This is a genomic window from Companilactobacillus nodensis DSM 19682 = JCM 14932 = NBRC 107160 (assembly GCF_000615905.1).
GTDB classification, from domain to species: Bacteria; Bacillota; Bacilli; order Lactobacillales; family Lactobacillaceae; genus Companilactobacillus; species Companilactobacillus nodensis.
In genome coordinates, this window is the sequence record NZ_BAMN01000002.1 from 1 (window position 1) to 56,535 (window position 56,535).

Here is a 56,535-nt window from a genome sequence, read left to right on the forward strand (position 1 = left end):
GTCGTGTCGTCAAAATGTAATATAAGAAAATTCGAAAACGCTATACTTATTTTATATTTAGCGTAAAATATTTTAATGATACAAGTATATTAAAATTCTTTTTATCTAATTAAAATTTATATTTATTGTTAAAATCTCACTGTTATTATTATGATTGGGGTCTTAAAATGTAGATAATAGGATGATATTTATTAAATCTTATATTGTCTTTGTTTTAACTTGAATTAATTTATTAATTTTATTAATAAAAACAAGTGTAATTTTTTACTATGATATAATTTATTTAACCTGGGGGTGGCATTATTGGATAGTTTTACTGACTTATTTTTATCTAAATCGGAAATAGAAAAAATTCAATTGTTTAATAAGATCAAATTGATCAGAACTACACAATTGGCTAGTGCCGATTTAATCGGTACATATCGCAACCGCAATATTGTTGTGAAGGACATTAATCTTCGTAAGGCTGCTTATCAAATGAATAAGAGCTACGGAAGTGTCTACAATACTTTCTTAGGTATCCAAGAGGACTTCTACGATATCTTGGGTAAGAAGGATTACTCAGTTGAAGAAATGTTTAATGTGACGCGCGACGGTTACCATGCTTATTTAACTACTAAGTCTGATGGTTATCTTTTCTTAGATGCAATCGTTAAGGGAAAAGAATCATCATTCAAACAATTCTATACAGATCTTAATAGTAGTAAAGCTACGGTATTGCGTCACTTGAAACCTGTTAGAAGTTATTTAAAACGCTTTGGTGTCCGGATTGCGTATGAACCTATGCGCTTTGTCGGTGATGAGGAGGCTATTCGTCTCGCAATCGCTGCATTATACTGGAATGCCACAAGAGGATTTGTATGGCCATTTGAGGACTTTACAAAGGAGACTGCCTTTAAGGTAGTTGACATTGCACTCGATAAATATCGTATGAAGCCAACTAATCAAATCACTAAACTATTCTATGCTTATGTAGTTATGTCTCATCTATATCGAATTATTGATGGTAACCATATGCAAAACATGGATGCACTTAATGTGATCAATTATCCGTTCCCTAATATCTTTGAAGGTGCAAGTGCCATGCTTGAAGGTGATACTGGCAGTGCCAAGATCAGAGAATTGAAACGTGCGATCAAAGAAGACGTTAGTTATGAGGAGCAAATGTTCCAATCGGCTGACTTCTATATTCTATTGATGTGTGTTCCAACGACCTTTGAGGTTTCGGATGAATATCTTCAATCAGTTTCCAAACAATTGGTCAGATATAATCCATTATTTGCGAACTTCATCGATGACTTCTTAGAATTGATCCCAATTGATGTTGAACAGACAATTTCAGATATGGCTTTGTCTCACAAAGAATTCTTACGTTACAAATATAATTTAACAACATGTATCATTGGTGTCCTGGCACTTGATCGTAACTATATGGAGATCTTGAATCTTTATTCTGGATTCGGTGACGCTATTAGTAAGATCAATGATGAGAATCTTGAGAGCAAGATCGACTCAACTGTTCAACACTTAATGTTGCGTGACAAGTACAATTCACTTAAAGGGAAGTCAAAAGCTATCTCCGAGGCTATCTATGCCATCGCTTACCGCTTCTTCTCACTATATAATAAGGATATTCAAGTTAAGATCTACTTAGAATTAGAGTCATTCTTCCTTGTCTATTCTGATCTCTCAGTAACGCTTCAATCATTGCCATATGCCAAGATCGTCAGTGATCCTAAGGACGCTGACATAATCGTTATAGCTAATAGTGATAATTTACCTGAGGACCAGATGCAAAAGGATGCCTGTGTCTATCGCTGGATGTATAATGGCGTTGATGGACAAATGGGTGGCCTATTAAATCTTATCTATAAAATCTGGACTGAAGAGAAAGTTTCACAAAATCCGGATCTTTAGTTTCATTATGGTTGCTTTTTTTCTGAAAACATATTATGATGTATCTCGTGCGATGAGTCGAGAGCCGTCGAATTTGGACGGCACTTATTAGGTAGGGTATCAAGCAACACTCGCAGGATTAGTGAGCGATATCTTCAGAAATTGTGTGAACCGATTTCTGGTTACTCATTAGAGTACTACCGTTTAAACCATGGTTGATTATGCCATGGTTTTTTTATTGCTAAAAATATTAAAAAATTTATCGAAGAGGTGAAAAAGATGCGTGCTCAAAGAATTTGGTTATTGATATTGAACATTACTTTTAATATGGTGATGGGATTTATTTTACCGGTCAATACGATTTTTATTCATAAGAACTTACATGAATCATTAACAACTGCTGGATTGGCTTGATGGCTTATTCGGTCTTAATGATGGTCGGAAATGCGATCGGTGGTGTGATGTTTGATCGTTTCTCCAGACGTGGAACTTTGTATATCGGCTACTTGATTGCGATTGTGTCATTGGTCTTCATGTCGTTTCATCATGTATGGCCCACATATGCGTTCATGCTAGTTATTTTAGGATTTGGAATGGGTCTGTCGTATACAGCGATTAATGCTTATACAGCCTTTGTGGCGGAACAAATGGTAGGAGATAGCCGAACTATATTTAATATAATGTATTTGGCTGCGAATGTTGGTATCGCAATTGGTTCAACTGCAGTTGGATTTATATTTAAGCTCAGCATCTTTTTTACTTTCTTTATTCCAGTTTTGTTATTCTTACTATGTATTATTATTTTGATATTTAGAGGAAGTGTCCTTGATCAAACTAATGAGGAAGAACTTGAGAGAGGCTCTCGTCAAAAATACGTTAGTTCTGATGTTGAAGATCCTAAAATTAAGATCGGTGCGAGCAGATTTAAATTTAATTTGATCATCATCTGCTTGTCGATTTTTGTTGTTTGGTTAGGATATTCTCAATGGGACAGCAATATTTCGATCTATATGATCGACAATGGCTTCTCAACACGTCAATTTGGACTTGTCTTCACATTTAATGCTGTATCACTACTCATTATTCAACCAATAATGAATCGTGTTGCATCGAGAGTATTTAAGCTTTTGAAGCACCAGATCTTTGTGGGAACAATCATCATGGGCTTATCATTTACTCTGTTACCAGGTGCCAAAACCTACGCCATGTATATTTTGAGTATGTTGATACTAACAATTGGTGAATCAATCGTCTTCCCAACGATTCCAGCCTTGTTGAGTAAAATGTCAACGAACAAGAATCGTGGAACATTCCAAAGCTTCTATAGTATCTTCGGATCATTAGGCCGTGCTTTGGGACCTTATGTTGGTAGTTTGGTTATTACAGTAATGTCATTTGCGCATCTGTTTATTGCGATTACAATCATGATGATCGTTGTAGCATTTGCTATGGAGAGTGTTAAGGAATTAGATTAGAGAGAGTGGAATAAGGGCGGTAGACCTTGAGCATTGCCTAGGATAACGTGTGTGACACGAAGTGACGCATTCGTTATTCGTAGCAAGCGCAGAGGTTTGCCTTATGGAACTCGTTTAGAGCGTGTCGCAAACAAGCTTTGAAACACAAAGGAGAAAAACAATGACGATTATAATTTCAATCATAATCATAGTGTTACTTCTGGTCGTTCTAATTCTGAACGCTCTTTTTTTATATCTTCAAAAGCGTGGTTCGAAGGCTCTGGGCGGTACTGCACCACAAATAAAGCGTGATCCGGGTCTTGATGAACGAACGGCTGAGTTCTTGAAGTTAAAAAAAGAGACTTGGACGATCAAATCAAAATTCAATGATAATAAATTAGTTGGCTGGTTTACTGAGAATGACTCAGATACAACAGTTATTTTGGTTCATGGCTTCGCAGTTGATCATACGTCACTAGACATTCACGCCCAATTGTTCAATCATCTAGGTTATAATGTCTTGCAGATCGACAATCAAGCTGCTGGTCAGAGTGAAGGTAAGTACATGGGATATGGTTATATTGAGAGTCGTGACTTGCTTGATTGGATCGATGAATTACTAAAGCATCGTGCAAATGATAAAATTATCTTGTTTGGCGCTTCAATGGGAGCAGCTACAGTCATGTTGACATCTGGTGAGTCATTACCGGATAATGTGAGAGCAATCATCGAAGATTCTGGATACACAAGTGTCGAGGATATTCTTAGCTATCACTGTCAGAAGCGCTATAAGATCAAGGGAAGAGTAATGATCAAAGGTGCTTCTATGATCTCAAAGTTCAGGGCAGGATTTTTTTATGGTCAAGCGGACTGTCAAAAGGCGTTGGCCAAAAATCATGTGCCAGTATTATTCATGCATGGAAAAAATGACTTTACGGTTCCCATCGAGATGGAGAAAAAGTTATCCACCTGTGGAAACTTTTCGAGAATGGTCTATGATAGTTTAGGTGTTCATATCAGAAGTTATTATGTTGATTCAATTAAATACCAAAAAACTGTGGAAAACTTTTTAGCACGTTATCTTTAGGAGGAAATTATGAAAATTCAAATCAAGGATTTTATTGAAAAAGTTACTGAAGGAACTTTTAATCAAACTAGTTTAGAGATCAGCAAGGATGATTTATTGCAGGCATCTCCTTGGGCATTGAACAAAGCTAAGGAACAAATGGATAAGGATCTTTCTGAGAACAAATTATCTCAAGTGATGATCCATGTGGTTGATGCAGAATTCCCAATCGATTTTTATGTTGAATCTGGTGTGATCAATTTGCCATTTGATGATGCTAAAAAAGTTACACACTTCTTCGATGACGATGCTGAAGTTGAAACAAAATTCTATCTTTCAACTCGTTGTGATTATTTGAATGCTTCAAAATTTCATATTGATTTAATCTCAGAAAATGAATTAAATGATACAGAAATTACACAAACTATGAGTATAATGAAAAAGAACTATGAAACTTCTGTTGAAAATTTCAACAACAAAGATGAAGATGAGGCAGAAAAGAAAGAAGATTAATTATGAATTCAATGTTGCTACTATTAGTTATGGGAATAGCAGCAGGTTGTCTTGGTGCCATTTTGGGTATTGGTGGAGGGATGATCATCACGCCAGTTTTGACGATTATGATGGGTCTTGATATCAAGTATGCGATCGGTGCCAGTATTATCTCTGTTATTGCTACGAGTTCAGGATCAACTATCGCTTATTTGAAGGACGACATGCTTAATCTGCGTGTAGCGATGTTCTTGGAAATTGCGACGACGATCGGTGCCATTATGGGTGCGTTGCTGGTAGGTGTCTTCTCCAGTACCTTCCTGTATGTTCTATTTGGATTCTTCCTATTGTATTCAACGTATAATATGATCCGTAAGTTGATGGATAAGAAGGGTGAGTCAATTTATACCGGCGATGACAAGATCGTTGCCAAACTTAATCTGGCCAGCACTTATTATGATAAAGCTGAACAAAAACAAGTTGATTACTCAATGAAAAATGTTCCTGGCGGTTTTATCATGATGTGGGCCGCTGGTCTTGCCAGTGGATTATTAGGTATTGGTAGTGGTGCCTTCAAAGTTATCGCTATGGATACGATCATGAAGATGCCACTCAAACCTTCCAGTGCAACTAGTAACTTGATGATGGGTGTTACAGCTGCTGCGAGTGCAACAGTTTACTTCTTTAATGGTTCGATCAGACCGGATATTGCCGGACCTTTGGCAATTGGTGTTTTGATCGGTGCCTTGGTCGGTGCACGTGTCATGCAAGTATTGAAGCCTAGGATTATTAGAATGATTTTTATTCCTATTATCTTATACATGGGAGTACAAATGGTTCTTAAAGGATTTGGGGTGAACTTCTAATGCCTGATAAAAAAACAGATGCTAAATCAATGCATGAGGAAACGCGCCAGGTTGAATTGGTGATCGGTAAGATTCTTCGTATCGGCGTTATAACTTCCGCAATTGTAGTCATGATTGGAATTATCATGTACTTTATCAATGGTGGCGGTGGTTATACTGATGGTTTTCCGAAGCGATTCGCGGATATTTTCGCCGGTATTGCGGCGGGTAAGTCATATGCAGTCATTATGTTGGGAATTTTCCTACTGATCCTAACACCAGTTCTGCGTGTTGTAGTTTCCATTTATGCCTTCTATAAGGAACATGATAATTTATACGTTATTATTACAACTGTTGTTTTAATTATTTTGATATTTGCCATGTTGATGGGATATCGCAGTTGATTAAGAGATCTCGCGAGAGGTCTTTTTTCTTTGGCTAATTTTTGAAGACAAGTACGAACGTCTGTTTTATAATGTTAAGTGATTTGTAATTTGTCCAGAAAGGAGTTCGTTATGGCGACACGTGTTGGTATCAGACAATTAGTTGAATTTGTCTTACGCAAAGGCGACTTGGTTGAGAGTAAGGATAGTCAAAATACGGCTCTGGCTGGGGCAAGAATTCATCGAAAGCTCCAAAGTGGTCGTTCCAGTGACTATGAAAGTGAAGTTTATCTAAAAAAAGTTGTGACAATGAACGGTCAAGATTATGTTATCTCTGGTCGTGCTGATGGTATCGAAACCAAAGACGACGGCTTATTGATCGAAGAGATCAAGACGTCTGACCAAGCGTTTGAAGAAATCTCAGACAATACACACGACCTGTATTGGGGCCAAGTGAAGGTCTATGGATATTTGTTGCTACAAGACAATCCTGATTTTGACGAAGTTACCTTGGAATTGACTTATTTTCAAGTTACCAAAGAAAAAATAACGCGAACTAAGGAAGTCTTCAAGCGAGCTGAGTTAACCAAGTTCTTTAATGATTTGATCAAAGAATATGAATATTGGTTAACATTGCGAGCTGATATGCGACGAGATCGCAATGACTCCATTAAGGAATTACCGTTTCCATTCCCTGAATTTAGAACTGGTCAGCATGAGATGGCCGGTGCGGTTTATAAGGCAATTAGTCTGCAAAAGCGCTTATTCATTGAGGCACCAACGGGAACGGGGAAGACGATATCAACGCTATTTCCAGCGGTCAAAGCGATGGGTGAGGACAAAATCGAACGATTATTTTATTTAACAGCTAAACAAAGCACTCGCCATGTTGCTGAAGAGGCGATTGCTATGATGGCTAAAGATGGTCTGAAGCTTAAGAGTATTACACTCACCGCCAAAGATAAAATTCGTTTTCCTGAAGAACAAGACGTTGCTCCGGAGGATAATCCGTACATGGTCGGTTACTATGATCGGCTAAAGCCAGCATTGAAAGATTTGTTGACACATGAAGAGTTGATAACCAAAACTGTTATCGAAGAATATGCACACAAGCACACAGTTGATCCATTTGAATTTTCGTTAGACACATCGCTATTTTGTGATGTGATTATTTGTGACTACAATTATTTGTTTGATCCACTAGTTTATCTGCAACGGTTCTTTACTGAGCGTAATTTGGAAAACTTCTTCCTGATCGATGAGGTTCACAACTTGGTCAGTCGTTCGCGTGATATGTATTCAGCGACGATCTCTAATGCTGCCATAACGCCGTTATTAAAAAAAGCAAAAACAATTAAGACTCAACCTAGTGAAGATTTACAAAAAGAATTGAAAAAAGTTCGTCGTGGGTTCAAGCGTCTGTCTGATTCATTAGAGGAAGAACAATTGACTGAACAGATGTCGCCAGATCCACCAGAATCACTACTGCGTGTTCTACGAAAGTTCACTGATTTCATAACTGATTGGATGGCACAACAAAAACCGTCAGACTTTCTTACTTCAGTGCAGGATTTCTTTTTTGACTGCTTAACTTTTGTTAAGATCGGTAATCTCTATGATGATAGTTACCAGACTAGGATTGTGATTGAGAATAGAACTGTCACAGTAAAACAATTGTGTCTTGATCCAAGCGACTTCATTGATAAGTCCTTGAATATGGGTGCGGGTGCGATTCTTTTCTCAGCCACATTGTCACCGATGTCGTATTATCAAAACGTCTTAGGTGGCTTGGACAATAGTCTGGCCTATCAATTACCATCACCATTTCCACCCAAACATCAGGCAATCCTGGTGACTCAGTATATCAGAACGACTTATCGTGAAAGGGAGAATAGTGAATCAGCGATAGTTGCGAGTCTATATACGTTGATCAATGCCAAGAAGGGAAATTATTTGTTTTTCTTTCCATCGTATGGTTATTTGCAGCAGATCAAAGAGGCCTTTGAGGCCGTTCATCCAGGCGTTAAGACCACAGTTCAGGCTCCGGCAATGAATAATGAAGAACGAGAGTCTTTTTTAGATCAATTTCAAAAGGATCCTGACGAGACGTTGGTCGGTTTTTGTGTTCTTGGCGGGATCTTTTCTGAAGGAATCGACTTGCGAGGAGACCGGTTGATCGGTGTTGCTATTGTCAGCGTCGGTCTACCGGGACTTAGTCCAGAGAATAATTTGATCAAGGATTATTATGACAAAGAAAATGGCAAGGGCTTTGCCTATGCTTATCAGTTGCCAGGGATGAATAATGTCTTACAAGCTGCCGGTAGATTGATTCGCAGCAGTCATGATACGGGAATAATTTTGTTACTCGATCAGCGCTTCGCCAGTCGCAGGTACACAGAATTGTTCCCACCGCATTGGCAGTACTATCAACGAATTAGAACTCTTGATCAATTGAGTGCAACGATAGATAATTTTTGGAACCAGACGGAGGATACAAATGAAAACAAAGCTGACTCGTAATTTGGAAAGTACCTTGTATCAATATTGTTATGAGCAGGGAGCTTATGTGGTGGAAGAGGTGTCGATGCCAGATAAAAAGGGTATCGTCGATACTTTGAGTTACCAGCAATTACCAAATGGTGAAGTGGAGTGGCGTTGTTATGAATTAAAAGTTACCAAGTCAGATTTTCATTCCAAAGCTAAGTTGTCATTTATTGGTAATTATAATTATTTTGTTCTGCCACAAAAGTTGTATGAAGAAGTCCAAGATGAGATTCCGACACATATCGGGGTGATGATCTATCGAGCCTTTGATAAGAAGGCAATTGATCTGGCACCACAGACACTGCGGACACCGGGATTCTTGACGATTGCTAAAAAGGCTCAATATCAAGATTTGCAAGTGGAAGAAAAGCCGCTCACTGCCCATTTTGTCGCGTCATTGTTCCGTGAAGTTGATAAGGCTAAGCGAGTTGAAAAGGGACTGCAATTATATTCTGATGATCAGTTGTACAAAGAGATGCGTAAACGCGCCAAAAAAGGTTACGATATTTACAAACCAAATCATAATGTCTATGACCGCTTCGTTGATGACATGCAGAGTGATGCTGTGACGGCGTTACAAGAAGAATTGGATGCTCGAAATGCTGAATATCAAGAGTTAAAACTGCAGTTACAAGCTCTGCAACAACCAGACCTGGAGGATAAAATATGATCTATTATCCATACTTACGTGGTCGAATGTATGACTTATTGGCGTTGAAGGAATTGTGTGAGCACGAGCAGTTAGGTACGAATATCATTCCTATAATTGAGCCAGTGAGGGATTCCAAAGAATTGCAGCAGACAGTTCAGACTTTTATTGAGCACCAGCAGCCCTTCAGTGTTATTGCCAATCCTCAGGTTAGCTTGTATGGTTTGAATGGAGAAGCCAAGTTACATCCATTACCTGATTTGTCAGGATTTTTATTTTTTCATCCAAGTGCCATTTTGGCACCAGATTTCAGTAGTGATTTTCTGAAAACATCAAGTAACCAGACTAGTGTTTTGATCGCTAAAAATTATCCTTTACTGAAAGCTTATGAAAACACACGAATATTAAAACAAGTCGATCACGTTTTGATTCCGGAAGAAGCTAGATTACACAAGATCGTCGGAAACAAGGCAGTATCGTTAACCGATCCATTGGCATTTGTTGAGCATGTGGCTGACTATGCGGATTTAGATGATGAATATTTTCAAGCCGCTAATTGGTGGAAGCAAGTCGATAACTATCAAGGCTTCGGTGACTATTCAATGGTCGGCAGTCATTATTTCGACAAGGGGATGCCTTCACGTGCGATTGCATTGCATATTATTTATGTGACGTCTGATGGTAGTTTGCGGATTCATCACTTTGTTTCAGATAGCAACCAGACCATGGGTGGTCAGAAGGATAAGTTCTTTGAAGCATTAAATAAATTAGTGACGTGGGCGCCTGACAACTTAAAAGGGTTGAATGATACGCCAGCACTACGAGAACTACTCAACTATAGTAAGCAAACCAAATTCCCAGGATTGGGAAATGTTAAAAAACTATCATTAATGCATCACTTCCAGTTGATGCATCGATTGTTGGATTTAAGAAATAAGGTGAATTGATTATTGTTACTTACTTTGGGAAACGTCATATATTAACTAATCGCTATATTGTGACGAATGTGAATCGACGACAGGCCATCAATGAGATGAGTGCTTATTTACGAAAGTATTATGACTTGAGTCAAACACTTATGATTATTAGTAATGACAATGGTTCAGGGTATGAACCAAGAGTATTGAGCAGAACTCATCAAGGTCAGCCAGATCAGTGAAAAAACCGAATAAGAGATGACCGAGAAAAACTTGACACTTACCAACTTGTCGGTCTGGCTTGCGCAAAATTTTGTAAGGGGGTATACTTTGCGTGTTCAAAGTTAATCGGCGATGACGTTCGCCACTAAAATTAATTGGTAAATCAATTTGATGACGTCTACTGCACAATTTTTGCGTGCAGTAGGCGCCATCTTTTTTTGGTTCTTTGTCAAATAGTATGGCTCTTTGTCAACGAGTGTTGATGAGGGGAATTTAAGAGGTTCAATTCATTTTCGAATTGGGCCTCTTTTTTGGACCCTGATTTTGAATTCAATTTGTATTCTATAACTGAAGTTGATCCAATTACGGTATCCATAGGCGGTGCGCTTTATCTGTTTAATTTTACGGTTAACACCTTCAATTGGGCCATTTGAGATAGAACACTTTGTCATATTTTCAATAAACCGTATCTTATGAATAAAGGTATGGACGGTCTCTAGAAGTTGAGGACTAACGTTCTCAACTTCACCCAAAGCGTTTTAAGTGTTAAGCTAAGGGTGAGGTGAAGGTTAATGGCAAAATCTGAAATTGAAAAGTTGGATGCAGGTGAGCCTTACTATTTTCTCGATAAGGCGGTCGCTGAACGGAAGGCGCGGGCGGCTGAACTCTGTCAGGAATTCAACAGCATTCCGGCAACTGACCCGGCAGCCCAGACCGCCAAGATCAAAGAAATCCTGGGTAGCCATGGGAAACGCGTCTCGGTTCAGGCCACATTCAATTGCGACAATGGCCGCAACATTCACGTGGGCGAGGACTTTCTGAGTAACTATAATCTGACAATTCTGGACATTGCGCCAGTGACTATCGGTCGCAACGTGATGATTGGCCCCAACGTGGATATCTATACCGTTAATCATCCACTAGTGGCGACCGATCGCCGAAGTTACACGGCTCAGGCCAGTCCGGTAACCATTGGTGATGACGTCTGGATTGGTGGCAAGGTGGCCGTCATGCCCGGTGTCACGATTGGGAGTAATGTGGTTGTCGCTGCCGGGGCGATTGTGACAAAGGATGTGCCGGACAACGTCTTAGTTGGTGGTGTGCCAGCTCAGGTAATCAAACGGCTCTTTGTCAACGAGTGTTGATGAGGGACTTTATGAGGAAACCAATTTATTTTTGAATTGGTTTCCTTTTTTGTTCTGAATTGTAAATTCAGTCCGAATTCGTGTGTAAAAGCACGACCAATTTCTGTAACCGTACGCTGTCCGTTTGATTTGTTTTATCTTCCGATTAACACCCTCAAAAGGACCATTTGAGTAGGTACTTGCTCATCATGTTTTTAATTAGAGACAGATGTTTACGATAGGCTTTAATGGTTGTTTCAAGCTGTGAACTTCTACTTAAGGCTTCGATAAAACGTTGATATTCTCTAGTGTCTGATGAAAAGTGATGCATCGACTTTTTTATTTTACACAAAAATTGGATGCTGATGAATTTCCATCAACACCCAATATTCTAGAGACTTTTTAATTTAGGGACTTATGTATATTTACTAAAGGTTGAAAGTTACAAAAACAGATCACATGCCTTGATATAAAAGGCTTGCGGAGTCAAATGTTAGTATTTTCAGATTTATTGAGCATTACCAAGTAGCCGGGTTAGGCTACTTGGTAATGCTTTTTTAAATCCATCGAAAATGTTATCAAGCACTTCGGCCATCATTTCAAAACGTTCACCTAGACCAGTTATAGTTTTTAATAACCATTCTAAGACCATCCATAATCATAGAATAAATCACCTAGGGTACGTTCATCTGGTTTTAAGCTCAATTTTGAAAAATGATGAATATTGGTAGTATTACATTGTATAGCAGACATAGGCATGACACTCCTCTGTACATTATTAACTTTTAACCGTTAGTTGACGATATCAAACCAGTCACCTGAATTTTGTATCATCCCCCAAAGTTTATCTGGTAATTTCATATTATCTAATTGAGAGACATGCAGCTGTTGTTCAATATCTGCCGTTTCTCCTGACTTAACTTTTTCAGCCCAATCGGGGTTCATTATTAATCCATGTGCAATTGCAGCAAGGTCCAGGCCATCGTCCAATGCTTCTTCAGCCTGATCTGGTGTATCCAAAGAACCAGCTGAAATTAATGGAATACGATGATTAATGTATTTAACTAACGTTTCAAGATAGGTAGCATCCTCATCTGAATTCCCAATCGGCTTAGAAGTCAACACGCTATTTAATGTTACATGAACATAATCGATATCTTTCTTAATCAATTCATCAATCAAAGCTAACGAATCATGTAGACGCAAGCCGCCATCAAGATGTTCTTCAAGCGTAATACGATAGCCTAAGACAAAAGGTTTCTTAGCATAAAGTGCAATTGTCGATTTTATTTCGTCAACAACAGCTAGGGCGAAGCGCATTCTATTTTCAAGCGAACCACCCCATTGGTCGTGTCTCTTGTTATAGTATGGTGAGAGAAAATTTTGGAAAAGAAAACCAAAAGCCCCATGTAATTCAACACCATCGAATCCGGCAACAATTGCTCTTCTAGTGGTATCGCCAAATGCTTTAATAATCTCCAAAATTTCTTTCTCAGTTAAAGATCGGGGACTAAAAGCCTCAACAAAGGTACTTTCTTTTGTTAAAACTGGACTAGCACTAACGATGTCTTTTGGATCTACTAAATTTGTGTTAGTCTTATTTCCTGCATGTAGTATTTGTAAAATTGCTTTAGCCCCACCACTCTTAGCAGCATCTGCCAAACGTGCAAGGCTCGGAATAAACTTGTCATCATAACCGGCAAACTGATCACTGAAACCAATAGCATTTGGTGCAACTGAAGTCGATCTAGTAATTACCATCCCCATTCCGTTAACTCGACGACGATAATATACCATCTCTTGATCAGAAACCGTACCATCAGCGTTTCCAGACCACGTAGTCATGGGTGCCATAACCATATGATTCTTAAGGGTAAGCCCATTTTTAAAACTAAAGGGAGCAAGAGTTTTCTTATATTGTGTTGTCATATATATCTTCTTTCATGATTGAGTATCTTTTCGAAATCTTAAATCTATTTATTTTTGTTTATGAACTTGAAATTTATCCATCTTCCACAGTTCATCAACATGATCAGCATCCATTTCACCACTTTTGAATTTGGCAATATGATCCTCAAAGGTATCAATTTTATATTCCAGTAAGTTTCGAGTTCGTTTCATTTCAGCAGACTTTTGATTTAATTTCTCGAGCTGTTCCTGTAGAATAGCCTTTTGAGCTGGCTCGTTTTCTCCACTTTGATTTAACTTCGCAAATTCAATTAAGGCTTCCATAGATAGTCCAGCGTCTTTTAAACATTTCACTAAAAATAACCAATCCAAATCTACGGGGCGATAATCACGGTACCCATTCTTATCACGCTTGATTGGTGGAATCACACCAATTCGTTCATAGTAACGTAAAGTGTCGGATGAAAAGCCAATTAATTTTGAAACATCTTTTCTATTAATGAAACTCACCTGCTTTCTTAATTGATAAAGATATCATAAACCCTGCACCTAACTCCTTAGCAAGAGAAAATTTAAATTTTATTATTATTCTTCTAAAGGTTGAAAGTTGAATATTACATAATAACCCCGGAATGACGGGGTTTTATTGTATAAAAATAGACATGAACTTACTCATATCCTTATAATTAAGTCGCCAAAACTAATATATAAAGGAGTATTCATGTCTATGACTATTTTACAACATTCAAAAAATGGTCTAGTTGATAATTTTGAAATGGATTCCTCAGTATTGAAAAAAGACTGTTTTTTCCACTACAACTCAAGTGGCTCATGAGTTGTAGTCTATTTTGGTGCTTTCAACTTTTAGTTATTGAACGTAAAGAATAAGGTATCGCCAGCGGCGATACCTTATTTGCTTACTTTAATTTTTTGATTTTGTTGAATAAATCGCCACCATTATCAGGAGCAGCGGAGTCATTGTTCAACCCGATATCGTAATCGGAATCTTTCATAGCTTCAACTTGTCCCATCAAGTAGCCATTACCAACTTGTGAGAAGAAGTCATGGTTAGTTGTTCCGGTTGAAATACCATTCATAACAATTGGATTAACGTCTTCAGCGTTGCCATCAGGGAATAGCGGTGATTGTCCCAAGTTCATCAAGGCTTTGTTGGCGTTATAACGTAGGAAGACCATTACTTCTTCAGTCCAGTTAGTACCCTTGTACAATTCGTTAGTGTACTTTTCTTCATTGCCATATAGTTCATATAACAAGTTGTACATCCAGTCTTGCATCTTTTCTTTTTCAGCATCAGATAGTTCTTCGAATCCTAATTGGAATTTGTATCCAATATAAGTTCCGTGAACTGATTCGTCACGAATGATCAACTTGATGATTTCAGCGACATTAGCTAGTTTGTTGTTACCTAGATAATAAAGTGGTGTGTAAAAACCTGAGTAGAATAAGAAACTTTCGAGGAAGACACTGGCAACTTTCTTTTGGAGTGGTGTGCCGTTTTGGTAAATATTATTGATGATCTCGGCTTTATTTTGTAGAAATTCATTGTGATCAGTCCAGTCGAAGATCTCTTCGATCTCTTCAGCAGAATTCAAGGTACTGAAGATTGAGGAGTAACTCTTGGCGTGAACAGATTCCATAAATTGAATGTTGTTGAAGACGGCTGTTTCAGCTTGAGTACGAGTATCCTTCAACATAGCTTCGATACCATCTTGTGATTGTAACGTATCAAGCAGTGTCAAGCCACCGAAGACGTGTCCAACAACAGTTTGTTCGATGTCGCTGAGTGTTCTCCAGTCGTCCATATCGTTTGATAGTGGAATACGAGTATCTAACCAAAATTGCGAAGTTAGTTTTTCCCAAGTAGCCTTGTCGACTACATCTTCAAGTTTGTTCCAGTTCATGGCTTTATAGTACGTGTCAACCATTGTTAAATCCTCCTAAATTGAGCAGCTTTCGCATTCGTTGCTTCCAATTTCATCGTTATTTTCGGTAAATGTACGGACATAGTATAGTGACTTGATACCCTTGTAGTAGGCATAGTTACGCAAGATACTGAGATCACGCGTCGTTTGCTTAGGTTCAGTCTTCCATTCATAGAGACCTTCAGGGATGACCGAGCGGACGAATAATGTCAAACTCATACCTTGATCGACGAATCTTTGAGCTGAAGCGTAGATATCAATAACTTTACGCATGTCAGTATCATAAGCTGACTTGTAGTAACCGATCGTGTCATTACTTAGTAGTGGAGCAGGGAAGTATAACTTACCGTTCTTCTTCTCTTGACGTTCCTCCACTAGTCTAGTGATAGGTTGTAAACTGGCACTAGTATTGTTGACGTATGAGATCGAGCCGTTAGGAGCAACAGCTAGACGGTAGGCATTATATAAGCCGTCACGTTGTACATCGGCTTTAAGATTAGCCCAGTCGTTTTGGTCAGGAATCTTGATCCCAGCGAATAATTCTTTAACCAGGTCAGACTTAGGTGCGAAGTCTTCAGTTAAATATTTGTCAAAGTATGATCCGTCAGCATAGGCTGACTTGTCGAAATTAGCGAAAGTCTCACTTCTTTCTTTGGCAATGTGGTTACTCTCAACTAATGTCCAGTAATTAAGAAGCATGAAGTAAACACCGATGAATTCGATTGATTCAGGTGAACCATATTCGATGTGGTGCTTAGCAAGGTAGGTGTGAAGTCCCATGGCACCGAGGCCAACAGAATGACTCATTGTATTACCGTGAGCAACTGAAGGCACAGCGGTGATATTAGAAGCATCACTGACGAATGTCAATGCACGAAGCATTGAACGGATCGACTTACCGAAGTCAGGACTTTCCATCATATTCAAGATGTTAGTTGAACCAAGATTACAACTAACGTCAGTTCCTAGTTGGGTATATTCTTGAGCATCATTTAGTTCTGAAGGAATCTGGACTTGTTGAATCTCAGTACACAAGTTACTCATGATGATCTTACCGTCGATCGGATTGTCACGGTTAACGGTGTCGATATTTAGAACGTAAGGATAACCAGATTCTTGTTGTAGTTTACTGATTTCGTCTTCTAGTTCACGCGCGTTGATCTTATATTTTTTGATACGATCGTCAGCGACCATGTTGTCGTATTCTTTGGTGATGTCGACATATGAGAATGGCACGCCATAAACGCGTTCGACTGAATAAGGGCTGAATAAGTACATGTCGGCATCATTTCTGATCAATTCATAATACTTGTCAGGGACGATAACACCAAGTGAAAGAGTTTTAACACGAACTTTTTCATCCGCATTTTCTTTTTTGGCAGATAAGAAATCAATAATGTCAGGATGGAAGACATTCAAGTAAACCGCACCGGCACCTTGACGTTGGCCTAATTGATTACTGTAACTGAAACTGTCCTCAAGTAACTTCATAACTGGCAAGACACCAGATGAAGAATTATCGATACCTTTGATCGGCGAACCTGATTCACGCAAGTTGGATAGAGTAATACCAACACCACCACCGATACGGGATAGTTGCAAGGCGGAGTTGATCGTCCGACCGATACTATTCATATCATCAGTTATTTGTAATAAGAAGCAGGAGACATATTCACCACGACGCTTACGACCAGCATTCAAGAATGATGGTGTAGCAGGTTGATAACGTTGCATGATCATTTCATTAGCTAAAGTTGTCGCTTGTTCTTGATCACCATTAGCGAATAACAAGGCATTGAATAAGATACGCATCTCGTAGTTTTCGAGGTACATGTCACCGTCATTAGTCTTGATAACGTATTGGTTGAAGAACTTATAAGCAGCCATGAATGACTTGAATTGGAAGTTCTGATCTAATAATGACTGGTAAAGTTGATCGATGAATTCGAATGGATATTTATCAATAACTTCTTTTTCGATGTAGTCATTGTCAATCAAATAGTCGATGTGGTCTTTGAATGAATCGAACTTCATAGTATTTGGTTCGACATTTTCAGCGAAGAAAGCTTTGACAGCTTCTTGATCTTTATTCAACGGAATTTTACCGTCAACTGGAATATTGATTTCGTTATTTAGCTTGAAGTAACTTACTTTAGTTACATCTAGATTATTTAGTCCCAAAGTTATTCACTACTTTCTTGAAGTTTTCTACGTCTTTGTTGGTACCATTGAATTCAAACTCGAAGACAACCGGAACATCTAGTCCATGGGCGATGTCTCTGGCTGTGTGGTTGTAAAGAGAATTGAAGTTACGATTCCCGCCACCAGCGAGGCCAACACAGTTCTTGGCATTGTCTTTGTACTGTAAGAAATCAACGACTGGATCCATCATATCATCGTCGTATGCCGGAACGATGAGAATAAAAGACCGACCCATTTTGTGAAAAGGATCGGCATCAGATATTTCATATCCATTTAGACCGGTCTTGTTGACGAAGCGTCGCGTTTGGCCGGTAATTGAGTAATAGGCTATTTCGACCATCAGTTGGCGAGTTCTTTCAAACTGTCTGGACGGAAACCGACGATAGGGTCACTATTTTCGGGCATAACTACGGGCACACTTTGGAAGCCTTGTTCTTTTAACATATCAAGGTATTTTGGTTCTTGATTAATGTTGTGTTCTTCAAAGTTGATGTTATGTTCTTTTAAGTATCTCTTTGTCATTTTGCATTGCATGCAGTTGTTTTTGCTATATACGATTACGTTGTTCATAATATTTCGCTCCCTCGAAATGTGATTCATTCACTAGTATAAAACATTCAATATACCAATACTAGTAATTCTTCTTGTGAAAACACAATATATAGTATTGTATTATAATTGGTATACATCATAGTGTGGCTAGAAAGACCAGTCTGATGGTTTTTGTCTAGAGAATAATATTCTGATTTTTATTATATTTAGTTCTTTCGTGGTAAAATTACCGTAATGACTATTATATGTTTTTCAGTTAAAATTACAATTGTTGAAAGGCAATAATTTAGTAGGGAGAAGATTATGAGTTCTTGGAATTTTGTGGGAATTATCGCCTGGATCATAGTTATCGCACTATTGATCTTCGTGGTATTTAATATTAGAAATCGACATTTAAAAATATTAGTGATTCAAAAAAATGGCATTACTTGGAAGACGATCTTAGTTGATCTGTTGGAAATAGTTGTAGTCATCTTTGCGGTGAGTGCAATGCTGTACGTAACATTGTTCTCGAGGGTGGATCTAAAGGACAAGAATGATATTGAGATGTCTTATAAGTATGAGCCGATGATCGTACAAACTACTACTGATGGTCAGGGTTATTACGTTAGGATCGATAAGAAGGATAAGCACAGTGACAACGACGTATATCAATATTGGGTAAACAACTCAACTTATACGGTCTCAAGTCATAATGCGACTATTTCAGATGCTACCTTGCCATTCAATGTATCAGGGATGCGCATGAGTTGGCCAATGGATAAGATCAAGAAAATGGATTCGAAGTATCAATATGCATATGTCATTACGGCACACGCTAAGTATAAGAATAACTTCGCAAATGGACTTGGACTTAAAGCGGGACGTTTTGCGGTAGAATACCGTGTCTTGAGAGTACCTGCACGTTCATTTATCGATGTTGAAGCACAGAGAGAATAACAAAAAAAGGAGCTATGACTTAATTGCCATAGCTCCTTTAAGATTTACTTGATTTTTTTAATACTTACAACGATCTTATTGTTTAGTTCCATCTTATTTGTATCATCTTTAGGATCATTCTTTACAATTTCCATCAAAGCTGAATGTTCGTAGATCTTTTCAACTTTACCTTCAAATGGATAATCCATATCTTCATCCACTTTGCACTTGTAAACTTCTCCGACTTTTAAATCTTCTATTTTCATATGTATAAATCTCCTAGGATTTTTTACTTAACAGACTAGTATAATAATATAGTAGAAGAAATAATTCAAATAATAGGATACATTATGGATAAAAAAATTATCGTAATTACCGGCGCCAGCGGTACGGGCAAGACGACTATCAGCCAATATCTCAAACAAAAATATAATATTCCTCCGGTCCTGACACACACTACTAGGGCTCCACGTGCTGGTGAAGTAGACGGTGTGGATTATCATTTCGAAACGGATGAAACTTTTTCAAAAAACCATTACTTAGAGCAAGTGGAATATTCTGGCTTTCACTACGGATCTTCAGAAGAAAGCTTGGAACAAACTTGGAAAACAGTCGATGTTGCCAGCATTGTAGTCGATACCGCTGGGGCTATTTCTTATAAGAAGAAGTACGGAGATACAGCTGTTGTGATCTTCTTGGAGGTCGATGTTGAGACTGTGGCACACAGATTGCACGGCCGTGGGGATGATCCAGAGCGATTAACAAGACGAATAAATAGTGAAGAATTTAAGCGAGATCTCAGAATTCCGGATGAATTAAGGGGCAAATCATACGAAATTGTGAACAAAGACATCAAAATTACCGAGAAAAAGGTCGATAAAGTAGTAAATAACCTAAAATCCAAATAATTTGATTATTCACAAAAAGGCTATCAATGTTGATATATCAACATTGATAGCCTTTTAATTTTGTGAACAAAAAAGTGTAACATTCTTATACAATTGCTGTAACAATTCTGCAACATTCAGAGTGTATTATAGTCATCGTTGAGTGATAAGAAAATAACTTTTAAGAAAATTTAAACAATTAAAAAAAACAAACCATTACGGGGGATTTCAATTTTGAATACTAAGATTAAAAAAGGTCTAATTACATTTACAGCAGCTGCTTCATTAGCAGTTACAGGATTAGGTGTTTCAAACGCTTCTACAACAGTTAAGGCTGATACAGCTACACCTGCTGCAGTTCGTACAAATAGCATGGCAGTTCTTTATTCAGCTGCTTCATCAGATGCCAAGACAACTGGTCGTGCACTTGCTGCAAATACTGACTGGGCTGTTGCTAAATCAGCTACAGACGCTTCAGGTAACACATACTACTACGTAGGTAAGAACGAATGGGTTAAGGCTTCAGATGTTACTGATACAGCAACACTTACACAAGCTGCTGCAGACGATTCAGCTGCTTCAACACAATCATCAGCTGACGCTGTTGTTAACACTGCAAAACAATACTTAGGTACACCATATGTATGGGGTGGTAAGACACCTTCAGGTTTCGACTGCTCAGGTTTCACATCATACGTATACCAACAAGCAACTGGTAAGAGCATCGGTGGTTACACAGTAGCTCAAGAATCAGCCGGTACAACAGAAGCTGTTTCACAAGCTTCAGTCGGAGATCTATTGTTCTGGGGTAGCCAAGGTTCTTCATACCACGTAGGTATCTACTTAGGTAACAACCAATACATCGCTGCACCACAACCAGGCGAATCAGTTAAGATTTCAACAATCTCAGGTTACTTCATGCCTTCATTCGCTGTTAAGGTTCTATAATATAAATTCAAAATTAAAATCGCTTAAGACTGCCTCGGGCAGTCTTTTTTTTGTCCAATTTAGTATAATGAATAGGACTAAACGATAGTGAGGCTTAATATGGAAAAAATAATTGAAGCAGCCATAAATTTAATACAGCCAAAGATGACAGTCAGTTTTGGTGGTGGCAGTAATGTTGGTAGATTGTTAAAAGAAGTCGCACGTCAAAAACTAGATATTACGGTTTGTACTCCGTCAGAAGTCACAAAGAAATCCTGCCAGGATCTGGGAATGCAAGTCTCTGAGTTAGATCAGATCAAACAAATCGATCTAGGTTTTGATGGCTGTGACAGTTTAGATGAGAATTTGAATGCACTCAAGAGTAATGGTGGTATTCATGTATTCGAGAAGATCTACGCACAAATGGCCAAAAACTATATTATATTGGCACCTAAAGAACGTTTGAAATCTGAATTAGATCCAGATGTTTTCTTAAGTTTGGAAGTGATCGAGGCCGCTATACCACAAGTTATCGAACTTGTAACTGAATTAGGCGGCCAAGCAGTTGTTCGTCAATCCAGCGATGTTGCTGGCATCGTTAGAACACGACTAGGTAATGGATTAGTCGATTGTACTTTTGATAATTGGGATAATATTTTGGAGATAGACCAAAAAATAAGTTCATTCAACGGCGTAGTTGCGACGTCATATTTCCATAATCTAATATCTGCCGCCTTATTATCTGACGGTGACCAAGTAATTCAAAAGGGAAGTTTGAAGTAATGAAAGCTGCATATATAAATCAAACAGGTTCTTATAATGAAATAAAAATCGGAGAATTACCAACTCCAGTCGTCGGAGACATCGATGTATTAGTAAAGATAGATTATGTTTCGGTTAATCATGTCGATACCTTCGTACGTGCTGGTGGTTTCGAAACTAGTATGAAGTTTCCATTTGTTATTGGTCGTGATGCAGTTGGAACAGTTACAAGAATTGGTAATTCCGTAACTAGGTTCAACGTAGGAGACCACGTGTGGACGAACAGCATGGGCTATGACGGTCGTAATGGTGTAGCTAGTGAATTGGCTGCAATACCAGAATCACGCTTGTTTAAGGCTCCTGATGTTGATGAGGTACAGTTGATTGCCTCATTACATTCTTCTGCGACGGCTGCGATTGTCCTGCATGATGTTTTTGGCATAAAGCGTAATAAGAATATCTTGATCGAAGGTGCTGGTGGTCACGTTGGTACTAAGTTAGTTCAATTGAGCAAACTGTCAGGCTTAAATGTTACAACCACTAGTAATGCTAGAGATTTTGAATGATTGACCGAATTAGGCAGCGATGAAACTTACGATTATCATAATAGTGTTTTGGATATTCACCAGCAATTTGACTATATAATAGATACTTCTGGCAAAGTTAGTCTGAATGATAATCTTAAGAAGTTGAATCTTTATGGTCAAGTAGTTTTGATAACTGCTCCCAAAGATAATCAGTTTGCCTTTGATGTAAGAGAGTTTTATACCAGTTCGAAGTCAGTCAAAGGCTTTGTGATCAGTCATGCAACCTTAGAACAAATACAAAAAGCCGGTAGGGTTTTGAACTACTGGCTTAGTAAAGGTTATTTGTTGGATGATAAATGTGAGGTCATGCCGCTGGATAAGGCGGCACAGGCTCACGAAGTACTTGAAAATGGTCAAGATGCTGGTAAAAGATTGATTTTGAAGCTAAGCAATCTCGATCAGTAGAGAAACTATTTTACCATCTTCATCAAAGCGATAATAATCGAATCCGTGCAAAGCAAAGATAGAATCATCATCCTTTAATCCGGCGACTGACCACTCGGTTTGGTAGTAATTTTCCAAAGTCTGAGTGTGATGAATATGCTTCAATACCTTATTCCGGCTGAAAAAAGCTTTGAAGAAAGCAGCTGTTTCTTCCTTATTAGAAGCTGTCTCATCAAGTCCTGAACGGATAGTTACATTATCTGCGAATAGATCGACGATGTCATTGACGGCTTGTTCGTCGTTGGAGGCAAAGTCAGACAATTCAAAGTATTTGTTTATTGTCTCAAGGTTTTTATCCATAGTTTTATTCATCATTATAACGCACCTTCTTACACCTTGATGACGCTAAGTATAGGCCGATTCTGTGAAAATGCTAACAAAAATCCTCGAGAAAATATTATATTTTCTTGAGGATTTTTATTAATATATTTGTATTTAGTTAGTGATATCTTTTATCTTAGATTGAATCTTGCTTTCGTTATATGCCAGTAAGATTAGGAACATTACAGCATAGAGAATCAGCGGTATGATTGCAAAGTTCAAGTTAATAGCGGAGATCGTTGAAGCTGACTGTGCTTTGTTGGATACGTAGCCGGTTAGTTGCAGTGACTCAGCTGTTACTAATCCACCAAGCCCCAGCCCTAAGTTGACACCGAAATCGTCGGTCGATGCTAGAACACCTTCAGCCTGAATCCCCATGGCAGTACCATAGCGGATAGTGTCCGCAATCATAATGGATACTAGTCCAATTATGAACCCGTTACCAATAGAATTAACTAAGATACCGACAAATAACACCGTCATGTTCTCAGTGTAGGCTGCGAAAGTGATAATCAATTGCCCGACAAATGCCATTGCAATACCAGACAGCATTGTATGCTTCTTGCCGATTCGTCCGGAAACATAATAAATTGAAACAACACCGATCAGTGCGGTCAGCGTAAAGCTGTTGGCGAGTGAGACCATTCCTTCATTCTTGAGAACATACTTGAAATAATAAATAATCGTCTGGTTCTTGATCGCAGTGGTCATCCAATATAGGAAGATAACGATCGAAATAACCATCCAAGGTTTGTTCTGCTTCATCATGCCCCAGACTTCTGACAATGGTTGATGATTTATTTCATTATTAGTGTAACGTTCGCGAACGTGGAAGAAAGTATTGAGGATCAATATCAAAGATATTAATCCAAATAAGGCAATCGTCAGTAAGAATCCTTTTTGCTGATCACCTTTACCAAAGAAAGCTACCAATGGAATGGTGAAGGTAGCGACAATGATCTGAACGGAACTACCAAAGAATTGTCTAATGACACCTAGTAGGGTGGTTTCTTTTTCGTTCTCAGTCATTGTTGGCAGGATCGATGTTATCGGCAGGTTAACTGCTGTATAGAAGAATCCTAAGCCTAAGTATGTAACGTATGCCCAGATAAGTTTACCAGAGTGTGGTAAGAATCCCGGTGTGACAAACGTTAAGATGGCGAAGACAACATATGGAAAAGAGAACCATAAGAAGAATGGCCGACTCTTGCCCCATTTGGAATGTGTGTGATCGATCATAACGCCGATAAGCAGACTTTCGAAGACGTCAGCTGTCCGTGCTACAACGAAAAGGATAGCTACTTCATTAGGTGTTAGTCCGAAGACGTCAGTGTAGAAGAACAGCAGATACATTGTCATCATTTGGAAGACAAGGTTATCTGCTGCATCGCTTAGTCCATAGCTCAGTCGTTCAGGTATAGATGTTACCCATTTATTCATATGACACCTACTTTTGTGCGGTTAGGCGACGGTAAATTTCTGCTCCGACAATATCATTAGTCCACATCCAAGCGATGTGTCCAAGTGCCTCAGAGATGTGTTCTTCAGTTGGTTGATCAGCAGGTGATGGAACAGTCTTCATCACTGGCATGATTCCGATGTGAAAGGCGACCCAGATAGCTAAGCCAAAAATCGAACCAGAGCCAACTCTAATGAATGGTTTGTACTGTGCTAATACTTCATAGATGATGGCGAATGAAGTAGAGAAGCCGAAGTGCATCAAGTAACTGACCCAAGGCAACTTCTCACCAGAGTAGGTATATGTAGCGTGAGTTAGTTTTTCGGGCATACCAAATTGTTGTAGTAATTTCTGTGGTGGGTTAGTTGAATTACGTTCAGCAGTTCTTGGTGGCAAAATATTTTCCCAGCCAAGCTTAACTAATCCGGAAACAACACCGGCCGCTGTACCAGCAATAACAGCGGCTTTCAAGTTGTGCTTTTGTTCATGAGATAATTTCATAATAGTCCCCCTCAGATCGTATTTTCCTTCATTATAAAACAAGATTCACGATAACTCAGGTGATAGGTCTTGGGACATCATAATTTCTTCATACTTTATTACTTATTTATTCGTACTTTCCCAGTTATTTATTCATAATTAGACGTTATTATTTAAGCATAGTCAAATAACAAAGAGGTGACAGGATGCAGCGATAATCTTAGTATTAAGTTACAACCCCCGTATAAAAATTTCTTAAAAACTCACAAAACAACAACACAATACACAAAATAGATAAAACCCTTAAACAATTTTATTTAATCCCCCAATTAAATAAAACCCCTATATAAAAAGCAAATAACTTTGAAAATATATTTCCCCCCTGATTTATATTTTTGTAGAATCAAAAACAGGAATCCTGCCTCTACTGCAGGATTCCTGTTTTTTAGTGCATTTGTGTACGAATGTTTATAGTGGATCCACTTAACCAATTCATGACATAGTCGTTGACGTGCACGTGCATATCTTCGTGTCCATATTCTGGCATGATCAAGTGTTCCTTTGGGCAATTTAAACGATTATAAATTGCAAATTGAGTTGAAGGGAAGCAGACATTGTCTTCCAGTCCGGTAATCAGTTTAACCTTTCCCTTGATGCGGTGGGCCATGTTTTTGATATCGATATAAGACAGAGTATTAAGGATCTCTTGTTCGGTCCGATGGAAGGGATCAGAGAACTTAAAGTATCTGAAGAATTCATCGTATGGTTCACTTTGGTCACCTAGTTCAAGGATGCGCTTGAAGTCTGATAAGAATGGATAAATAGCTACAGTTGAAGTTATTCTTGGATTCAAGGCTGCGGCAACGAGGGATAGGGCCCCACCTTGAGATCCACCGTAGCTGTATAGTTTATTTTCATCTACGAATGATTGTTCTGAGATGATTTCAACTAATTGATAGACGTCTAGATAGACATCTTTGAAGAATAAATTATCTTTTCCGTCGATGGCTCCACGGATAACTTGTCCTTTGACCGTGTTGCCACGAAACGACTTGCCGTCAGTAGACTTACCGGATTGACCTCTAGTGTCCATTGCGACGATACCTAATCCTGCAGCTGGGAATTGTAAAAGAGTTGACCAGTCTGATGATTGTCCCATATATCCATGGAAATTAAAGACAACGGGAACTGCTGTATCTGATTTTGGAAAGATACATTTGGCATAGATAGACGCACCATTTGTTCCTTCAAAAGTTAATTCAAAACAATTCACCATAGGTAAGTTGAAGTTCTGGGGTGTTAATTTGTAATTATATGTGGTTGATAACTGTTTAATATTGTTATCCCAGAATTCATCAAAGTCCTTGGGAGGATCGTTTTGACCTGTGTATGTTTCCATATCTTTCAACGGCATAGTATCTTGCAATGAAGTTCACTTCTTTCATTAAAATTATAAACTTAAAGTTTTGTGGATCCAAGAGTCAGCTAGGTCTAACCAAACCGCCACGCGGTTATTGGCATCTTCTTCATGTTGATATCGTTGTGTAGCATATGAGGCTAATCCAATTCCATGGATACCTTCACTGAAAGTATTGAAGACGTGGTATTCGAATGGGACGTGTGCTTCTGACAATGCATAAGTGTATGCCAAAGTATTTTTGACCGGTACGACTTTATCAGCCATGGTATGCCAGATGAATGTGGGGGGAGTTTTTGCTGTTACTTGTTCATTGGCATTCCAGTATTTCTTATTCGGACTGATTTTCTTAGCATCATCGATAGTTTTAGGAAATCCCATTTGAAGTCCCACGACTGGATAACCGAGTATTTGGGCGTTGGCTTTGATTGATTCATCGAATCCCAAATCTTTTATGTCACTTGCGTTCAAAGAATTCATTAATGCGACGACATGTCCGCCAGCTGAGAATCCTAAGGTTATGATCTTTTGAGGGTCAATGTTGTATTTAGAAGCGTTTGTCTTGAAGTATCTGATTGCTTCTAGGCCAGCAATTATTCCATTTGGATAGAAGGGTGTATTGCTCGTGTTAGTCATAAGAGGATAATTGATAATTGCGGCTTGATAGCCTCTAGCTAAAAAGGCTTCAGCAATCGGTTCTGATTCACGTTCTTCTAAGGCGACGAATCCGCCTCCAGGGAAGATCAAAACAAGTGGCCAAGTTCTTGGATCGGGATTCTCATTGAATTGTTTTTTGAAGAAAATATCGACATTGAATTCGACGTCTGATTCACTTTTTAAGTTTATTCTTTTTTGTAACATTTAAGTTGACCTCAAATCTTATTTTGCATTCTTAACGTATTTCTCGTTAACAGTTGATGCAGTCAATCCAACAATATTGTGAACATATTTCTTAGGTGCAAAGAAGCTAAGAACATATGAGAATAGGAATGATGTAATGAATGCGACAGTAGCAACGATCAATGATGAATCATTAGTTTGTTGTACATAGACTGTCACAGCAATACTTGCAATTAATCCTAGGATAACACCGAATGTATTGGCACGTTTTGTAAAGATACCAACGGCGAAGACACCAGCGATAGGAACACCGAACAATCCAGTAACAGTAAGGAATAGATCCCATGTCTTAGAAGCATTACCGATCAATAGGTAAATTGACATTGCTAGTCCAAATAGGCCAGTGATGATGATAACGATACGAGCAAGTGTAACATCTGAGATGTTCTTCCATTTGTGATCGAAGAAACGTTGTTTGAAGTCGGTAACGAAACATGAAGAAATAGCATTCAAACTTGAAGCAATTGTTGATTGAGCAGCGGCGAAGATACCAGCGATGATCAATCCAGCAATACCAGCGGGAACTTCAGTGATAACGAAGTAAGGAACCAAGGCACTTGTGTTGAAGCCAGTTGGAAGTGAGCCTGAGTTCTTATAGAAACTGAATAGAACAGTACCCATACCGAAGAATAGAGGAATTGTGATCAAAGCAAGAAAGGCGTTTGTCCACAATGACTTGTTTGTTTCTTCTTGTGTAGCAGTAGTTTGATAACGTTGAACAACATCTTGACTACCAGTATATTGATAAACAGTATTAAAGAATTGACCGGCGAAGATAAGAGGTAGGAACTTAGTTAAGTCACCGATATTCAAATCTTGTGATGAAAGAATCTTGTGATTGGCGATAGCGTCAGCAGCAACGGTTCCGAAGCCACCTTTGATTGAGAAAACACCAATTAGAACAACTAGTAAGGCACCACCAAGTAATAGGAATCCTTGGATAACATCACTCCAGATAACACCTTCGATACCACCCATGAATGTATAAATGATACATAGACCACCGACAACACAGGCGATTAAGATTGGATTGATATTTGATACCGTTGTGATAGCGATAATAGGTAGATAGATAACAATAGCTACACGACCAATGTGGTATAGCATAAATAGTGCAGAACCTAGAACACGGATAATAGGACTGAAACGTTCTTCAAGATATTCATAAGCTGTAGTAACCTGCAGTTTTCTGAAGAATGGAACGTAGTACTTGATCAAGATTGGAACGATAATGATGATACTTAGTGATCCAACACCGTAGGCCCAATCCTTTAGATAGGCTTGCTCAGGTGTTGACATAAATGTGATGGCACTAAGTGTTGTAGCGTAAATACTGAATCCAGCAGCCCATGCGGGAATACTACTCTTTGCTTTGAAGAACGCATCGGTATTCTTGCTGGCTTTTTTTGTAAAGTAAACACCGACGCCGAGCATTGCTAGTAGATAGACTACTAAGACAATCCAGTTTAAAGTACCAAAACCGACTTTTGTCATACTTTCACCTCATTAATTACATTTCCTACAATTTTATTTTGTTTTGTGGCTCTTTGAATAAAGAACTTTAAGATCAATGGTGCGATGATTGTTGTTACAACTGTTACCACGATCATGCTGTGTAATGGTTTGGATCGATCAATTTGGCACCTAGTGCAACATTGGCGACAACCAATGCCATTTCACCACGTGAAACCATTCCGGCACCAACAATGTTTGATTCACTCCAAGTAAGATGGAAGAATCTAGCACCTAACGCACCACCGACTTGTTTTCCAATGATTGCGATAATAATAAGTGAAACGATAAATACAAGATCACTCTGTAATCCCTTGAAACTAATATTTAACCCGATACTTACGAAGAAGACGGGGATAAATACGGCGTAACCGATCGGCTCTATTTTGAGAGCTAGATTCTTTTGGAATGAAGTTTCTGATAGAGCAATACCAGCAAAGTAAGCACCTAAGACATCACTCATACCGAGTGCAACAGCGATAGCTGCGAAACCAAAGCAAAGGATCAATGCTCCGGTGGCTTCATTTTCACTGGTTTTTAATTTGCTGAAAAATGACATGAATGGAGGAACGAACCATTTTCCAAGAACAAACATCAAGACGAAGAAAAGCAATTTGGTAGAGATCATTAACCATAATGGTTGGTCGCTACTTCCAGCTGAACCAAAGAATGCAACACAGATACCTAGTAAGATGACGCACATGATGTCGTCAGCAACTGCAGCTCCAAGTATGATGGCTCCTTCTTTGGTATTGAGACGTCCCATTTCTTTTAGAACCTGAACGGAGATACTTACGGATGTAGCACTGAGAACTAGTCCGATAAAAATTGAAGTTGTCCAGGCAAAGTTAAAGACTAAGGCACAGAGCATTGCGGCAGAAATAGTAGGGAGGATAACTCCTAATGTCGCAACGGTTAAAGCTGGCTTCCAATATTTCATCAATAATGAAAGGTCGCCTTCAAGTCCGGCAATGAACATCAGCACGATCACTCCAAGTTCGGAGAAGTACTGAATGAACGTCGTTCCGACAAGAATATGAAGGACAGCAGGTCCAGCGATAACACCCACAAGTAACTCACCAATGACACTTGGGAAGTTCAAGATACTTGATAGATGTGCGCCTAACTTAGTCAAAATCAGAATAATAACAAGTTGGAGTAAATAACTCATTAATTCGAATCTCGATCATTCAAGATAGTATTAACTTGATCAATCTGGTCGTTTAATTTGTCTGATGGGATGTCGTATTCTAGAAAGACAGGGATGTCAGGGTTTAACTGGCGAAGTAATGATTTCCAATCAGTTGCTCCATCGCCTAACATGACCGTGTCTTTATCTTTGATGTCCTTTAAGTGGAATACGGTAATGGCGTCTTGGAACTTGTCGAATGCATTGCTTGGACATTCGTCGATCCAATACCAGTTACCGGAATCAAATGTGTATCCCAATGGTACTTTGGCATCTTTTAATTTTTTGAGCTGTTTATCGAACTTATCAATTGTTCCGTCTTCGTTTGGTTGATTTTCGATCGTTACTTTGGCTTGATACTTATTTAATAAGTTAGTTAATTCTTTTAATTGTGCATCTGAAACATCTTCAGAATCACCCATACTTATTTTGAGTTGGCAGATATTGTTGTCGTCAGCCATTTTCAAATACTTCTCTAAGTTAGAGTTAACTTCGTTAGTGTTAAACAATTGTTCAGGGATTGAATAGAAGAACTTCCAATTGTTTTGCTTGCACAATCCGTTTATTTCTGATAATTCTTTATTTTTTGTTTCTTCTTTAAATAGTTCCCCTCGGACTTCAATATTATCGATAGGTGATCCTGATAATGTTTCTAAACATTCAAGTTGAGATTTCCCAGCTTGAACCTCATTTAAGAAAATTGCCGTATTAACTGAAACGTGCATATTTTTTCCACCTTTCAAAAAAAACCGTCACTAATAAACACAACTGTGTTTACTAGTAGCGGTTAGATGGACTGGATAACTATTACGTGAAAAATATAACATGACTTGTTAGAAATGTAAACGTTTTTATGATAATTATTACAGATTTATTAATATATGATAATTTTTATCTAAAGTCTACTATATTAAGAGCTTAATTTAAGCACACTATTTATATTTGTACTTTTTGATCGTGATGCTGTTATCAATATGGACATAAAAAAAGTTCAATATTTTTTTAAAGTCTAGGAAAGCGATTACAACAATAATTGTAGCATCAAACGATAATAATTATCATATTTTGATATTGAAATATATATTACCATGTAGTACATTTATGTCAGCGGTAGACGACGACCGAGTAACTATTACACAAAATTAAATAAATCGAGGGATAATGATGAAAAAATTATATTCAGCATTAATGACTGCATTCAATGATGACGGAAGTATTAATGAAGCCGGAATTAGAGAAATGATCCGTTACAATATCGATGTAAACAAGATTGATGGATTGTATGTCGGTGGTAGTACTGGTGAAAACTTCAATATGAGCCACGATCAAAAGGAACAAGTATTCAAGATTGCTATTGATGAAGCAAATGGTGCGATTGATCTGATTGCACAAGTTGGTTCACTAGATCTAAATGAATCTAAATATTTGGCAAAATTTGTTACTGACTTGGGATATCCTAAGATTTCCGCTGTAACACCTTTCTACTATAACTATACTTTTGAACAAATTAAGAATTATTATAATGAAATCGTTAAAGATGTTGATAACAAACTTCTTATCTATTCAATTCCTGCCTTAACAGGTGTTTCACTATCAATGGAACAATTTGGTGAATTATTCGAAAATCCAAAGATCATTGGTATCAAGTATACAAATGCTGATTTCTACCTATTAGAGAGAGTTCGTAATGCCTTCCCTGACAAGTTGATCCTTTCAGGATTTGATGAAATGTTATTACCTGCACTTGCACTTGGTGTTGACGGAGCTATCGGTTCAACATACAACTTGAATGCAAAACGTGCCAAGGCTGAAATGATTGCTTTTGATGATGGTGACATCGACAAGGCACGTCAACTTCAACATGACAGTAATGATTTGATCACAGCACTTATTAAGAACGATATTTATCCATCATTGAAACTTGTATTTGAAGAAATGGGTGTACATGCCGGTGTTACAAAGGCACCAATGTCTAAACCTACTCCTGAAATGCGTGCAGGTGCAAAAGCAATCTATGAAAACTATCTAAAAGAAAATTAAGAAGTGATTTAAAATGAATGATTTTTTGGACACAGTCAAAGGAAAATTAGTAGTATCATGTCAGGCATTGAGTAATGAACCACTGCACAGTTCATTTATTATGGCCAGAATGGCACGTGCTGCAAAACAGGCAGGATCAGTTGCCATTAGAGCTAACTCGGTAGTTGACATTCAAGCTATTGAGGACGAAACTAACTTGCCTATTATCGGGCTTGATAAAGTAGATTATGATGATTCACCAGTCTACATCACACCTACGATCAAAGAAATGCGTGCTGTTGCTAGTGCTGGAGCTGCTGTTGTAGCCTGCGATGTAACTGGACAACCAAGACCACATGGTGAAAAGTTAGCTGATATTGTTGCTCAAATGCGCAAAGAATTCCCTGATACTTTGTTAATGGCTGATACAGCTACACTTGAGAACGTTAAAGAAGCCAACGAGTTAGGTTTTGATATCATTGGTACGACAATGCATGGATACACACCTGATACAGAAGGATTGAACATTGCTGATAATGACTTCAGTTACTTGAAGAAAGTTCTTTTAACCGCAAAACATCCTGTTATTGCTGAAGGTAAGGTGGATACTCCTGAAAAGGCGCGCCGCTGTATTGATCTAGGATGCCACGCTGTTGTAGTTGGCGGAGCAATAACCAGACCGTTGGAAATTGCGACAAAATTTATTAATGCAGTTAATGAATAATATACAAAAAAACCGTTACTTGTTGGAAAAACAAGTAGCGGCTTTTGTCTTTAATCGAATTTGTTATCAAGCACTGTTTCAACAGTGTGGTTCAATCTAGTTCTGTAAGTATCGTTCTCCAATAACATTGTGGTAATTATGTCTAACGCATAGGTTAGAGCAAATTGTGAGTTGATGAATCTAGTGTTGTTTACGAAGTTACTGTTCTTCACTAAGACGTGATAGTCACAGATCTCATACATCGGACTTTTCTCGATGCCGGTGATACCAATGACTTTGGCATGGTTATCCTTTGCCATCTGCAGAGCATTGTTCAATCCCTTGGTATTACCGGATGACGAGAGAGCTAAGATAACGTCGTTTTCGTTGACGATACTGCTAGTGATATACATCAGGTTACTCTCTGTCATTGGAAAGGCTGCGATACCCATACGCAGTAACCGTTGAGTCATTTCTAATGCAGTATAGCCAGAACTTCCGATACCGAATAAGTAAACACGGCGACCATTGGAAATTAGTTCGACGATCTTACGTAGCTGTTCGATGTCGAGACGCTCCCAAGTATCACTCAGAACGTTCTTGTAGAAGCTGTAGACTTCGTCAGTGATAGAACCTGATTTCATCTCGGTATTCTCAGTCTTATGATCACTGGCTAGTTTTAGTTTTAGATCATAGAAGTCCTTACAATTCACTTTTTTAACGAAGCGGGTGATGGTCGCATTACTTACACCAGTTGTTTTTGCGAGTTTGTTGATACTCATTTGTTGGACACTCTCAGAATCTTGGATGATTTTAATAGCGACTTTTCTTTCTTGCCTAGATAGAGTAGGTAAGAGATCTTCAATTAGTTTTAAAGTATTCACTAGAACACCTCCGTGTGTTTTAAATATAGCACATTCATAATAACTATCATAATTATAGTATGTGATAATAGTTAACAAATAGAAATGAAGGTATAACTCATGGAAAACAAAAAATTCTTGGCATTTGATATTGGTGGAACAACTATTAAATATGGAATTATTGATAACGACTTGAATGTTAGTGATACCGGCAAAGTCGATACTGAACATAATAAGGATAATCATATTATTGAAGCTCTAAAAAAATTGTCCGTTGAATTTCAGAGTAAATATGAATTATCGGGCATCGGAGTTAGTACAGCGGGGATCGTTAAAGACGGCAGTATTTTATTTGCTGGTCCAACAATACCTGATTACAAAGGAACTAATATCGAAGAATCTCTTAACAAATTAACTGGTTTGCCAGTTTTTGTAGTCAACGATGTTGATGCAGCTTTGTTGGGGGAAAATCTCGCTGGAGTAGCTCAGAACAAAGAATCAGTATACTGTGTCGCCTTAGGTACCGGAATCGGTGGAGCTTACTTAGATCATGACAAATTATTGAGTGGGGCACATGCCTATGCTAATTCAATTGGATACATTCTATATGATGATAAGAGTAAGACGTATTATGAACAACGTGCTTCGACTCTGGCACTGGAGCGTGAATTGAAACAATATTCTATCAGTGTGATCGATGCCTTTGAAAAGGCCAAGAAGGGTGAAGAACCATGCTTGCAAGTAATTGAAGATTGGGCAGATGAAGTTGCCAGTGGATTAGCTGAGATTGTTTTGTTGTATGATCCTGAAACACTAGTTATTGGTGGGGCAGTCTCTAAGCAAGGAGATTATCTTCTGGACTTGCTGCAACGTCACATGAGTAAGAAGATTCCTGACGGCTTATTTAAGACTGAATTGGCGATTGCTAAGTTGACTGATAAAGCTCAGATGTACGGTGCCGTGTCACAGTTCATGAGGTAATTTAAACTGTACCCTCACAATTCCTTCACAAATTGTTATTTATTTATTCGTACTTTCCTAATTGTATATTCATAATTGGACGTTATTATTTAAGCATAGTTAAATAACAAAGAGGTGACCGAATGGTAATGATAAAGCAGTTCAAGAGTACAACCTTTCAAAACATAAAATAGATAAAACCTTTAAAAACAAAAAATCCCTATATAGTATTTAATTCCCTTATTTAAAACAACCCTCATAATTACATAAATAAAAATATATTTCCTCCCCGATATATATTTGAAAAATGAAGTTGAATATAAGAATTTATAAGAAAGAGAGATATGCTCATGTAAATAATAAGAAAAGGATCTCGTGCCGGAAGACGCGAGCCTTTTTGTTTTGTATACTTATATCAGATAGTGTGGCCTTATAAAAAGGAGATTGTTATGCACGAATATTTAGATGACAAGTTTAATTTAACGGATAAGGAAAATAAATTTGTAGCAAAGAAGAACTTTGTACAATTAATACATTCAAATTCAAAATTTGAAGGTGTAAACACTACATTATCTCAAACAAAAACAATTGTTGAAGGTATGAGTGTTGCAGGCATAAGTATTGATGACATAGGTGTGATTGTGAACTTAAAACGCGGTTGGAAATATGTTATTGATTCTGAAGATGAGTTTAATATTAATTCCGTAAAAAAAATAAATGAGATAGTTGACAGAGATGATGCTATAGAACCAGGTGCTATTAGAACAGGTAATGTTCAAATTGGTGGGGTTGAGTATGAACCCGACATACCGACTGAGAAAGAGTTGAAGGATGATATCGACAATATTATTGTGTCTACGGTATTGATCGTTAACAGTATTGTCCTCACATTTTCTTCACAAATTGTTACAGCTTTATTCGTACTTTCCCAATTAATTATTCATATCTTGGCGTTATTATTTAAGCATAGTCAAATAACAAAGAGGTGAACGAATGAAACGGTAGATCTGGTAGTGAAACAACCTTATAATTCTAAAAAATAATTACACAAAATAGATAAAACCCTTAAAAACATATATTGATCCCTATAAATTAAAAACTTCATTTAATCCCCCCTTAAATTAAATGAAACCCCTCATGTAAAAAGCATATACACATAAAAATATATTTCCCCCCTGATATATATTTTAAAAATACAAAACTCGTATCTTTAGACGATACGAGTTTTTGTGTTATCTAGATATAATTATTTAAATTTGTATAACCTATTGAGACCAGTCATAATATAGTAACTAGAACAAAAGGAGGCGTAGTAGATGATAAATGCTGTTAAAACCTATAGTGTATTTGAGGTTGCTGATTGGTTTTTAAACAAAGAAGCCATGCAGCCAAAAAAACTTCAAAAATTGGTCTATTACGTCCAAGCGTGGGGCAATGCACTTCTTGATACCACCATAATTAATAATACGAATTTTGAAGCTTGGGCTAGTGGCCCAATTTCACCTGAAATGAGAGATAAATATTTTGAATATGGATCAAATGATATCGAATTAAATGATAATTTGATTATTATTGAAAACAAAAAAGTCTCCAATCTACTTAATTCTGTTTGGGTTACGTATGGTGATAAAGATTATATAGAACTAGAGGCATTATCAAAAAGTGAATATCCATGGAAACAAGCTAGAGGAATGCTAAAAGAAGGCGAACGGTCTAGTAATGTTATTTTGAATGAAGACATGAAGGAATTCTATACGTCTATTTATATGGAAGGATAGTGCGTGAGTACATATTAGTACATTAGAGAATATAAGCCAACTTACTTATGGTGCAAATAAGGATATACTATTTAAACTAGCAATTACGCGTTCACTGGATAATGGTTTCCAATTTAAAAATCTTAAACAAAGTGGTATTAAAGATTTTGATAGGTTTGTTAATGAGACGGTTGGAAAAGAGTTAACCATAAGTCAGGCTAATAAGCTATTTCTACGAACTAGGGGACCTTCCGAACGTATTTTGATAAATGGTGAAATGAAAAAAATATTTCATTATGGCAAAGATAGAACACCATTTAGGATTTTTGGTTATTATGATGAAAAAGATTATTTTTGTATTCATAAAATAGATCCAAATCACACGGTACACAGGGTTTAGATAATACAAAAGAGTCCACGTAATCATGCGATTGCGCGGGCTCTTTTACGTCATTCATAATGACTGTAAGCAGAATAAATAGTAACTATTCGCAGCTTCTTATCTACTTTGTAGACAACTCTACGCTGAAAATTGATTCTTCTGGAATAGAATCTATTAATTGGTGGGATTAATTTTTCGAATGATTGTGATATTTCAAAAGGGTTATTTCGTAAAGTCTCAATTATTTCCAAAAAGCTTTTTTCAAATCTAGAACCTTTTATCTTCTTTAAATCTTTTTTAGCACCACTCTTGATTTTGATTTGATATTCTAAAGATTCTTCCATACGTCATCAAAATCCTCACTGTCATCATTTTCACGATGTTTTATTTGATCGGTTACACCATTATTGGCGAGAAAGAGAGTTTCCTTAATTGCATTCCAGTCATCCTTACCAATTAAAACGGCACCTTTCTCGTCGATCTTAGTTGGTTCGATAGTTATCGGTTTTCTTTCAGCGTTGACTTCTTTGATTAATTCAAATAGGTGTTGTCTGGCACTTGTGGGTGTATAAATTTCTTTCAACATGTAGTCCTCCTAACGTACGTTATAATGTACGTACAGTGTATTATGACTTCTTGAGCTAGTCAATAAGAATGATCATAATTCAAATTACGAGTTTTTAGCAGTATGTTACTAATTAAGTTGGCTTCAAGAAGGATTCCGCCACACTTTAGGATATTATTATCATTTCTAAAAGAATCGGTGTCATAATTGAATGTGATATACAAACACTTATGGAGAGGGTTCCATTATGAAATCAATAAAAAATAAAGATTTAAAATTCTTCTTTACAATGATCATAATTCTATATTTGTTAGAGAACGTAACTAGTGGCAGTAATACTTGGATGAGCTTAAAAATGATCTTCCAAATCCTATTAACGGGATTCATTGCTACAATAGCTATGCATTATTTGATTTTTAAACGATTCGAATAAATAGACACGAAAAAGCCACGCAACTGGATTGATTGCGTGGCTTTTTATTTCGGAATTCTTGTGAATTCCAAGGTTGTGAGGATTGGAGGTTGGATTGGGACCTCCTTAAAGAATAATGGTGTTTAGACCCCGATCTGTTACTTAAACGATGCCGCTGTAGCAGCATTGCAATACAAGAAGTGACCGGGCAGAACTTCTTGTAATGATTGATCAGCTGAGAATGGTTGTGAGTGATCAAAGTCGATACGCTCACGTGTTTTCTCGATGGCTGGATCAGGAACAGGAATGGCTGACAGAAGACTTTGAGTATAAGCATGTAAGGGATGGTTATAGATCTCGTCAGAGTCAGCTAGTTCAACGATCTTACCATGATACATAACAGCGATACGGTCACTGATGTACTTAACCATGGATAGATCATGGGCGATGAACATGTATGTCAATCCTTGTTCTCTTTGGATATCTTGCATCAAGTTAACAACTTGAGCTTGAATGGAAACATCCAGCGCAGAGATCGGTTCGTCGGCGATTACGAATTGTGGTTCAACTGCCAAGCACGGGCGATACCGATACGTTGACGTTGACCACCGGAGAATTCATATGGGTAACGTGTCATGTGTTCTGGATTCAAGTGAACCATATCCAATAGTTCGCGAACACGTTTTTCACGTTCTTCTTCACCCTTAACTAGTCCGTGAACATCAAGCCTTCGGCGATGATATCCTTAACCTTCATTCTGGGGTTCAAAGATGCATATGGATCCTGGAAGATCATCTGCATTTCACGACGGAATTCTTTCATTTGAGGACCGTGACTCTTGATCTTACTGATGTCTTGGCCATTGAACAAAATTTGTCCGTCTGTTGGATTATAAAGTCTGATAATACTACGGCCAGTTGTACTCTTACCAGAACCAGATTCACCAACTAATCCAAAAGTCTCACCTTTGTAGATGTCGAATGATACATCATCAACGGCTTTGACCTCGTTAGGTTTACCAATGTTGAAATACTGTTTCAAGTGTCTAACTTGAACGATTTTTTCTCTTTCATCTGCCATTATTTAACACTGCCTCCTAACTCTTTGAATTTTTCAAAACGTTTCTTGATCGATGCGGGTGGATCGACCTTTGGTGCATTGGGGTGCAACAGCCATGTGGCTGCGTAGTGATTCTTTGAAACCTTAAAGTACGGTGGTTGTTCTTCTTCGTCAATTTCCATAGCGTACTTGTTACGAGGTGCGAAGGCATCTCCCTTTGGTGGATTCAAAAGGTTAGGCGGAGTACCAGGAATCGAGTTCAAACGGTTAGCTTCACTAGTATCTAGTGTTGGCATTGAATCTAGTAGTCCCCAAGTGTAAGGGTGTTGAGGATTGTAGAAGATGTCATTAACTGAACCATATTCGACGAACTTACCGGCATACATAACGGCAACTCTATCAGCGATACCAGCCACGACACCAAGGTCATGGGTGATGAAGATGATCGATGTACCGATTTTTTGTTGTAGTTCTTTTAATAGATCAATGATTTCTGCTTGGACAGTAACGTCAAGCGCAGTTGTTGGTTCATCAGCGATAAGGATCTCTGGGTAATCAACAATGGCGATAGCGATGACGATACGTTGTCTTTGACCACCTGAAAATTGGTGAGGGTAGTCTTTCATACGAGCTTTAGGATTGGGAATACCAACTAGACGTAGAACTTCTTCGGCACGGGCCATAGCGTCTTTTTTGGAAACATTGTTGTGGATCAATAAAGGTTCCGCAACTTGCTTACCAATTGGCATAGTTGGATCGAGTGATGTCATAGGGTCTTGGAAGATCATCGAGATCTTGTTACCACGAATATTATCCATACCTTTTTCACTCTTTTGTAGCAGGTCATCCCCATGATAGAGGATGCTGCCCTTTGCGATATCAGCGTTCTTAGCTAATAATTGCAGGATTGAACGAACGGTAATTGACTTACCAGAACCAGATTCACCAACGATAGCTAAGGTTTCACCGGCGTTAAGATCGAAACTAACCCCACGAATAGCTTGGACAGTACCATTGTATGTCGCAAAATTAACATGCAAATCTTTTACTTCTAGAATTTTATCCATTGCTTATTCATACTCCTTATGTAGTCTAATCGTCAGATTGTGGATCAAAGGCATCACGTAAGCCATCACCAAGAAGGTTTGTTGCGATCATGATGATACTTAAGATAATAGCTGGTGCCCACATTTGATATGGTAAGAATCTGAAGGCTTTTTGACCATCAGACAACAATGTACCTAATGATGCGTTTGGTGCGGGAATACCGATACCAATGAAACTCAAGAAGGCTTCAAAGAAGATCGCATTCGGAATTGTAAACATTGTTTGAATGATAATTGTTGAAGATAGGTTAGGAATCAAGTGTTTTGTAGCAATCTTAGTTGATGATTCACCAAGGGTTCTGGCAGCTAAGACATATTCTTGTTCCTTCAACTGGAAGGTCTGAGCACGAATCAGACGTGCCATAGTTACCCAACCAGTGATGGCGATAGCGATAACGATTGAACCAAGACCTGGTTTCAAGATGATCATCATCAAGATAACAACAATCAAGTTAGGAACAGAAGATACGATTTCAACGATACGTTGCATGATTGTATCAGTTCTGCCACCTTTCCAACCTGAGACGATACCGTAAGGAACACCGATGATCAAATCAACAAGTGTAGCTAAAATGGCAACGATAAGTGAAAGACGAGTACCATAGATGATTCTTGATAGTAGGTCACGACCAAGGTAGTCAGTACCTAATAGGTAGAAGGCATTCTTTGGTGCGCCAGCTTGTTTGTAGGCGTCGACCATTTTACCACCCATGTTTTGGTAACCATTGAATCCGGGAATGTTTAAGTTTCCTAGTTTAGGAGGCAAGTTAGATAGAGTAACTTGTTGAGCATTAGGATTGTGGGGAGCAACTAGCGGAGCAAAGATTGAGATCAAGACGATAATTGAAAGAAGTGTCAAACAGACGACAGCGACTTTGTTAGAGAACAGACGACGACGAACATCTTGCAAGTATGTAAGCGAAGGTGTGCCAAGTTTTTCTTGTTCATTATTATTTTCGTCATGAATTAATTTAAATTTTTCCTTTGGTACATTAGGAATTTGTTCCATATTATTCTTTACCCCCGTTTCCTAATCTAATTCTTGGATCAATGAATCCGTAGAGAATATCGACAATCAAGATGATGACAACTAATAGGAATGAATAGAAAATTGTTAGTCCCATGATAGTTGGGTAATCGTTGGTTGTAATTGACTTAACGAATTGTTCACCGATACCAGGAATCGAGAAGATGTTCTCAACAACCATTGAACCGGTCATAACTGAAACGGCCATAGGTCCGATAATTGTAACAACTGGGATCAAAGAATTACGAAGCGCATGCTTTGTAACGACTTTCCAGCTTGAGTTACCTTTTGCTTTGGCTAATTCGATATAATCACTACTCATAACATCAACCATTTCAGTTCTCATGAATCTGGCAACGTTACCTAATGGTAAGGCTGCTAGAGCAAGTGTTGGTAACACACTTGATTGGAAGTTGTCCCAGAGAGCAACTGGGTAGATGTGCCATTTGTAGGCCAAGTAGAATTGTAGTAATACGGCTAAAACGAAAGATGGAATTGATAGACCAAGGATTGAAATAAATGTAGCAAGTGTATCAACCCATGTGTCTTACGAATAGCGGCTACGGCACCAAGCAAGATACCAAGAACGGTACCTAAGATCATTGCTTGAGCACCAATTTGCATTGATGGAGCAAGACGTTGACCGATCAATGCTGTAACAGGTTCATTGTTGAATTGGAATGATGTTCCAAGGTTACCTTGAAGCAAACCACCCATGTAACGTACATATTGAACAAAGACTGATTGATCCAAACCATATTGAGCCTTAACGATCTTCAGTTGATCTGGTGACATACGGTTCTGGTTAGAGAACGGTGTACCAGGAAGCATCTTCATTAGGAAGAAAGTCAGAGTTGCAATAATGAAAAGGGTCAAAAACAGGTAGAAAATTCTTTTGAGAATATATTTAGCCATATTTGATCTCCCTAACTCCTAATTATTTTTTGTATACAGTGACGAGGTTATAACTACCATTTGGTGAAATTCTATAATTTTTAACACTCTCTCTTGTTAAGTTAGCTTGGTAGTATTGGTATAGAGGAACGGCACCAGAATCTTGTGCGAGGATCTTAGCGGCTTGTATCAAGTCTTCCCATCTAGCGTCTTCATTATTGGCATCTGTTGTCTTACTCTTCTTGATCAAGGCATCGTATTCAGGGTTTGAGTACTTACCATTGTTCTGAGGGTTACCAGTTGTGAAGATATCTAGGAATGTAACAGGATCTGGGTAATCGGCGTTCCAACCAGTAACAACGATATCGAAGTTACCACTTGTTGACTTATCAAGACGTGACTTGAATGGAACATTTTGTAATGTAAGTTTGAATCCTGGTAAGTTTTTCTCAAGTTGTCCTTGGATATATTCGTTTTGTTTCTTAGCACCATCGGTATCATCACCTAATAATGTGAAGCTAAGGTCCTTTTGACCTGTTTCTTTGACTCCTTCTTTCCAAAGCTTGGCAGCAAGTTTTGGATTGTACTCTGTGTATTTGCTTACTGATTTAAGCTCTGGTTCTTTGGTGAAATCAACATTGTTCTTAGGTGCATAAGACATTCCTGAAGGAACAATAGTACGTTCGATACCACCGGTTTTACCTAAAACATTATCTGTTAGTTGTTCACGATTGATCGACATTGAAATAGCTTGTCTGATCTTTTCGTTCTTGAAGAACTTATATTTCTTTTGGTTGAATTCTAGATAGAAGTTACTTGCCATCTTATCGTTTGAGAATGTCTTGTATGTAGATACTTGACGAGCTGTATCACCACTGATCTTTTGTAGACGGTTGATACGGTTGGCATCGTAAAGATTCAATCCAGTATTATTATCTTTAACAACGTAATACTTAACTTGGTGTAACTTAACAGCTTTGGCGTTCCAGTATTTGTCGTTCTTAACTTCAGTCCAACTATTGTCTGAAACTGACCAGTTCTTCAACATGAAAGGTCCGTTGAAGACCATGCCGGCACTCTTTAATCCATATTGCTTGCCAGCTTTTTCAACTGCAGGTTTGTATTGAGGATAGAATGTTGAGTTACCCATCAATTTGTTGAAGTATGGAATAGGATCTTCCAAAGTTACTTGTAACGTGTATTTTCCAAGTGCTTTAACACCTAATGTATCAACTGGTTTCTTACCAGCATTGATAGCATCGGCATTCTTAATACCTGTATAGATGTAAGCATATTGTGAAGCAGTCTTAGGATCGACTGTTCTGCGCCATGCGTAGACAAAGTCTTGAGCAGTAACGGGTTTACCGTTAGACCACTTAGTATGTCTCATCTCGAAGGTATAAGTTTTACCATTATTAGTAGGTTTAACGATCTTCTTGGCGATAGCAGGCTTTAGAGTCTTACCATCGAATCGGTACAATCCTTCCATAGTATCAGTCAAACCTTGAGCACCGATAACGTCCGTGTTCATCGACGAATCCATTGTTGCGATAACATCACTGGAACTGATCGACAAGGTATTCTTATCGTCCTTTTCAGTGGATGATCCGCAACCACTAAGTACTAGCGCAAGTGCCAAGACTGGCAACAGGGCTAGTAGATACTTCTTATATTTCATTACACAACCTCCCTAAAAACTAAACAACAATATTATTAGACTACACCATTAAACATTAAATACAAAGACTCTTTATTAAAAAATCTCTAATGTTCTCTAAAATCATAATACATCACGGATTAAATTGCAAAGAAAAACAGAAATATCTATAAAATAGATATTTCTGTTTATGATTTTTTAATATTAAATTGTTAAATTAGAAAAATATGCTTATGCATTTACTTGGACAAACTGTTCGTATCTTTCTAGTTCATCTGGGCTTAGGTTGGCCTTAAGTAAAGAGCCGTCATTAGTGAATTCCTTGCTGATAATTTGTGCATTCTTCAGTAGTTGCTCAGTGAGTTTTTGCTTATCATATGGAATTAGTAAGTCGACTGTCTGATAACCAGAATATAGTTTCATTTTAATCAATTCAACTAGTTTTTGGATAGACGAATCGTCCAAAGCTGAGTAATAAATATTGTCGCCTTCAATAGTAGGGAAGACTTGATCTGGTTTCAGATCAGCTTTGTTAAAGGCATAGATCATTGGTTTACCTGTAACGCCGACTTCACGGAGAGTATTCTCAGTAACTTCGAGCATATTCTTCCAATGTTCATCACTAACATCTATTACTTGTACCAATAGGTCGGCATCCTTGGCTTCTTTAAGAGTTGTCTTAAATGATTCAATCAAGTTGTGAGGTAGCTTACTAACAAACCCAACTGTATCTGATAGGAGAAAGCTAGTATTATCTTCAAGGTCGATCTTTCTGACACTTGTATCAAGTGTAGCGAAGAGCATATCTTTTTCGAAGACCTTACGATCGTCAGAATCTTCCTTATTGAAGTTCAGCAGTCCGTTCATTGTCGTAGATTTACCAGCATTAGTGTAACCAACTAGTGAAACTAGTGGAAGACTAGTATTAGTTCTGCGCCGACTTTGAACATTAATCGTCTTATCGACAGTTTTGAGTTGATCCTTTAAGTAAGTGATTCGCTTACGGATAACACGACGATCCAACTCAAGCTTGGTTTCACCGGCACCACGGTTGGCTAAGCCACCTGAAGATGACTGTTGATCCAGTGGGTTACCTGATGGATGAATTCTTGGTAATTGATATTGTAACTTGGCGATTTCGACTTGCAGCTTAGCTTGTCTAGTATGGGCACGGTTTGAGAAGACTTGGAGGATCAATTCTGTTCGATCCATGAAGCTTAATTTAGTTTCTTTTTCCAAGTTTCTGATTTGGGATGGTGTTAATTCATCGTTCAAGACGATCGTTGTAACATCGTCCGCATTAGCGATTTCCTTGATCTCGGTAACCTTACCAGATCCGAAGTAAGTCTTGGCACTGACTGAATCAACGTTTTGTTTGATCACGTCAGCGACTTCCATATTGTTGGCTTCAACGAGTGAGCCTAATTCTTCCATTGTGTAGTCAAAGTCCAATTGCTTGTGACTAACTCCGGCAACGATAACTCGTTCTTTAGCGTTTATTGTATTTTCCATAAATCCTCCTGGTGGCACTTATACCCCAGGGTATTAATGCCGTTTAGTTATTTGTGTGTGTTTGGGTTGGCACTTTTTAATCTCATGATGTGCATACATCCTTTCGATAATATGGTTATATCATAACATTTTAGTCCTAATTGGACTATATAATAGGTAGAAAAGTGAATTCAAAAGAGCATATCGAATTCGATATGCTCTGATATTAGTTATCATAAATACTATTTCTATGTCCAATATTGATAGCAGTAACAAATAATTTGTCATCCTCGATTTCACAAATTATACGATAATTACCGATTCGATATCTCCATAGTCCGGATAAATTAGATGTTGGTCCTTTGCCATGTACTCTTGGATCGATACTATTGTCAATGTTAGTGTATAGCCACTGTAGTATCAGTTTGGCTTGGTACTTATCCATTTTCCTTAATTGCTTTTTGGCGTCCTTATTTATATAAAGGGCATATGTCATTCGTCAAACCCCAGTTCCTTAATTACTTTAGAAATTGGTTCAGCCTCTTTATGTTGTTCAAGCCATCTTTTGTGCGCAAATTGCGCAGTCATTTCATCGTATTCATCTTCTAATTCGTTTATAGAATACTTCATCATTAATTCTGATAATGTAATACCATGAAATTCAGCCATTTCATTTAACCATTTTTTTTCATCGTCTGAAACTCTGATAGTGATCATAGCCATAAGAATAACTCCTCTACATATTGTGTAATACATTGTAATACGAAGAGCAGATAAATACAAATTCTTTGTTCAGGATATAAAAACACCTACTTCAGGACAAAAGTATAAATAAATTTGTCTTGGATGATAGAATTCACATAATCGAAACAGGTTGGGATGATTTGATGGAGAAGAAGTGGTTTAAATGGATAGGAAGGATTGGAATTGTCGTATTGATAGCAGTTCTGGTTTTTGAGGCATCGTGGATGAAAGTTTGGTGTGCTGATGTATTCTTGAAACTTGGTGGTTACGATCTGTTTGAATCACTAGTTAAGTCAGCCCATATTATTAGACATTTTTTGGATATGTAAATAAAGAACTGACTTTAATTAGTCAGTTCTTTATTTGTCCAGTAGTGCATGATTCCCAGTTGCGACTAATGTTAAGACTAATATATCATTCTCTATTTTATAAATTACTATCCAACTATCAAAGTGGCTACCATATGAACCTAATCGGGAAGGATGAAATTCACGGTATCCACACCATTGCCCCTTTAAAGAATGATCTTTGATTTTAATTAGTATAGATTCATCTTTTTCAACAATAGCTTTTATGCATGGTTTAAGTATTTGAATAGGGAAATGTTTTTTTGCTAATTTTTTTATTTCTCTATCGAATGATTTTGTACGATTAATTTTCATTTATATTGTCAATCCATGTATTAAAATCATCTAGATTTCCGATATCTTTTGTTTCACCATTTTCAGATTCCTTTTTAGCTTTTATAGCTTCAGGGGTATCTAAAAAACTAACTAAGCGTACATCATTATTTGCAGCTTTGATAAGTGACAAACGAATGTATTCAGAAATGGTTAAACCTTGTTTTGCTAAGTTAGATTTAGCACGTTCACTAATTTCATCTGTTACTCGAGCAGAGACAGTTTTATTTCTAATTGTTGCATTTGCCATGATTCTCATCTCTTTCTTGTTTACTATCGTATTACACTGTAGTTTATAATAATAAAAAAAATAACACAAGTTGTATGCTTTGTGTTATTTGTAAATTTATAAGTGCCTTAGCCGCAAACATAATCAAAAATACCATGAAACCAATAAAATATACTTTCGCAGTTTGCTTGTAGTACTTATCTTTCTTATCTAAGTATTTAAAATACATGACTAGATTACTGAACAATAAGAAGATAAATAATTTATCAGTCAAAATGGTCTTGAGCGAGTCACCAAATAACAAACTGGCGACGGCGTATAATCCGGTCAATCCCAATAATAGATGTAGTATTTGTAATTTCTTAGCGGGTGTTAAATTGCTGTTAAATATGTCCATAGTTATCCTTATTCTTTAAATGTAAAATCAATTCTCCAATACTTGGTATCAGATAGAGTGGGTTACTTATAAATCCCATGACGATCAGAACAATATTCCATGACTGATTTTCTTTGGTCATGTTCTTAATTGCGAAGTATGTCAAAACTTCGATAATAATTGCAAAAATTATAAAATAAAACGACATGATGAACTTCAAGAAGTTATCTACAGCAGCTGTTGGATCTTTTGGGTAAAAGTGTGAAACTAAGCCAATTCCAACGATTAGAATTAATTCTATAGAGAATATTATCCATGCAATTCGTTGAAATACTTTGCTGTTCCTGTCCATATTATCTCCCCATTCCTTAAAACTAGTCTTAACATATCATGTTATGCAAGCCAGATGGGAAATATATCTTGAAATAGGTGCTTTGGTGTCTTGAACTACATTAGAGTTCTAAGCTTCTTGGCTTTTCCGAGTGAAAATGAACGGACTAATTCAGGTCCGAAGTGCATTTTTCTGCGACCAAAGTCTGCCTCACTGATAGTCTGAGGATTAGCCAAACAAGATCTGTTGGCGCGGAAGAGTGAAGAGTATTTCTTCTCCAGTTCGTTTAGATTGCCGTAAAATTCGTATTTGCCGGTTCTCGTATATAAGTCCAAGCGATGAGGAACGGTGGAAGTTTCGACGAATAAGACTTCATCTAAGTTAATATGATAGATTTGATTGCCAACTGAAAAGGCGAAGCAGCGCTTCTGGCAAGTCATTATCCGATCGATTCGGTCTTTTGCCAACGTCAATGTATCATAGAATTCTTGGCGGAACTCCTCTGGTTCTTGATCCTTAGCGATGAACCCTAGAGCTTCTACTTTACGCTTAAAGGTAACAGGCGCCATTTCATCGTGTGTCGTGACGAAGATTATCTTGGCTTGAACATCGATCTTGCGGATCTTGACGGCGAGGTCGATACCATTCATGTCACTCTTTAAGTCGATATCTAAGAAGTAGATGCCATTAGAAGTCGGATATTCTTGTAAGTATTCCAATACCTCGTCAGGACTCTGAGTTTTAAAAGCAATCTCGAAGGGGTCACTGTGGAACAACATATAATTGTTGACGAGGACCTCGAATTGCTGCAACTGAACCATATCGTCTTCACAAATTATAATTGGATAAGTCATGTTTTTCCCTTTCTAAATCAAAACTAATTGGAGATGGAACCAATCTGAATCTTCACTGTATTGGACCAATAGATTCGGATATTTCTTCTTGATATCCTGAACGTTTGATAACCCCAGTCCAGAGTGGTTCTTCTTAGTTGAATAACCAGTTTGACTGAGCGACGAAACTTTTTCAGGCGTTATAACGGTGTTATCAATGATAAAGGTTATTTGGTTATTCTCAGTGATGATGGCTAACTGAATCTTACCGTGTTCTTGTTTCTTCGTTGCTTCGATGGCGTTGTCAATGGCGATACCAAGTAATCTGACAAGGTCAAAGACATTGATGGAAATATCATCAACAGTATCACGGCATTCGAATTTGCAGTCGATCTTGGCATTGTTGATTTGATTCAACTTACTGATAAAGAGGCTCTTCAAGTATGGATTCTTAACGTTATTTATATCTTTATATAATTTCATAGATACATTACTAAAATAATCATTAGAATAACTTTCGAATTTATTAAGTGAATCTATCAGAGCGTTATCACTGTCAGAGTCAGCCACCGTTCGCAAGCTCAATAGCAAATTCCCATAATCATGCTTGAACTTGCGCAAGCTTAACTGGTCACGCTCTAGTTGATCAGTATACATCTTGAGATTCTTAAATTGTTCCTCAGATAATTGTTGTTGGTAAAGACTCTTCTGACGTTTAGCTTCGATTAGGAAGATCAACAATAAGACAATTATTTGGATAACGACGAATAAGAGAATCCCAATGATTAACTTGCGATAGGCTTGTAAGTGATCGATGCAGGTCATGAAGAATGATAGGACGAAGAAAAAATAGGTCAGTAATAGTGTCATGACTGGCGACTTGATCGTCTTGTTGATGAAACCGACCAAGTCGAACTTTTGGTAAAGGAAGATAACGATGATAGCTAGAGTCCACTCGATGGCGCTGCTGATCAGTGTGAAACCCCATCCTTGAGTGTTCTGGGTGTGTACGAACATCATAACAATCGCCGACATAACGATATCAACGATGTAAATAGTGATACTCGATATCAATACAGCATCTAATAAGAAGTAATTGAGTTTGAAATGATGATCAAAAATCAAATAGATTCCCACAATCAGTAACAAAAAGCTCCAATCATCAGCTAGACCATCAACGATGGCACATATGAATAATAAGACCACTGAAGCTGTGATCGTTTTGACGTTTATTTTTTTCTGATCGTGATAAAGTGAGAAGAATATTACAAATACCATTATCCAAGATAATAGTATTCCTAACAAGTAAGCCCTAGTTTCTACATAAATCATCCCCGTACCCCCTACAACTAGTATATCAGAGGAAGGACGATACCAATTGTCGCAATGAAATTATTCAAGAAGTGTAAGCACATATTGTAGCGGATATCGCCGAAGCGAACATATGCCAAGGATAAGACGATTCCCATTAAGAGGTAGGGAACGAGTTTTAAGCTGAAGCTCTGTTCGTGCATTAAGGCGAAGACAATTGAAGTGATAGCCACATACAAAAAGATTGATTTAGCACTCTTAACGGTGGGGAAAAACAACTTCGCAAACAGACCTCTGAAGATCAATTCCTCAAAAATTGGTGATAAAATCACTGTGATCAAGACAGTATTAAACATGTTGGTTTTTATTGTCTCTAGAATTAGCTTTTGGTTATTCGATTCTGGAATGTAAATGGTCAAAGATGAAATTGCGACTAAGGCAATGACGAAAAGAATCAGTTCAATAACTGGATGCTTGGTGCGATTAACGTCGAAGACAAAGTTGTCATTTAGAAAATACCAGATTCGACGGATGAAATAATAAGAAGCAACTAGTCCCAAAGCTGCAAAAATAGCATAAACAAAAACATTTGGAGCAATTTGACCAAGAAGAAGCGGGAGCATAGCCACTTGATACAAGATGAAATAACCTAAGATGATTCCGATGTTGCTTAATAAGTTTTTTTTCATGATTGTTCCTCCTAGTGGTTTGTAATATGGGCTTTGATTTTTTGCCCATAGCTATGATTCCAGTAAATAAAGGTGATAACAATGCTAGAGTTTATTCTTTTATAACAACAAAATAACACTATGAATGCTAGTGTGTGAAAAAATATCCTGAACACCCAGTTTGTTGTCTTAAACATTGGTGTTCGGGATATTTTTAGTTTTTTTTGAATTTTTTAATACAGTAATTCCATGCTTTAGCAGCAATCATCATTAACATAGTAGTTCTAAAAAGCCATCGATAATCCATATTTAACAAAGTTATACCATCCATGATATTTGTTACTAACTCAATAGCACAGTTGATCAACATTAGTGACAAAATATTGTCCAGTGCATTCTGAATTTCAACAGGTCTTAGTTTACCATCTACAAACTTGAACATATCATATCCTCCATAACGGTTGAGATACTTATTATTACCAATGCTTTGATGAGTACAGAATAATCTATAAACGATGTGTTTTGTTAAAAATGTCCTGGACTATATATTTTAGTATCTTAAAATTCAGTTCAGGTTATCGAAGCACCTAGTTCAGGATATAAAATTACCTATTTCAGGACATATTTCTTCATAATACTTCTAGCCGTTTAAGCTATAAGTAAATAGTAGATAGGCGGTGGGGATATTATGGTGGATAAATATGAGGTTATAAAAGCCATGCAGGATTTTAGTTCCGCATTGAACACATATCATAGTAATTCAGCAACGGCACACTTTGTTAATGAAACTCTGGTTGATCTAAAGAAAAAAGATGGAGCTGCCTTTACTGGATCGCTGCAATACTTCTTTAACAAAGTGATGGTTGTTAAATTATCGGATAATATTACTTTCAATGATACCGAAAAGGTGTGCTGGCATAAGGTTTCTTCATTTAAACAATTGGGGAATAACCTTTGGGGAGCTCACTTATAAAATTATTGTATGAGGAAGGTATGAGTATTATGAAAGAAGAAGACAGACGCAAAGCTCTGATAGCATTAAAGAACCTGGCTATGGCATTAAACAAGTATCATAGCGCACTAACAGCAGAATATGTTAATGAATCGTTAGTAGAGCTACAAAAGGAACAAGCAATGGCATTTGCCGGCTCATTTTTATATTTTCTCCAGAAGTCTTCTAACTTAAGAATATCTGAGGGCATTGAACTCAATGAAGTAGAAGAAGCTCGCTGGCGTGAGGTTTCTAGCCTAAAAACTGTCGCTAACGGTCTTTTCTTTGGTATGGGATTATGAGATTTAATAAACGGTTTTATAAAGATATATCGTTTTGGTTGTCAATTATTACTATAAGTACAGTAATTGAAAATATTGTCAGAAATAGTTTTTCATACGCATTCTGGATTTCATTATTTGTCACCATTTTCCTACTTAGGGATAGCTTATTTGTTAAGGATAATGAGAAAAAACAAGTTTGAACATATCCATTCGGGAATTAAAATACCCCGTTTCAGGATATGTTTTTTCCATTTTGAAGCAAAAGAACTATATTGGAATTGAAGCTTAGTTTGAAATAGGGGTATGAGTAAATGGAAAAGCGCGAAGAAGTAAAAGAATTAATACATGGCTTGTATAACTATTTGATCAAGGTTCCAAATCCTTCAACGGGATTATTGAACATCACTGATGTGTTGCTACAAGTTTATACGAAGATCGATGATACTAAGGATATTGATCCACTTATCAGTCGTCTGGTTAATTATATTTATGTTGAAGGTTTCGACAATGTCACTTTGCCAAAGAAACAGGATAATCAATTGATCGAATTGGCTAATATGGCTAAGAGAGCGGGTTGGAACGGTCGTAATCGTGCTAACTTCACTGATAAATCACAGTTTTATAGTTATTTTGACAAGAACAAAATGCCACGTAGATAGAGAGGTCAGAGAAATTTTGGAAGAACAACATCAAGAACTTATCAAGTTAGTCGATACAGCATATAAGGAAGTTACAGACGCCAAGTTTGCTGAATTCAGAAAGAGTTTGTTGGAATTTTCTAAGCAATTAAATAATAATGAAGATTATATAAAAATAATGCTAGGTTTAAGAACAGCATTATTGCAAGCGGACTTATCGTTGAGTATCAAGACTCGTATTTCTGGCTTGCCAACAGAGTATAGTGATATTTATAATTTCATCGAACCACAATTGAAGAAGGTTGATTCTAAGGTTATCGACAATTATTCTCATCAGGGATTTATTCCTTTGAAATTTGGAAGTACAATCAAGTATTTCTAAGTTTAACTTCGTGGATGTTCATTCAGGAATGCAATTACTACGGTTCAGGATGTTTTTTGTTTACTAAATATCATTCCAGATAAAATAATCTGTGAGGGAGTGATATTTTGTCAGAAAAAGAGTTATTTGACTTAATTAACAAAACATATTCAGATCCTGAGATCGAACGGGATCGTGACATTCGAACTAGGCTATTGAAGCTAGCCCGTGAACTGGATGACGGTGAGAATTACAAAACCGTCTGCGTAAAATTAAGCAATTATATTTCATATTATTTAGCATCACATTGGTTGTGTGCACCCAAAGCACTATTGAATTTGTCACAGAGCATTGAATGCAATGCTAAGGATTATCGTGGTTCAACCGCTAATAGTGTTTGGATTAGTGGAATGGAAGAACGTATTAAGGTTGAGAGTAACTAAATTAAAGGCGAACTGATTTCTCAGTTCGCCTTTAATTTTATTTATTAAATTCTTTTTCAATGTATTCATCAAGTAATACATGTTGTAGTGGGGCACTTTTTATTTTTTGAATTATCTTTCGGTCCTCTAATAAGCTGATTGCATTTTTAACTGTATTTCTAGGAAATCTTTTATGGTCATTGCTGTTCAGAAAATTGATGATTTCTCGGTCTTGAACACCTGTACTGTCATCGTTACTAAATAATTTTGATTGTAGAAGAATATTTAGTACGGTTTTTTCATTTTCTGACAAATTATCAAACCTGTTACTTAAATGATTCCAATTGTGATCTAACAATTCTTTCCTGATTAATAAGTTCTCGGATACTCTTCTTTGTCCATTTAAAACTATCTTTGCCATTTCTGTGATAAATATTGTTAAATCGGCTTTGTTAAAAAGATTATCGGCATCTTTAAAAATCCTATAGTATTTTTGAACTTCAATATGTATTGCCGAAGAAATTGATAAGGCAGTAAATTGATCGAGTTTTTTGGACAGATATGATGATAATAAATACCGCCCCATACGACCATTTCCGTCTCTGAAAGGATGAGTATTTTCAAAAACGAAATGTGTAATAAATGCACGTTCTAAAAAATTGATACTGTCATTATTCATTAATTCAATTAATTTTGTAAGTTGTATAGATATCAATTCTTCATTTGCGGGTGGATTAAAAATAATTTCAGTTTCACCACCTATATAAACCTTGGAGTTTCTGAACAATTTTCCATCAGGTAGAACGTCGTCAGCTAATTCCCCATCTAAAAGGTCATCATATAATTTTCTGATATCTTCTAACTTCTCAATTCTAATGTCTTTTTTTGCTATTGCTGCTTGATATCTCCGGATTGTTGATTCTAACCTTCGCCTTTTGCTTCTCTTTTTAGAAACCGAATCACCTATTATTGTTCCAATTTCTTCTTTATTAGTTTTTACACCCTCAATTTCGTTAGTAAAGAATATTTCATTTTGTAAAAGAGAATTAATATAACCGCTTTGAGCTATACCAGGTAATTTTTCTGCAATTCTTTCTATATTTTTGGACTCAGCTTGTATTTCGTTGAACAATTCATTTATTTTTACTGTTTCTACTATAAACAATGGGTAATGGTTACTAGAAACTTTATTTCTATCGATTAAATATGGGTATATATTTGTCACACGTGTGGAATAACCATTAATTCTGTTTTGATATTCTTTTTCTATTTCTTCATCTGAAAATGATTGAGTTCCAGTGCCGTATTTAAATTTTTCTAGTGATTTGTATTCTAACATCGCTATTTTACCTCAACTTGTTAAAAATAGTACCTTTTAGCAAAGTTTAACATACTTTCTACATTAACTATTTAAAAATAGACTATTTTTAAATAGTTATATACATATTTTGTTCTAATTATTCAAAAGTCATCAATAATTTAAAACTTAGTAATTATTTTTGACAGCGTAATTAAAATATACTTTATATTTACAATCTATTTTTATTTGTAATAGTTGATAAACACTGAAATCCACGCAGGTATGTGTTACACTACACTAATATATCAAAACAAATAATTAACAGAAATCAACGTCGCCGGTACTTGACACGTTGTTTTTTTACGCGTAAATGCAGGAGGATAGTTAATGTTAAATGTCAACAATGTCAGTATGCAGTTTTCCGATCGGATGCTATATGACGATGTCAATCTTAAGTTCACACCAGGCAATTGTTATGGTGTAATTGGTGCCAACGGTGCCGGGAAGTCTACATTCTTGAAGATCATTGAGGGCAAACTCAAGCCAACTACTGGGGTAGTATCAATGGGCCTAACGAGAGAATGTCTAGTTTGAATCAAGATCACTTTGCTTTCGAAGACAATCTTGTAATGGATACTGTGATTCGTGGTCACCAAAGCCTCTACGATATCATGACTGAAAAAAATGCTATTTACTCAAAGGCTGATTTCACTGATGCCGATGGAATTCGTGCAGCTGAATTAGAAACAGAGTTTGGCGAAATGGGTGGTTGGGAAGCCGAAGCTGAAGCATCTCAAATGCTCCAAGCACTAGGTATTGAAGAATCACTTCACCAAGTTCCAATGAGTGAATTAACGGAGCCACAAAAGGTTAAAGTCTTACTTGGACAAGCCTTGTTTGGTCATCCTGACGTCTTACTTTTGGATGAGCCGACTAATGGTTTGGACGTTCAATCGATCAGTTGGTTGGAAAACTTCTTAGCTGGCTATGAGAATACTGTTATCGTTGTATCCCATGACCGTCATTTCTTGAACCAAGTATGTACACATATGTGTGACGTTGACCGCGGTAAGATCACACTTTTTGTTGGTAACTATGACTTCTGGATGGAATCAAGCGAGTTAGCTACAAAATTACAAGCTAATTCAAATGCCAAGAAGGAAGAACAAATCAAGCAATTGCAAGAATTCGTGGCTCGATTCAGTGCCAATGCTTCGAAGTCTAAGCAAGCTACTTCTCGTAAGAAGCAATTAGAGAAGATCACTCTAGATGATATCAAGCCATCAACACGTAAGTACCCATTCATCAAGTTCCATCCTGAACGTGAATTGGGTAAGGACTTAGTTAGTCTTGAAGGTATTTCTAAGTCGATCGAAGGCGTTAAGATTCTAGATAACGTCAACCTGACACTGCGTCCAGATGAAAAAGTTGCCTTCATTAGTCGTAATGACTTAACGACAACTATCCTGATGCAAATTATTGCTGGTGAGATGGAACCTGACGAAGGGCAAGTGACTTGGGGTCAAACTGCAAGTACGACTTACTTGCCTAAGAATGTTAATGATTACTTCGCCGACAATAAGTTGGCAGTTATCGACTGGTTGCGTCAATATGCTTCTAAAGATGAGAATGATAATACTTTCTTACGTGGATTCTTGGGTAAGATGCTCTTCTCTGGGGATGATGTGAACCGTGAAGTTGATGTCATGTCTGGTGGGGAAAAGGTTCGTGCGATGTTGTCTAAGATGATGTTGAGTAAGGCTAATGTACTATTATTAGATGATCCAACTAATCATTTGGATCTTGAATCGATCACGGCCTTGAATGATGGATTGGTAGACTTCAAGGGAAGTATCATCTTCACATCTCATGATCACGAGTTCATTCAAACAATCGCTAACCGAATTGTAGAGGTTAGTCCTAAAGGTATTGTGGATCGTGCTGATACTACATACGATGAATTTTTGGGACATGAACAAGTGCAAGCACAAGTTGCTAAATTATATGAAGATTAATAGATAAACAAAGCGATTCGAAAGTAAAATTTCGAGTCGCTTTTGTTGTTTTAATAGTGTTTGGTATCTTAAATTGAAAATATGTTGTAAGAAGTAAGAAGTAAGAAGTAAGACGGAAAAGGGTGATTGAAATGGATAAAATAGTAGAACATTCTAAAGTGTCAAAGATTTCTAGCAAAGGTCAGGTGGTAATACCTGCACCATTTAGAAAAGCGTTGCACTTAAATAGTGGTGATGAATTATCGGTTACAGTTAATTCTGATAATGAAATAGTTCTAAAAAAACAACCAACAGCACTTGAATGGCATGATTTAATGAAAGATATACCAACAGAAGTTGTTGATATAGACAAGAATGGTCATTATGATGAAAAGAAATCACCTGATTTTCATGATTGGATGGTCAATGGTTAATGGGCAAAGTCATAAAACCAATGGATTTGTATATCGCTAATGTT

At 37.4% G+C, this 56,535-nt stretch carries 65 protein-coding genes, 7 pseudogenes and 1 riboswitch (1 of these 73 only partly in view); of the genes and pseudogenes, 34 read left to right on the forward strand and 38 right to left on the reverse strand.

The window, feature by feature from the left end; translation table 11 throughout:
- Positions 1 to 294 precede the first annotated feature (294 nt).
- From JCM14932_RS01395 to JCM14932_RS01440, 11 genes are all read left to right on the forward strand, one after another.
- On the forward strand, positions 295 to 1,917 hold the full coding sequence (locus JCM14932_RS01395) for a helix-turn-helix domain-containing protein (protein ID WP_235700491.1): 1,623 nt from the start codon (positions 295 to 297) through the stop codon (positions 1,915 to 1,917).
- A gap of 258 nt (positions 1,918 to 2,175) precedes the next feature.
- Positions 2,176 to 2,310, forward strand: a complete 135-nt coding sequence (locus tag JCM14932_RS17370; RefSeq protein ID WP_268870356.1) for a hypothetical protein — start codon at positions 2,176 to 2,178, stop codon at positions 2,308 to 2,310.
- Positions 2,310 to 3,371, forward strand: coding sequence for an MFS transporter (locus JCM14932_RS14160; RefSeq protein WP_235700492.1), 1,062 nt, complete (start codon positions 2,310 to 2,312; stop codon positions 3,369 to 3,371). Before JCM14932_RS17370 ends, JCM14932_RS14160 begins: the two co-directional genes overlap by 1 nt.
- A gap of 160 nt (positions 3,372 to 3,531) precedes the next feature.
- Positions 3,532 to 4,437, forward strand: a complete 906-nt coding sequence (locus JCM14932_RS01405; protein WP_025023280.1) for an alpha/beta hydrolase — start codon at positions 3,532 to 3,534, stop codon at positions 4,435 to 4,437.
- Between the two features lie 9 nt (positions 4,438 to 4,446).
- Positions 4,447 to 4,929: a hypothetical protein gene (locus tag JCM14932_RS01410; protein ID WP_025023281.1), complete on the forward strand. Its 483-nt coding sequence runs from the start codon at positions 4,447 to 4,449 to the stop codon at positions 4,927 to 4,929.
- Positions 4,930 to 4,931: 2 nt separating this feature from the next.
- Positions 4,932 to 5,774 carry a sulfite exporter TauE/SafE family protein gene (locus tag JCM14932_RS01415; protein ID WP_155832051.1) on the forward strand — a complete coding sequence of 281 codons (843 nt, stop codon included), beginning with the start codon at positions 4,932 to 4,934 and terminating at the stop codon, positions 5,772 to 5,774.
- On the forward strand, positions 5,774 to 6,157 hold the full coding sequence (locus JCM14932_RS01420; protein WP_025023283.1) for a DUF1634 domain-containing protein: 384 nt from the start codon (positions 5,774 to 5,776) through the stop codon (positions 6,155 to 6,157). The genes JCM14932_RS01415 and JCM14932_RS01420 overlap by 1 nt, the downstream gene beginning before the upstream one ends.
- Positions 6,158 to 6,268: 111 nt before the next feature.
- A complete protein-coding gene (locus JCM14932_RS01425) occupies positions 6,269 to 8,656 on the forward strand; it encodes an ATP-dependent DNA helicase (RefSeq protein ID WP_025023284.1) in 2,388 nt (795 codons plus the stop codon).
- Entirely contained in the window at positions 8,634 to 9,350 is a 717-nt protein-coding gene (locus JCM14932_RS01430) for a hypothetical protein (protein WP_025023285.1), read from the forward strand. The genes JCM14932_RS01425 and JCM14932_RS01430 overlap by 23 nt, the downstream gene beginning before the upstream one ends.
- Positions 9,347 to 10,276: a sce7725 family protein gene (locus JCM14932_RS01435; RefSeq protein ID WP_025023286.1), complete on the forward strand. Its 930-nt coding sequence runs from the start codon at positions 9,347 to 9,349 to the stop codon at positions 10,274 to 10,276. Before JCM14932_RS01430 ends, JCM14932_RS01435 begins: the two co-directional genes overlap by 4 nt.
- The gene (locus tag JCM14932_RS01440; protein ID WP_025023287.1) at positions 10,273 to 10,488 is read left to right on the forward strand and encodes a hypothetical protein; all 216 of its coding nucleotides are present in this window, start codon (positions 10,273 to 10,275) and stop codon (positions 10,486 to 10,488) included. Before JCM14932_RS01435 ends, JCM14932_RS01440 begins: the two co-directional genes overlap by 4 nt.
- Positions 10,489 to 10,587: 99 nt before the next feature.
- Positions 10,588 to 10,656: riboswitch (Fluoride riboswitch) on the forward strand.
- Positions 10,657 to 10,755: 99 nt separating this feature from the next.
- On the opposite strand, the pseudogene JCM14932_RS16220 reads toward JCM14932_RS01440, so the two are convergent.
- A pseudogene (locus tag JCM14932_RS16220) lies at positions 10,756 to 10,917 on the reverse strand (transposase); the annotation flags it as partial.
- Positions 10,918 to 11,040: 123 nt separating this feature from the next.
- On the opposite strand from JCM14932_RS16220, the gene JCM14932_RS01445 reads away from it, so the two are divergent.
- Complete coding sequence (locus JCM14932_RS01445) at positions 11,041 to 11,613, forward strand: sugar O-acetyltransferase (RefSeq protein ID WP_025023288.1); 573 nt, start codon at positions 11,041 to 11,043, stop codon at positions 11,611 to 11,613.
- Positions 11,614 to 11,622: 9 nt separating this feature from the next.
- Here JCM14932_RS01445 and JCM14932_RS16870 read toward each other — a convergent pair.
- The 8 genes and pseudogenes from JCM14932_RS16870 to nrdH form a co-directional block, all read right to left on the reverse strand.
- Positions 11,623 to 11,794: pseudogene (locus tag JCM14932_RS16870) on the reverse strand (transposase); the annotation flags it as partial.
- Positions 11,795 to 12,100: 306 nt separating this feature from the next.
- Positions 12,101 to 12,282: pseudogene (locus tag JCM14932_RS17715) on the reverse strand (IS4 family transposase); the annotation flags it as partial.
- Between the two features lie 102 nt (positions 12,283 to 12,384).
- A complete protein-coding gene (locus tag JCM14932_RS01455) occupies positions 12,385 to 13,521 on the reverse strand; it encodes an NADH-dependent flavin oxidoreductase (protein WP_025023289.1) in 1,137 nt (378 codons plus the stop codon).
- Positions 13,522 to 13,569: 48 nt separating this feature from the next.
- Positions 13,570 to 14,001: a MerR family transcriptional regulator gene (locus JCM14932_RS01460; RefSeq protein WP_025023290.1), complete on the reverse strand. Its 432-nt coding sequence runs from the start codon at positions 13,999 to 14,001 to the stop codon at positions 13,570 to 13,572.
- A 416-nt stretch (positions 14,002 to 14,417) separates the two neighbouring features.
- Positions 14,418 to 15,446, reverse strand: coding sequence for a class 1b ribonucleoside-diphosphate reductase subunit beta (gene nrdF, locus JCM14932_RS01465; protein ID WP_025023291.1), 1,029 nt, complete (start codon positions 15,444 to 15,446; stop codon positions 14,418 to 14,420).
- A gap of 12 nt (positions 15,447 to 15,458) precedes the next feature.
- The gene (gene nrdE, locus JCM14932_RS14165) at positions 15,459 to 17,624 is read right to left on the reverse strand and encodes a class 1b ribonucleoside-diphosphate reductase subunit alpha (RefSeq protein ID WP_034542363.1); all 2,166 of its coding nucleotides are present in this window, start codon (positions 17,622 to 17,624) and stop codon (positions 15,459 to 15,461) included.
- Positions 17,611 to 17,985, reverse strand: coding sequence for a class Ib ribonucleoside-diphosphate reductase assembly flavoprotein NrdI (gene nrdI, locus JCM14932_RS01480; protein ID WP_025023292.1), 375 nt, complete (start codon positions 17,983 to 17,985; stop codon positions 17,611 to 17,613). Before nrdI ends, nrdE begins: the two co-directional genes overlap by 14 nt.
- A complete protein-coding gene (gene nrdH / locus JCM14932_RS01485; RefSeq protein WP_025023293.1) occupies positions 17,985 to 18,215 on the reverse strand; it encodes a glutaredoxin-like protein NrdH in 231 nt (76 codons plus the stop codon). Before nrdH ends, nrdI begins: the two co-directional genes overlap by 1 nt.
- Positions 18,216 to 18,500: 285 nt before the next feature.
- Here nrdH and JCM14932_RS01490 point away from each other — a divergent pair, with 285 nt between their 5' ends.
- A complete protein-coding gene (locus tag JCM14932_RS01490) occupies positions 18,501 to 19,136 on the forward strand; it encodes an LVIS_2131 family protein (protein WP_025023294.1) in 636 nt (211 codons plus the stop codon).
- Positions 19,137 to 19,180: 44 nt separating this feature from the next.
- Here JCM14932_RS01490 and JCM14932_RS14170 read toward each other — a convergent pair whose 3' ends face one another.
- Positions 19,181 to 19,381 (reverse strand): hypothetical protein, encoded by a 201-nt coding sequence (locus JCM14932_RS14170; RefSeq protein WP_034542365.1) that lies wholly within the window; start codon positions 19,379 to 19,381, stop codon positions 19,181 to 19,183.
- Positions 19,382 to 19,465: 84 nt separating this feature from the next.
- Between JCM14932_RS14170 and JCM14932_RS01500 the strand changes: the two genes are divergently transcribed.
- The 5 genes from JCM14932_RS01500 (at position 19,466) to JCM14932_RS16880 (ending at position 22,683) form a co-directional block, all read left to right on the forward strand.
- Positions 19,466 to 20,023, forward strand: coding sequence for a guanylate kinase (locus JCM14932_RS01500; protein ID WP_025023295.1), 558 nt, complete (start codon positions 19,466 to 19,468; stop codon positions 20,021 to 20,023).
- 213 nt (positions 20,024 to 20,236) lie between these two features.
- Complete coding sequence (locus JCM14932_RS01505; protein ID WP_025023296.1) at positions 20,237 to 20,950, forward strand: C40 family peptidase; 714 nt, start codon at positions 20,237 to 20,239, stop codon at positions 20,948 to 20,950.
- Between the two features lie 99 nt (positions 20,951 to 21,049).
- Positions 21,050 to 21,712: a ribose-5-phosphate isomerase A gene (locus JCM14932_RS01510; protein ID WP_025023297.1), complete on the forward strand. Its 663-nt coding sequence runs from the start codon at positions 21,050 to 21,052 to the stop codon at positions 21,710 to 21,712.
- Positions 21,712 to 22,257 carry an alcohol dehydrogenase catalytic domain-containing protein gene (locus tag JCM14932_RS16875; RefSeq protein ID WP_235700493.1) on the forward strand — a complete coding sequence of 182 codons (546 nt, stop codon included), beginning with the start codon at positions 21,712 to 21,714 and terminating at the stop codon, positions 22,255 to 22,257. The genes JCM14932_RS01510 and JCM14932_RS16875 overlap by 1 nt, the downstream gene beginning before the upstream one ends.
- A complete protein-coding gene (locus JCM14932_RS16880; protein WP_235700494.1) occupies positions 22,258 to 22,683 on the forward strand; it encodes a zinc-binding dehydrogenase in 426 nt (141 codons plus the stop codon).
- On the opposite strand, the gene JCM14932_RS01520 is transcribed toward JCM14932_RS16880, so the two are convergent.
- The 8 genes and pseudogenes from JCM14932_RS01520 to JCM14932_RS01555 all read right to left on the reverse strand — a co-directional run bounded on the left by JCM14932_RS01520 (position 22,663) and on the right by JCM14932_RS01555 (position 30,725).
- A complete protein-coding gene (locus JCM14932_RS01520; protein ID WP_051528048.1) occupies positions 22,663 to 23,037 on the reverse strand; it encodes a nuclear transport factor 2 family protein in 375 nt (124 codons plus the stop codon). The two genes, JCM14932_RS16880 and JCM14932_RS01520, sit on opposite strands and share 21 nt — an antisense overlap.
- 120 nt (positions 23,038 to 23,157) lie before the next feature.
- On the reverse strand, positions 23,158 to 24,483 hold the full coding sequence (locus tag JCM14932_RS01525; RefSeq protein ID WP_025023299.1) for an MFS transporter: 1,326 nt from the start codon (positions 24,481 to 24,483) through the stop codon (positions 23,158 to 23,160).
- Between the two features lie 7 nt (positions 24,484 to 24,490).
- The gene (locus tag JCM14932_RS01530) at positions 24,491 to 25,003 is read right to left on the reverse strand and encodes a DUF1440 domain-containing protein (protein ID WP_025023300.1); all 513 of its coding nucleotides are present in this window, start codon (positions 25,001 to 25,003) and stop codon (positions 24,491 to 24,493) included.
- A 424-nt stretch (positions 25,004 to 25,427) separates the two neighbouring features.
- Positions 25,428 to 26,408, reverse strand: a complete 981-nt coding sequence (locus JCM14932_RS01535; RefSeq protein ID WP_025023301.1) for an acetylxylan esterase — start codon at positions 26,406 to 26,408, stop codon at positions 25,428 to 25,430.
- Between the two features lie 24 nt (positions 26,409 to 26,432).
- On the reverse strand, positions 26,433 to 27,260 hold the full coding sequence (locus tag JCM14932_RS01540; RefSeq protein WP_025023302.1) for an alpha/beta hydrolase: 828 nt from the start codon (positions 27,258 to 27,260) through the stop codon (positions 26,433 to 26,435).
- A gap of 18 nt (positions 27,261 to 27,278) precedes the next feature.
- Positions 27,279 to 28,793 carry a sodium:solute symporter family protein gene (locus tag JCM14932_RS01545; RefSeq protein ID WP_025023303.1) on the reverse strand — a complete coding sequence of 505 codons (1,515 nt, stop codon included), beginning with the start codon at positions 28,791 to 28,793 and terminating at the stop codon, positions 27,279 to 27,281.
- Positions 28,790 to 29,982: pseudogene (locus JCM14932_RS14180) on the reverse strand (cation:proton antiporter). The gene JCM14932_RS01545 and the pseudogene JCM14932_RS14180 overlap by 4 nt, the downstream one beginning before the upstream one ends.
- The gene (locus JCM14932_RS01555; protein WP_025023304.1) at positions 29,982 to 30,725 is read right to left on the reverse strand and encodes a sugar phosphate isomerase/epimerase family protein; all 744 of its coding nucleotides are present in this window, start codon (positions 30,723 to 30,725) and stop codon (positions 29,982 to 29,984) included. The pseudogene JCM14932_RS14180 and the gene JCM14932_RS01555 overlap by 1 nt, the downstream one beginning before the upstream one ends.
- A gap of 439 nt (positions 30,726 to 31,164) precedes the next feature.
- Between JCM14932_RS01555 and JCM14932_RS01560 the strand changes: the two genes are divergently transcribed.
- Complete coding sequence (locus JCM14932_RS01560) at positions 31,165 to 32,040, forward strand: N-acetylneuraminate lyase (RefSeq protein WP_025023305.1); 876 nt, start codon at positions 31,165 to 31,167, stop codon at positions 32,038 to 32,040.
- 13 nt (positions 32,041 to 32,053) lie between these two features.
- A complete protein-coding gene (locus JCM14932_RS01565) occupies positions 32,054 to 32,743 on the forward strand; it encodes an N-acetylmannosamine-6-phosphate 2-epimerase (protein ID WP_025023306.1) in 690 nt (229 codons plus the stop codon).
- A gap of 50 nt (positions 32,744 to 32,793) precedes the next feature.
- On the opposite strand, the gene JCM14932_RS01570 is transcribed toward JCM14932_RS01565, so the two are convergent.
- Entirely contained in the window at positions 32,794 to 33,606 is an 813-nt protein-coding gene (locus tag JCM14932_RS01570) for a MurR/RpiR family transcriptional regulator (protein ID WP_025023307.1), read from the reverse strand.
- A 99-nt stretch (positions 33,607 to 33,705) separates the two neighbouring features.
- Between JCM14932_RS01570 and JCM14932_RS01575 the strand changes: the two genes are divergently transcribed.
- The 4 genes from JCM14932_RS01575 (at position 33,706) to JCM14932_RS17575 (ending at position 36,702) form a co-directional block, all read left to right on the forward strand.
- On the forward strand, positions 33,706 to 34,566 hold the full coding sequence (locus JCM14932_RS01575; protein ID WP_025023308.1) for an ROK family protein: 861 nt from the start codon (positions 33,706 to 33,708) through the stop codon (positions 34,564 to 34,566).
- A gap of 428 nt (positions 34,567 to 34,994) precedes the next feature.
- Positions 34,995 to 35,534 carry a hypothetical protein gene (locus tag JCM14932_RS14185; RefSeq protein WP_025023309.1) on the forward strand — a complete coding sequence of 180 codons (540 nt, stop codon included), beginning with the start codon at positions 34,995 to 34,997 and terminating at the stop codon, positions 35,532 to 35,534.
- A 327-nt stretch (positions 35,535 to 35,861) separates the two neighbouring features.
- Complete coding sequence (locus tag JCM14932_RS01585; RefSeq protein ID WP_025023310.1) at positions 35,862 to 36,323, forward strand: Panacea domain-containing protein; 462 nt, start codon at positions 35,862 to 35,864, stop codon at positions 36,321 to 36,323.
- Between the two features lie 82 nt (positions 36,324 to 36,405).
- A complete protein-coding gene (locus tag JCM14932_RS17575; RefSeq protein ID WP_369342628.1) occupies positions 36,406 to 36,702 on the forward strand; it encodes an MAG6450 family protein in 297 nt (98 codons plus the stop codon).
- A gap of 50 nt (positions 36,703 to 36,752) precedes the next feature.
- Here JCM14932_RS17575 and JCM14932_RS01590 read toward each other — a convergent pair whose 3' ends face one another.
- Complete coding sequence (locus JCM14932_RS01590; RefSeq protein ID WP_025023311.1) at positions 36,753 to 37,028, reverse strand: Txe/YoeB family addiction module toxin; 276 nt, start codon at positions 37,026 to 37,028, stop codon at positions 36,753 to 36,755.
- The gene (locus tag JCM14932_RS01595; protein WP_034542367.1) at positions 37,013 to 37,270 is read right to left on the reverse strand and encodes a type II toxin-antitoxin system Phd/YefM family antitoxin; all 258 of its coding nucleotides are present in this window, start codon (positions 37,268 to 37,270) and stop codon (positions 37,013 to 37,015) included. The genes JCM14932_RS01590 and JCM14932_RS01595 overlap by 16 nt, the downstream gene beginning before the upstream one ends.
- A gap of 226 nt (positions 37,271 to 37,496) precedes the next feature.
- On the opposite strand from JCM14932_RS01595, the gene JCM14932_RS01600 reads away from it, so the two are divergent.
- Positions 37,497 to 37,682, forward strand: a complete 186-nt coding sequence (locus JCM14932_RS01600) for a hypothetical protein (RefSeq protein ID WP_025023313.1) — start codon at positions 37,497 to 37,499, stop codon at positions 37,680 to 37,682.
- 137 nt (positions 37,683 to 37,819) lie between these two features.
- On the opposite strand, the pseudogene JCM14932_RS14190 reads toward JCM14932_RS01600, so the two are convergent.
- The 8 genes and pseudogenes from JCM14932_RS14190 to relB all read right to left on the reverse strand — a co-directional run bounded on the left by JCM14932_RS14190 (position 37,820) and on the right by relB (position 45,618).
- Positions 37,820 to 38,741 (reverse strand): annotated as a pseudogene (locus JCM14932_RS14190) (ABC transporter ATP-binding protein).
- Complete coding sequence (locus tag JCM14932_RS01610) at positions 38,741 to 39,787, reverse strand: ABC transporter ATP-binding protein (RefSeq protein ID WP_025023314.1); 1,047 nt, start codon at positions 39,785 to 39,787, stop codon at positions 38,741 to 38,743. The pseudogene JCM14932_RS14190 and the gene JCM14932_RS01610 overlap by 1 nt, the downstream one beginning before the upstream one ends.
- A gap of 25 nt (positions 39,788 to 39,812) precedes the next feature.
- Positions 39,813 to 40,835 carry an ABC transporter permease gene (locus JCM14932_RS01615; RefSeq protein ID WP_025023315.1) on the reverse strand — a complete coding sequence of 341 codons (1,023 nt, stop codon included), beginning with the start codon at positions 40,833 to 40,835 and terminating at the stop codon, positions 39,813 to 39,815.
- A gap of 1 nt (position 40,836) precedes the next feature.
- Positions 40,837 to 41,768: pseudogene (gene opp3b, locus JCM14932_RS14195) on the reverse strand (oligopeptide ABC transporter permease).
- 22 nt (positions 41,769 to 41,790) lie between these two features.
- Entirely contained in the window at positions 41,791 to 43,425 is a 1,635-nt protein-coding gene (locus JCM14932_RS01625; protein WP_025023316.1) for a peptide ABC transporter substrate-binding protein, read from the reverse strand.
- Positions 43,426 to 43,635: 210 nt separating this feature from the next.
- The gene (gene hflX / locus JCM14932_RS01630) at positions 43,636 to 44,916 is read right to left on the reverse strand and encodes a GTPase HflX (protein WP_025023317.1); all 1,281 of its coding nucleotides are present in this window, start codon (positions 44,914 to 44,916) and stop codon (positions 43,636 to 43,638) included.
- Positions 44,917 to 45,121: 205 nt separating this feature from the next.
- Positions 45,122 to 45,391, reverse strand: coding sequence for a type II toxin-antitoxin system RelE family toxin (locus JCM14932_RS01635; RefSeq protein WP_025023318.1), 270 nt, complete (start codon positions 45,389 to 45,391; stop codon positions 45,122 to 45,124).
- Entirely contained in the window at positions 45,388 to 45,618 is a 231-nt protein-coding gene (relB, locus tag JCM14932_RS01640) for a type II toxin-antitoxin system RelB family antitoxin (protein WP_025023319.1), read from the reverse strand. The genes JCM14932_RS01635 and relB overlap by 4 nt, the downstream gene beginning before the upstream one ends.
- Before the next feature lie 119 nt (positions 45,619 to 45,737).
- On the opposite strand from relB, the gene JCM14932_RS01645 reads away from it, so the two are divergent.
- Positions 45,738 to 45,968, forward strand: a complete 231-nt coding sequence (locus JCM14932_RS01645) for a hypothetical protein (protein WP_155832053.1) — start codon at positions 45,738 to 45,740, stop codon at positions 45,966 to 45,968.
- Positions 45,969 to 45,998: 30 nt separating this feature from the next.
- Here the strand turns inward: JCM14932_RS01645 and JCM14932_RS01650 are convergent, their stop codons facing one another.
- The 8 genes from JCM14932_RS01650 to JCM14932_RS01685 all read right to left on the reverse strand — a co-directional run bounded on the left by JCM14932_RS01650 (position 45,999) and on the right by JCM14932_RS01685 (position 50,509).
- Positions 45,999 to 46,301 (reverse strand): type II toxin-antitoxin system YafQ family toxin, encoded by a 303-nt coding sequence (locus tag JCM14932_RS01650; RefSeq protein ID WP_025023321.1) that lies wholly within the window; start codon positions 46,299 to 46,301, stop codon positions 45,999 to 46,001.
- Positions 46,291 to 46,569, reverse strand: coding sequence for a plasmid mobilization protein (locus tag JCM14932_RS01655; RefSeq protein ID WP_025023322.1), 279 nt, complete (start codon positions 46,567 to 46,569; stop codon positions 46,291 to 46,293). The genes JCM14932_RS01650 and JCM14932_RS01655 overlap by 11 nt, the downstream gene beginning before the upstream one ends.
- Positions 46,570 to 46,612: 43 nt before the next feature.
- The gene (locus tag JCM14932_RS01660; protein WP_025023323.1) at positions 46,613 to 46,945 is read right to left on the reverse strand and encodes a hypothetical protein; all 333 of its coding nucleotides are present in this window, start codon (positions 46,943 to 46,945) and stop codon (positions 46,613 to 46,615) included.
- Positions 46,932 to 47,276 carry a hypothetical protein gene (locus JCM14932_RS01665; protein WP_025023324.1) on the reverse strand — a complete coding sequence of 115 codons (345 nt, stop codon included), beginning with the start codon at positions 47,274 to 47,276 and terminating at the stop codon, positions 46,932 to 46,934. The genes JCM14932_RS01660 and JCM14932_RS01665 overlap by 14 nt, the downstream gene beginning before the upstream one ends.
- A 95-nt stretch (positions 47,277 to 47,371) precedes the next feature.
- Positions 47,372 to 48,109 (reverse strand): response regulator transcription factor, encoded by a 738-nt coding sequence (locus JCM14932_RS01670; protein WP_025023325.1) that lies wholly within the window; start codon positions 48,107 to 48,109, stop codon positions 47,372 to 47,374.
- Between the two features lie 12 nt (positions 48,110 to 48,121).
- On the reverse strand, positions 48,122 to 49,420 hold the full coding sequence (locus tag JCM14932_RS01675; RefSeq protein ID WP_025023326.1) for a sensor histidine kinase: 1,299 nt from the start codon (positions 49,418 to 49,420) through the stop codon (positions 48,122 to 48,124).
- 17 nt (positions 49,421 to 49,437) lie between these two features.
- Positions 49,438 to 50,088, reverse strand: a complete 651-nt coding sequence (locus JCM14932_RS14200) for a CPBP family intramembrane glutamic endopeptidase (protein WP_025023327.1) — start codon at positions 50,086 to 50,088, stop codon at positions 49,438 to 49,440.
- Between the two features lie 193 nt (positions 50,089 to 50,281).
- Entirely contained in the window at positions 50,282 to 50,509 is a 228-nt protein-coding gene (locus JCM14932_RS01685; RefSeq protein WP_025023328.1) for a hypothetical protein, read from the reverse strand.
- 246 nt (positions 50,510 to 50,755) lie between these two features.
- Here JCM14932_RS01685 and JCM14932_RS01690 point away from each other — a divergent pair, with 246 nt between their 5' ends.
- The 5 genes from JCM14932_RS01690 (at position 50,756) to JCM14932_RS01710 (ending at position 52,784) form a co-directional block, all read left to right on the forward strand.
- A complete protein-coding gene (locus JCM14932_RS01690; RefSeq protein ID WP_025023329.1) occupies positions 50,756 to 51,040 on the forward strand; it encodes a hypothetical protein in 285 nt (94 codons plus the stop codon).
- Positions 51,022 to 51,360, forward strand: coding sequence for a hypothetical protein (locus JCM14932_RS01695; protein WP_025023330.1), 339 nt, complete (start codon positions 51,022 to 51,024; stop codon positions 51,358 to 51,360). The genes JCM14932_RS01690 and JCM14932_RS01695 overlap by 19 nt, the downstream gene beginning before the upstream one ends.
- A gap of 293 nt (positions 51,361 to 51,653) precedes the next feature.
- On the forward strand, positions 51,654 to 52,001 hold the full coding sequence (locus JCM14932_RS01700) for a bacteriocin immunity protein (protein WP_025023331.1): 348 nt from the start codon (positions 51,654 to 51,656) through the stop codon (positions 51,999 to 52,001).
- A 16-nt stretch (positions 52,002 to 52,017) separates the two neighbouring features.
- A complete protein-coding gene (locus tag JCM14932_RS01705) occupies positions 52,018 to 52,362 on the forward strand; it encodes a hypothetical protein (protein WP_025023332.1) in 345 nt (114 codons plus the stop codon).
- Between the two features lie 107 nt (positions 52,363 to 52,469).
- Complete coding sequence (locus JCM14932_RS01710) at positions 52,470 to 52,784, forward strand: bacteriocin immunity protein (protein WP_025023333.1); 315 nt, start codon at positions 52,470 to 52,472, stop codon at positions 52,782 to 52,784.
- 37 nt (positions 52,785 to 52,821) lie between these two features.
- Here JCM14932_RS01710 and JCM14932_RS01715 read toward each other — a convergent pair whose 3' ends face one another.
- A complete protein-coding gene (locus JCM14932_RS01715) occupies positions 52,822 to 54,102 on the reverse strand; it encodes a Fic family protein (protein ID WP_025023334.1) in 1,281 nt (426 codons plus the stop codon).
- Positions 54,103 to 54,450: 348 nt separating this feature from the next.
- Here JCM14932_RS01715 and JCM14932_RS14205 point away from each other — a divergent pair.
- The 3 genes and pseudogenes from JCM14932_RS14205 to JCM14932_RS01730 all read left to right on the forward strand — a co-directional run.
- Positions 54,451 to 56,078 (forward strand): annotated as a pseudogene (locus JCM14932_RS14205) (ABC-F family ATP-binding cassette domain-containing protein).
- A 131-nt stretch (positions 56,079 to 56,209) separates the two neighbouring features.
- Positions 56,210 to 56,491 (forward strand): AbrB/MazE/SpoVT family DNA-binding domain-containing protein, encoded by a 282-nt coding sequence (locus JCM14932_RS01725; protein WP_025023335.1) that lies wholly within the window; start codon positions 56,210 to 56,212, stop codon positions 56,489 to 56,491.
- On the forward strand, positions 56,491 to 56,535 hold the 5' end (the start) of the coding sequence (locus JCM14932_RS01730) for a hypothetical protein (RefSeq protein ID WP_235700495.1). The gene runs 306 nt beyond the window's last position; the window shows 45 of its 351 coding nt (coding positions 1-45); its start codon is at positions 56,491 to 56,493; its stop codon lies off the right edge, out of view. Before JCM14932_RS01725 ends, JCM14932_RS01730 begins: the two co-directional genes overlap by 1 nt.

Coding starts and splice junctions, on each gene's coding strand:
- nrdI (WP_025023292.1), bottom strand. CDS start 17,985: ATGGTCGAAATAGCCTATTACTCAATTACCGGCCAAACGCGACGCTTC.
- JCM14932_RS14185 (WP_025023309.1), top strand. CDS start 34,995: ATGCACGAATATTTAGATGACAAGTTTAATTTAACGGATAAGGAAAAT.
- JCM14932_RS01410 (WP_025023281.1), top strand. CDS start 4,447: ATGAAAATTCAAATCAAGGATTTTATTGAAAAAGTTACTGAAGGAACT.
- nrdF (WP_025023291.1), bottom strand. CDS start 15,446: ATGGTTGACACGTACTATAAAGCCATGAACTGGAACAAACTTGAAGAT.
- nrdH (WP_025023293.1), bottom strand. CDS start 18,215: ATGAACAACGTAATCGTATATAGCAAAAACAACTGCATGCAATGCAAA.
- JCM14932_RS01585 (WP_025023310.1), top strand. CDS start 35,862: ATGATAAATGCTGTTAAAACCTATAGTGTATTTGAGGTTGCTGATTGG.
- JCM14932_RS01420 (WP_025023283.1), top strand. CDS start 5,774: ATGCCTGATAAAAAAACAGATGCTAAATCAATGCATGAGGAAACGCGC.
- JCM14932_RS01650 (WP_025023321.1), bottom strand. CDS start 46,301: ATGAAAATTAATCGTACAAAATCATTCGATAGAGAAATAAAAAAATTA.
- JCM14932_RS01415 (WP_155832051.1), top strand. CDS start 4,932: ATGAATTCAATGTTGCTACTATTAGTTATGGGAATAGCAGCAGGTTGT.
- JCM14932_RS01455 (WP_025023289.1), bottom strand. CDS start 13,521: ATGACAACACAATATAAGAAAACTCTTGCTCCCTTTAGTTTTAAAAAT.
- hflX (WP_025023317.1), bottom strand. CDS start 44,916: ATGGAAAATACAATAAACGCTAAAGAACGAGTTATCGTTGCCGGAGTT.
- JCM14932_RS01655 (WP_025023322.1), bottom strand. CDS start 46,569: ATGGCAAATGCAACAATTAGAAATAAAACTGTCTCTGCTCGAGTAACA.
- JCM14932_RS01595 (WP_034542367.1), bottom strand. CDS start 37,270: ATGTTGAAAGAAATTTATACACCCACAAGTGCCAGACAACACCTATTT.
- JCM14932_RS01520 (WP_051528048.1), bottom strand. CDS start 23,037: ATGATGAATAAAACTATGGATAAAAACCTTGAGACAATAAACAAATAC.
- JCM14932_RS01540 (WP_025023302.1), bottom strand. CDS start 27,260: ATGTTACAAAAAAGAATAAACTTAAAAAGTGAATCAGACGTCGAATTC.
- JCM14932_RS01490 (WP_025023294.1), top strand. CDS start 18,501: ATGAGTTCTTGGAATTTTGTGGGAATTATCGCCTGGATCATAGTTATC.
- JCM14932_RS01685 (WP_025023328.1), bottom strand. CDS start 50,509: ATGTTCAAGTTTGTAGATGGTAAACTAAGACCTGTTGAAATTCAGAAT.
- JCM14932_RS14160 (WP_235700492.1), top strand. CDS start 2,310: ATGGCTTATTCGGTCTTAATGATGGTCGGAAATGCGATCGGTGGTGTG.
- JCM14932_RS01565 (WP_025023306.1), top strand. CDS start 32,054: ATGAATGATTTTTTGGACACAGTCAAAGGAAAATTAGTAGTATCATGT.
- JCM14932_RS01545 (WP_025023303.1), bottom strand. CDS start 28,793: ATGACAAAAGTCGGTTTTGGTACTTTAAACTGGATTGTCTTAGTAGTC.
- JCM14932_RS01610 (WP_025023314.1), bottom strand. CDS start 39,787: ATGGATAAAATTCTAGAAGTAAAAGATTTGCATGTTAATTTTGCGACA.
- JCM14932_RS01725 (WP_025023335.1), top strand. CDS start 56,210: ATGGATAAAATAGTAGAACATTCTAAAGTGTCAAAGATTTCTAGCAAA.
- JCM14932_RS16875 (WP_235700493.1), top strand. CDS start 21,712: ATGAAAGCTGCATATATAAATCAAACAGGTTCTTATAATGAAATAAAA.
- JCM14932_RS01405 (WP_025023280.1), top strand. CDS start 3,532: ATGACGATTATAATTTCAATCATAATCATAGTGTTACTTCTGGTCGTT.
- JCM14932_RS17370 (WP_268870356.1), top strand. CDS start 2,176: ATGCGTGCTCAAAGAATTTGGTTATTGATATTGAACATTACTTTTAAT.
- JCM14932_RS01700 (WP_025023331.1), top strand. CDS start 51,654: ATGGAAAAGCGCGAAGAAGTAAAAGAATTAATACATGGCTTGTATAAC.
- JCM14932_RS01600 (WP_025023313.1), top strand. CDS start 37,497: ATGAAATCAATAAAAAATAAAGATTTAAAATTCTTCTTTACAATGATC.
- JCM14932_RS01560 (WP_025023305.1), top strand. CDS start 31,165: ATGAAAAAATTATATTCAGCATTAATGACTGCATTCAATGATGACGGA.
- JCM14932_RS01530 (WP_025023300.1), bottom strand. CDS start 25,003: ATGAAATTATCTCATGAACAAAAGCACAACTTGAAAGCCGCTGTTATT.
- JCM14932_RS01675 (WP_025023326.1), bottom strand. CDS start 49,420: ATGATTTATGTAGAAACTAGGGCTTACTTGTTAGGAATACTATTATCT.
- JCM14932_RS14170 (WP_034542365.1), bottom strand. CDS start 19,381: ATGAAAATAGAAGATTTAAAAGTCGGAGAAGTTTACAAGTGCAAAGTG.
- JCM14932_RS01635 (WP_025023318.1), bottom strand. CDS start 45,391: ATGACATATGCCCTTTATATAAATAAGGACGCCAAAAAGCAATTAAGG.
- JCM14932_RS01660 (WP_025023323.1), bottom strand. CDS start 46,945: ATGGACATATTTAACAGCAATTTAACACCCGCTAAGAAATTACAAATA.
- JCM14932_RS01555 (WP_025023304.1), bottom strand. CDS start 30,725: ATGCACGTTTCAGTTAATACGGCAATTTTCTTAAATGAGGTTCAAGCT.
- JCM14932_RS14200 (WP_025023327.1), bottom strand. CDS start 50,088: ATGAAAAAAAACTTATTAAGCAACATCGGAATCATCTTAGGTTATTTC.
- JCM14932_RS01445 (WP_025023288.1), top strand. CDS start 11,041: ATGGCAAAATCTGAAATTGAAAAGTTGGATGCAGGTGAGCCTTACTAT.
- JCM14932_RS01575 (WP_025023308.1), top strand. CDS start 33,706: ATGGAAAACAAAAAATTCTTGGCATTTGATATTGGTGGAACAACTATT.
- JCM14932_RS01425 (WP_025023284.1), top strand. CDS start 6,269: ATGGCGACACGTGTTGGTATCAGACAATTAGTTGAATTTGTCTTACGC.
- JCM14932_RS01690 (WP_025023329.1), top strand. CDS start 50,756: ATGGTGGATAAATATGAGGTTATAAAAGCCATGCAGGATTTTAGTTCC.
- JCM14932_RS01590 (WP_025023311.1), bottom strand. CDS start 37,028: ATGGAAGAATCTTTAGAATATCAAATCAAAATCAAGAGTGGTGCTAAA.
- JCM14932_RS01435 (WP_025023286.1), top strand. CDS start 9,347: ATGATCTATTATCCATACTTACGTGGTCGAATGTATGACTTATTGGCG.
- JCM14932_RS01500 (WP_025023295.1), top strand. CDS start 19,466: ATGGATAAAAAAATTATCGTAATTACCGGCGCCAGCGGTACGGGCAAG.
- JCM14932_RS01670 (WP_025023325.1), bottom strand. CDS start 48,109: ATGACTTATCCAATTATAATTTGTGAAGACGATATGGTTCAGTTGCAG.
- JCM14932_RS01615 (WP_025023315.1), bottom strand. CDS start 40,835: ATGGAACAAATTCCTAATGTACCAAAGGAAAAATTTAAATTAATTCAT.
- JCM14932_RS01525 (WP_025023299.1), bottom strand. CDS start 24,483: ATGAATAAATGGGTAACATCTATACCTGAACGACTGAGCTATGGACTA.
- JCM14932_RS01430 (WP_025023285.1), top strand. CDS start 8,634: ATGAAAACAAAGCTGACTCGTAATTTGGAAAGTACCTTGTATCAATAT.
- JCM14932_RS01625 (WP_025023316.1), bottom strand. CDS start 43,425: ATGAAATATAAGAAGTATCTACTAGCCCTGTTGCCAGTCTTGGCACTT.
- JCM14932_RS01510 (WP_025023297.1), top strand. CDS start 21,050: ATGGAAAAAATAATTGAAGCAGCCATAAATTTAATACAGCCAAAGATG.
- JCM14932_RS01715 (WP_025023334.1), bottom strand. CDS start 54,102: ATGTTAGAATACAAATCACTAGAAAAATTTAAATACGGCACTGGAACT.
- JCM14932_RS01665 (WP_025023324.1), bottom strand. CDS start 47,276: ATGGACAGGAACAGCAAAGTATTTCAACGAATTGCATGGATAATATTC.
- relB (WP_025023319.1), bottom strand. CDS start 45,618: ATGGCTATGATCACTATCAGAGTTTCAGACGATGAAAAAAAATGGTTA.